Here is a 53,975-nt window from a genome sequence, read left to right as displayed (position 1 = left end):
CCTGGTCCAGCTGGTCCACGGCGGCCGAGCGCAGCGCGGTGTCCGGGAGGTCGGCCAGCGCCTCGCCGCGCCACAGCCGCAGCGCCTGCTCCAGCAGCGCGATCGCCTCCGCGTCCGCCGCCCGGGAGCCGCGTCCGGCCCGCTCCCCGGCCCGGCCGGTCAGCGACTCGAAGAGCAGCGCGTCCACTTCGTCGGCCGGACCGTCCAGCAGGTAGCCGGGCGAGCGGGTGTGCAGCACGAACGGCGTGCCGGCGAGCGCCTTGCGCAGCGCGGCCACGTGCCCCTGCAGCGCCGCCCGGGCACTGGCCGGCGGCCGGTCGCCCCAGAGCAGCTCGGAGAAGCCGTCCACCCCGACCACCCGGCCGAGCCGCAGTGCCAGCAGCGCCAGGATCGCCCGGCGCTGCGCGCCCGGCAGCGACACGAACCCGTCCGTCCCGGCCCGCAGCTCGACCGGCCCCAGGAGCCGAATCCGCACCAGTTACCCCCACTCACCCCACGAGAACCAGGGCGTCCCCCCGCCCCACGACCACCGGGGGCGTGCCCCGGGGTGGTGCAGTGTAGTGCCCTGAACTGTCCTGTTCGCGCCAGATCGCCCGCCCGCGACGGCCGGGCGTGTCCCGCGCCACCCGGCACGGCGGCGGGCCGGCTCCCCGTGGCCCGGAGTTCGCGGACGGATCCTGCACCTATCCTCAAGAACGCCGGAAGGCCGCCCACGGTTGTCGGCGGCGGCGGATCCGCCGGCCACAGGGGAGGAGAGGGCCGCATGCACATCGACCTGCTCGGGCCGGTCGCCGTACGACGGGACGACGGGACGACGGTCACGCCCTCGGCTCCGAAACGCCGCGCCCTGCTCAGCACCCTCGCCATCCGGCTCAACCAGACCGTCGGCACCGACGAACTGATCGAGCTGGTCTGGGACGGCGAGGCCCCGCCCACCGCCCGGGCCGCGCTCCAGGGCCACGTCGCGGCCCTGCGGCAACTCCTCGACGACCCCCGGCTGACCCTCGACACCCGCGGCGGCGGCTACCTGCTCACCGGCGACCCGGACCGCGTCGACCTGCTGCGCTTCGGCCTGCTCTGCGACCGGGCGGGCGTGCTGCTGCCCACCCCGCCGCCGCCCGCCGGGCACGCCGGGACCGGCTCGCCCGACCCGGCCGTCCCGCTGCTGCGCACCGCCCTGGACCTCTTCCGTGGCCCGGCCCTCGCGGACTGCGGCTCCGCACTGCTGCGCGAGCGCACCCTGCCCTCCCTCACCGACCTGCGGCTGCGCGCCCTGGACCGGCTCGCCGAGGGGCTCCTGGGCGCCGGCCGCGGTGGCGAACTGGCCGCCGAGCTCGCCGAGGCTGCGGCCGCCCACCCGAGCCGTCAGACGCTCGCGGCCCGGCTGGTCCGCTGCCTCGAGCAGGCCGGCCGCCGGGACGAGGCGCAGGCCCGGTACGACCTGGCGGTCGCCCGGCTGGCCGGACCGCCCGGGCCGGATCTGCGCCGCGCCGGTGAGCTGCTGGCCGGCGGACCGGAACGGCCGGCCGACGACGCCGACCGCCCCACCCCGTTCGCGCGGCTCGGCCCCCCGGACCGCCGGTTCACCGGCCGGTCCGCCGACCTCGGCCGGCTGGACGCGGCCCTGGCCGACGCCGCCCGCAGCGGCCGCCCGATCCTGGTCACCGGGCCCGCCGGGGCGGGCAAGACCAGCCTGGTCCGGCACTGGGCGCAGCGCGCGGCCGGGCACTTCCCGGACGGCCTCCTGCACGCCGACCTGCTCGGCTTCGACCCGGCCGGGCCGCGGGAGCCCGCCGAGGTGCTGGCCGGCTTCCTGCTCGCCCTCGGCGAGCCGGCGGACGCCCTGCCCGCCTGCCCCGAGGAGCGGGCCCGGCGCTACCGGGAGCTGCTGGCCGACCGCCGGACGCTGGTCGTGCTGGACGACGCGTTCTCCTACGAGCAGCTCGCACCGCTGCTGCCCGACCCGCCCGCACCGGGCGGCGGCGCACCCGTCACCGTCGTCACCAGCCGCAGCCGGCTGCGCCACCTGCTGGTCCGGGAGGGCGGCACCGCCCTCCCGCTCGGCCCGCTCACCGCGGAGGGCGCGGCCGACCTCCTCGACCGCGCCCTCGGCACCGCGCGGGTGGCCGCCGAACCGGAGGCCGCCGCCGAGCTCGCCACCGCCTGCGACCACCTGCCGCTCGCCCTGCGGCTGGCCGCCGGCCGGCTCGCCGCCCACCCCGGCTGGTCGCTGGCCGACCTGGTCGAGGAGCTCGCCGACGAACAGACCGGCCTCTCCGCGCTGGCCGGCACCGGGCGCGGACCGCTCGGCCTCACCGCCGCCCTGGACCGCACCTACCGGACCCTGCCGCCCGCCCCCGCCCGGCTGTTCACCCTGCTCGGGCTGCACCCGGGCGCCGTCATCGACACCGCCACCGCCGCCGCGCTCGCCGACCTGCCGCGCGCCACCACCCGCACCCTGCTGACCCGGCTGGACGCCGTCCACCTCCTGGAGGAGACCACCCCCGGCCGGTACGCCCGGCGCGAGCTGGTCCGCCGTTACGCGGCTCGCCAGGCCGCCGAACTCACCTGCGACGAGCGGTTCGTGGCGCTCGACCGGCTGATCGCCCACTACCTCGCGGTCACCGCCGCGTGGACGGTGGACGGGGGCCCGCCGGCGCCCGCCGAGGCGGCCGCCTGGTTCGGGCGCGAGGAGGCCGCACTGCACGCCGTGGTGGTCTGCGCCGAGCAGTTCGGCCGGACGACGGAGGCCTGGCAGCTCGCGCACCGCACCAGCCTGCTCTACGAGGCCACCGGCCACGACCGGACGCACTGGCGGGCCGTCGTCGAGGCCGGCCTGCGGGCCGCGCACGCCTGCGCGGACCAGGCGGCCGTCGCCCGGCTGGCCACCGACCTCGCCGTCCTGCACGTCGAGCGGGCCGCCCACCGCACCGCGGCCGAGGAGCTGGACCGGGCCGTCGCCGCCGCGGACCGGGCCGGCGACCCGTTGCTGCGCCACCGTTGCCGCGGCCGGGTGGCCGGCGCGCTGCAGCGGGCCGGCCGCTACGACCAGGCCCTGGTGCTGTTCACCGACCTGGTCACCGCCGCCCGCGTCCCGGCCGTCGACGACCTGCTGGTCGGTGCGCTCACCGACCTGGCCGACGCCCTCGTGCTGGCCGGCGCCCCGGAGCTGGCCCTCGGCCACGCCGACGAGGCGGTGCGGATCGCCACCGGCCGCTCCGCCGACGCCGAGGCCGTCCTCGCCACCCAGAGCCGGGCCCGCGCCCTGCACGCCCTCGGCCGCGGCGACGCCGCGCTGTCCACCGCCCGGCTCGCCGTCGCCCTCGGGCGCACCGTCGGGGACGTCACGCTGGAGGCCCGCTCGCACGGGCTGCTGGCCGACCTGCTCTGCGCACTGGGCCGCACCGCCGAGGGCACGGCCGAACGGCGGCAGGCACAGGCCCTCGCCGCGGGCGAGCGCTGAGCGGGCCCGGGGCCGTCCCGGACCGGCGGTCGACGCGCGGACGGCGCCCGGGCCGGGCGCTCCCGCACCGGTGGTCCCCGTGCCGGGCCACGACCGCACAGGCAGAACCACAGGCAGAACTGTGGGCGGAAGTGATGGGCGCGACCACCCGTGCGGCGGACCGGCCCGACTGCCCGGCGGCCCGCTGCCGCCCGCCCGGGCGGTGCGCCCGCCGGGCGCCCGATGCGGGGAAAGGGTCGGGTACGAGGCATACTTCTGCCCGGCATACTTCTGCCGGGGGCTGCCTGGCAGGCACGACAGCAGGCAGAAGTAACGGGTGCGATCAGGGGCGGACATGACGGCTGCGAGCGACACGGTGGCAGGTTCGGGCGCCGACGGGGGCGGCGAGTTCGGCCGCCTGCTGGCCGGCCACCGGGTGGCGGCGGGCCTCACCCAGGAGGAGCTCGCCGCGTCGGCCGGGGTCAGCCTGCGCGCCGTCGGCGACATGGAGCGCGGCCGCACCCGGGGGCCGCAGCGGCGGACCGTCCGGGCGCTGGCCGAGGCGCTGGGGCTGGACGCGGCGCGCGCCGCCACCCTGGACCGGGCCGCCCAGTCGGGCCGCCCCCGGGGCACCCGGTCGACGGCGACCGCCGGCCCCAGCGCCACCACGGGCACCGCCCCCGCCTCGCCGGACCGCGGTGCGGAGCCCGTCGCCGCCGGCGTGACCGGGCCCCCGGCCGAGCCGGAGGCCGCCGCCCCGCTCGCCCCCGGCGCCCTCGCCCTGCCCCGCGACATCGCCGACTTCACCGCCCGTGAGGACGCCCTCGCGCTGCTCGCGGACCTCGCCGGGGACGCCCAACCGGCCCATCCCCGGGTGGTCCTGATCAGCGGTCAGCCCGGCCTGGGCAAGACCGCCTTCGCCCTGCACGCCGCGCACACCCTGGCCCCGCTCTTCCCGGACGGCCAGCTCTCGCTCGACCTCGGCGGGATGTCCGCCACCCCGCTCTCCGCCCGGGACGCCCTCGGCCAGGTGCTGCGCGCCCTCGGGGTCGCGGACCGGGCGGTGCCCGCCGGTACGGAGGAGCGGGCGGGCCTCTACCGGGCGCTGGTGCGCGAGCGGCGGCTCGTCCTGGTGCTGGACAACGCCGCCGACGAGGCCCAGGTCCGCCCGCTGCTGCCCGGCTCGGGCCCGGCCGTCACCCTGGTCACCAGCCGCAACGTGCTGCCCGGCCTGGAGTCGGTGCACCGCCTGCGGCTGGACGCGCTCTCCCCGGGCGAGGCCGCCGACCTGCTGGCCCGGATCGCGGGCCGGGAGCGGATCGAGGCCGCGCCCGACGCCACCGCCGAACTGGCCCGGCTCTGCGGCTACCTTCCGCTCGCGCTGCGGATCGCCGGGCAGCGGCTGGTCGCCCGCCCGCAGCAGCCGGTGAGCCACCTGGTGCGCCAGCTGGCGGCCGAGGAGCACCGGCTGGACCTCCTGGCCACCGGTGACCTGGCCGTCCGCCCGGCCTTCGCGCTGTCCTACCGGCGGCTGCCCGCCGAGTCCCAGCTGGTGCTGCGCCGCTGCGCGCTGACCGCCGGGCACGACTTCACCGCCGCCGTCGCCGCGGCCTACGCGGGCCTGTCGGCCGCCCGCACCGAGCTGGTCCTGGAACAGCTGATCGACGCGGGGCTGGTGCAGCTGGCGACCCCGGAGCGCTACCGCCTGCACGACCTGGTGCGGCTCTACGCGGGCGAGCGGCTGGGCGTCGACGAGGAGCCCGGCGCGGTGGCGGACGCCCGCACCAGGGCGGGCGGTTGGCTGCTGGACCGGGCCGCCGAGTTCGGCCTGCGGTTCGACCCGGACCACGCCCAGGCCACGGCCGCGGGCGCCGGGCCGCACTCCGGGGGTCCGTGGGAGGGCTCCGGCCCGCCGGTGCCGCTCACCGAGGCGGCGCGCTGGCTGGAGGAGGAGCACACCGAGTGGCTGGCGGCCCTCTACCAGGCCTTCGCGGCCGGCCGGCACCGCGAGGTGATCGCCACCGCCGAGGCCATGCACTGGTTCTCGGACCGGCTGCTGAGCTGGGACCTCTGGACGGAGGTCTTCCAGCTCTCCGTCGACTCGGCCCGCGCCTGCGGCGACCGGCAGGCCGAGGTGGTGCACGTGAACTACCTGGCCTGGACCTACGTCACCTGCCTGCACCGCTACCAGCGCGGCACCGAACTCGCCGGCGAGGGGCTGGAACTGGCCCGCCGGCTCGGCGACCGCGAGCAGGAGGGCTGGGCGCTCAGCTACCTCGCCGCGGGCCTGCGCCACCTGCACCGCCACCGTGAGGCCATCGACGCCTACGGGCGGGCCGGGGAGGCCTTCGGCACCGTGACCAGCCGCTCGGCCAGGATCGGCCGGCTGGTCACCCTGCGAGGGGCCGCCAACTGCCTGCGCGACTCCGGCCGCGCCGAGGAGGCGGTGGACTACCGCCGTCGCGCGCTCGCCGGGGCGCTGGAGCTGGTGGAGCGCTGGTCCTCGCCGTTGATGCACCTGATGGCCGCCATGACGGCGCACGAACTGGGCCTGGACCGCGCCGCGCTGAAGCGCTGGCCGGCCGCCGAGAAGGCGTACCGGCAGGCCCTGACCCACTACGAGGCGATCGGCCGGCCGGACAGCATGACCAAGACGCTGACCGAGCTCGGCACGGCCCTGATCGAGCAGGGCCGTGCCGACGAGGCCCGCGAACTGCTCACCGAGGCGCTCACCGACCTGAGCACGGACGGCCCCCGGCAGAGCCACCGCCGGACGGGCTGACGCCGCGGGCCCGGCCGGGGGCGGGGTGTCAGATCCGGGTGTCCTCGACCACCGGCAGGACGTCGTCCTCGGCGAAGGCGCTCGGGGCGAAGGAGTTGCGCGCCGCGGCGGGCTTCTTGCCGCAGAAGGCCGGTTCCAGCGCGCCCATCAGGCCCTGCGTCACGGCGCCGTTGTTGGAGGCGTTGGCGAACACGACGACGGAGCGCTTGCCGTCCTGGGTGGTGAAGGACTGGGTCTGGAAGCCCTGGACGATGCCGCCGTGGCCGTACACGTCGCCGCAGGAGAGCGTGATCCGGCGCAGCCCGAGGCCGTAGGCCACCTTCGCGGTGGGGGTGGGGATGGCGGCGGTCATCTGCTTCAGCGAGTCGTCCGTGACCAGGCCGCCCTTGCTGCCGGCCACCAGTGCGGTGAGGAAGCGGTCGAGGTCGGCGGCGTCGGAGATGACGGCGCCGGCGGCCCACACCCAGGAGCCGTTCGCCAGGGTCGAGTCCAGCAGCGGCTTGGTGCGGTCGTCGTTGGTGAGGTAGCCGGTGACGTGCGCGCCCCGGATGTCCTGGTCGGGGACGACGAAGGAGGTCCTGCTCAGGCCGAGCGGCTGGATGATCCGCTCGTTCAGCACCTCCGCGTAGGGCTGGCCGGTCAGGTTCTCGACGGCGAGGCCCATCAGGACGAAGTCGGTGTTGGAGTAGGAGTAGCGGCTGCCGGGCGTGTACTGCTGGCCGTGCTTGACGGACATCGCGACGAGGTCGCGCGGCTCGTACACGGTGCTGCGGATGCGCGCCTCGAAGGCGCTGGTGGTCTCCTCGCCGGCCTGCTCCAGCAGGTCGTTGGTGTGGTCGTAGATCCCGGCGCGGTGCTCCATGACCTGGCGGCCGGTCATCGTCCAGCCGTCGGGCAGCGTCCCGGCCGGGAGATAGTCGCGCAGCGGCCGGTCGAGGTCGATCCGGCCCTCCTCCGCCAGCTGCATCACGAGAACGGCGGCGAACATCTTGCTGTTGCTGCCCACGCGGAACCGCCACGAGGAGTTCATCGGGGTCCCGTCGAGGTCGGCCTTGCCGACGGACAGCGAGCGGGTGGTGGACCCGGCGCCGTGGTCGCGGATCACCGCGAAGGCACCCGGGGCACCCGCGTCGGCGGTGGTCCTCAGGGCGGCGAGCACCGCGGCGGTGTCGGGGGTGGGTGCCCCGGTGGTGTCCCGGTCGGCGGCGGCGGCGTGCGCGGCACCGGTCGCCACCAGGACGGCACCGGCGGCGGCGACGGCGAGCGGGCGGAGAAGGCTGGTCTTCGCCATGGTCCTCTGTTCTCTCGTCAGCTGACGCGGCGTCGGGCCACGTCCTCGAAGATCCACTATCACCGGCCGGGGCGGCCGCTGGCAAAGTGAACCGGACCGGACGCACCAACCGTTTCCCGGCCCGGAGCCAAGGTTTCACCTGCCGTGGCCTACCCGCGTCGACGGATCCACCCGATGCTGTTCGGGCGCTCCGAGCGTGCTCCGGCACCTCGGCCCTCCCCGCCCCACCGAGCCCGCCAGGCGTCCCGCGGTCCGCTCCCCGGCCGGACGGCCGCCACGGCCGTTCCCTACCCAAGGACTTGTCATGACTTCGCCCACGAAGCCCACCCAGCCCGTGAACCCCACCAAGCCGCGCTCCCGCCGCACCGCCACCGCCCTCGGCTCGGCCGCCGCGCTCGTGGCCGCCTCCGCCGGCCTCTGGGCCGCCACCGCCACGACCGCGCACGCCGCCGCGCTGCCGACGCCCGACCACATCATCGTGGTGGTCATGGAGAACCACGCCTACACCCAGGTCATCGGCAGCAGCAGCGCCCCGTACCTCAACTCCCTGGCCACCGGCGGCGCCAACCTCACCCAGTCGTTCGGCATCACCCACCCGAGCCAGCCGAACTACTACGCCCTGTTCTCCGGCTCCACCCAGGGCATCACCGACGACAGCTGCGTCAGCGTCGGCGCGCTCCAGGGCGCCAACCTGGCCTCCGAGGTCACCGCCGCGGGCAGGACCTGGGCCAGCTACAACGAGACCCTGCCGTCCCAGGGCAGCACCGTCTGCAGCAGCGGCAAGTACGCGCAGAAGCACAACCCGTGGTTCGGCTTCGGCAACGTCGCGCTCAGCTCGGCCAAGACCTTCGCGCAGTTCCCGACCGACTACACCACCCTGCCCAACGTCTCCTTCGTCGTGCCCAACCTCTGCAGCGACATGCACGACTGCTCGGTCGGCACCGGCGACACCTGGGTCAAGAACAACCTCGGCGCCTACGCCACCTGGGCCAAGACCCACAACAGCCTGCTCGTGGTGACCTTCGACGAGGACAACCGGCTGGCCGGCAACCGGATCCCCACCGTGATCTACGGCGCCCACGTCGCCCCCGGCAGCAGCTCGGCCACCACCTACAACCACTACAACCTGCTGCGCACCCTGGAGGACCTGGCCGGCGCCACCGGCCACGCGGGCAACGCCGCCACCGCGAGCGACATCACCGGCATCTGGAACTGACCCCCGGCCGGCCCCGCTGCCCGGGGCCGGACAGCGGGAGCGGCCGTCACGTCCCCCTGCGGGGCGTGACGGCCGTGCCGAGGGCGTGTCCGGAGCGCTGCGGGACGCCCGCCGCTCAGGAGGAACCGGCCCGGGCCGGCGGGCGCTCCGCGGCCGCCGCGTCCCCCGCGGGGGCGTCCGACGCGTCCGCGGGGGACGCCGTCCCGGCGCGGCGGACGCCGGGCACCGCCGCGGTGCCCGCGCAGACCAGCGTCACCAGCGCCGCCGTGGCCAGCAGCGGGGCCGCGTCGCCCCAGGCGTCGGCGGCCAGCGGCGCCAGGACGTAGCCGAGCGGGGCGGCGGCCAGCGAGAGCAGCCAGTCGTACGAGGTGACCCGGGCCAGCACCCCGGGCGGGAAGTCCTGCTGGACGACCGTCGCCCAGACCGGGTTGAGGAAGCCGAGCCCGGCCATCGCCACCGCGTACGCGGCCACCGTCACGGCGGCGGGGGCGGCCGCGGCGAGCGCCGCCAGCGGAAGCCCGTACAGCGCGAGGGCGAGGTTGGCGACCAGCACCGGGCGGCGCGGCCGGACCCGGCCGGCGATCAGCGACCCCGCCAGCAGGCCCACCGCACCGGCCTGGGTGAGGGCGATCCAGACGCCGTCCCCGCCGAGGCGGGTGGTGGCGATCAGCGGCCCGAGGGTGAGCAGCACCGCGCTGGCGCCGTTCCACACCCCGTGCGCGATCAGGCTGGTCCAGTACCAGTCGCGGGCGCGCACCTCGCTCCAGCCCTCGGCGAGGTCCCGGCGCAGTGAGCGGCGCTCCCCGGGCTGGTGACGGACGGTGAGACGGGTCAGCAGGGCGGCGCTCAGCGCGAAGGAGGCGCCGTCGAGCACGAAGGCCCAGCCGGGCCCTGCGGTGTACACCAGCAGACCTGCGAGGGCCGGCCCGCCGAGCCGGGCGGCGCTGCCGGCCGAGGCGAGCAGGGCGTTGGCCCGCAGCCGGAGGCCGCCCTCCACGGTCGCCGCGACCAGCGGTGCGGCCGTCGGCATCGCGAAGGCGGAGGCGGTGCCGGCGACCGCCGACGCGGCGGCGATGTGCGCCAGGCTCGGTGTGCCGCCGGCGAGTTCGACGGCGACGAGCAGCTGGGTGGCGGCGCGCAGGAGGTCGGTGGTGAGGGCGACCCGTCGCGGGTCGAAGCGGTCCCCGACCACCCCGCCGAGCGGCAGCAGGGCCAGCCGCGGCAGCATCGCGCAGCCCAGGACGAGGGCCATCGCCGTGGCGGAGCCGGTGGCGCGGGTGATCGCGATGGCGAGTGCGGCGGGGACGGCGGCGTCGCCGAGGGTGGAGATCGTCCGGCCGGTGAAGAGGAGGCGGAAGTCGCGGTTCCGCAGGGGGTGTTCGGTCACGCGTGGCACTGTATTTCGGTACCGAAGTTTCGGCAACGAAATTTCGGTATCGAAAGACTCTCCCCGGAGGGGGACCCCGGGTCGCTTTGTAGACTCACCCCATGGCCGAGCACCCGCACCACCAGCCGACCTCGCCCCGCGACTGGACGGACGGCCACGTCGAACGCTGGCTCCCGGTGCTGCCCCACCTCGACCCCGACATCGAGGCCGCCGTCACCCGGATGTCGAAGCTCACCCGCCACCTCGGGCGGGTCCGCGAGCAGGGCGTCGCCGACTACGGCCTCCAGAAGCACGAGTTCGACACCCTGCACGTCCTCGCCGGCCGCGGCGGCCACGCCGCCCCGTCGGACCTGCGCGCCGACCTCAACCTCGCCGCCGCGTCCGTGACCGGTCGGCTGGAGGCCCTCGAACGCCGCGGGTTCGTCGTCCGCACCCCCTCGACCGCCGACCGCCGCAAGGTCGACATCGTCCTCACCGCGGCCGGCCGCGCGGCCTGGCACGAGGCACTGGAGGTGGTGGGCCGTGAGGAGCGCCGCCTGCTGGGGGTGCTGACCGAGGAGGAGCGCCGCACCCTGTCCGACCTGCTCCGCAAGGTGCTCCTCGCGCAGGAGGCCCCCGGGGCGCAGTGAGGTCCGCGCCCGGCCGCCCCCCGGCCGGGCCGCCGGTCCTTGCCGCACCGGGCAGCGGGATCGACCGTCGGCGGGCGGGGCTGGTATGGATGGGGGGTGCGATTCGATTCTGTGCCGATGCCGGCGGCGGTGGGGGAGCGGCCCCGGGACGGCAGGGGCTATCCGGTGCCCGCGATCACCCCGTGGCACGCGGGTGAGCCGCAGTTCGCGCTGACCGACCACGGGCGCAGCGCCGACTGCGCGCTGCAGCGGCGCTGCTCGGTCTGCGGCGGGTTCATGCCGCGCGGCCCGGTGTGGCGGGTGGTCGGGGCTGCGGAGAGCGCGGCGATCGCCGCGGCGCTCGCCGCGGGCGGGCCGTACCGCAACCTCGCGCCGACCATGGAGGGGCCGGGCCACCGGGCCTGCATGCTGTACGCGGCGATGGTCTGCCCGTACCTGGCCCGGCCGAACGCCCGGCGGCGGGCGACGACCGGGGCCGGCCCGGACGGGCTGACGGCGGCCGCGGTGCGCGGGGCCGTGCGGGGCGGCACGGGCGCGGTGGTCGGGTTCGGCGACTACGAGTACGCCGTCACCGAGACCCGGGTGCTGTTCCGCTTCCTCGACGTGGTCGAGTTCCTGCCGCACGAGTCCGCGGACGAGCACCTGGCCGCGCTGCGCGCCGAGCTGGCGGGGCCGGGCCGTCCGGCCGGCGGGTCGGGCCGGGTCGTTCCGCCGGGCCCGGAGGCCGGGACGGGCTCGGCGACCGGACCGGGCGGGGTGGACGGGTCCGCTCAGGCGGCGGGGTCGGGCCGGGCGGACGGGGCCGCTCAGGCGGACGGGTCGGCTCAGGGGCGGTAGGCGGGCAGGCCCTTGACGGTGGAGACCGGCGCCGGGGCGGCGGACCCGTCGGCGGGGACGGTGCTGACGCCGTCGGGGGTGCGGGCCGCGATCGTCGCGCCGTCGGGGGACCACGCGGGCTCGGTGTAGTCGGTGGTGGCCGCGGGGGTGAGGTCCTTCTCGGCCTTCTGGTCGGACTGCGTGGAGCGGCTGAACAGGTGGTCGTGCCCGTTCACGGCACGGACGAAGACGATGTGCTCGCCGTCGGGGGAGAGTGCGGGCTGGGAGCCCTTGCCGAGGTCCCGGGTGGCGGGGCGGATGTAGTCGTCGTAGAGGTAGACCTCGCCGGCCGGGGTGTTGGCGTAGGCGATCTCGCCGCGCTGGCCACCCGCGTTGGACCAGGTGTTGCCGGTCTGCGGCGGCTGCGGCATGTTCTCGTTGCCGCCCTCGGAGTTGTGCGGGGTGAGGACCTCGGGGGTGCCGCCGACGTTCTTGGTCGCGATCTTCTCCAGGCGCAGGACGCCGCCCTTGGCCGCGGAGAAGACGACGGCGTCGAAGCGGTCGGCGGACTCGGGGAGGTCGCCGGGGCTCTTCGCGGCGTGCTGCCAGGTCGGGTGGGACCACGTCTCGCCGCCGGGGTTCCGGGCCAGGGTGACCTTCCCGCTGCCGTCGGGGCCGGCCACGACGAGGTCGCCGTCGCCGTTGACGAAGGCGGCCCGCTTGCCGTCCGGGGACCACGCGAGGTCCCGCACGGCCGTCCCGAAGTCGACGGTGGTGCCGTTCATCGCGACGGTCCGGGTGCCGGTGCTGATGGTCAGGTGGTTGGCGGCGGAGGTGCCGTTGACCTCCTTGGCGCCCGGGGCGGGGCTGCTCGGGCGGGCCGTGCCGCCCGGCGCCGTGCCGCCGGGGGACGAGGTCGCCGACACGTTGCCGCCGGGGGCGGCGGTGGGGTCGGAGCCGGAGTTCTCGGGGCCGCAGGCGGAGAGCAGCACGGCGCCGACGGTGGTCATCAGGGCGATCGCGGCCGCGGTGCCGAATCTGTTGCGCACGGACATTCCAGGTTCCCCCTCGGGTGCTGTTCGCGTTCGAGTAGGAGCGTCCCAGAGCCGGGTCAGGGGCGGGTGCGGGGGATGTCACGGTCGTGGAACAGCCGGCCCGGCCCAGGGGACGGCCGGCGGGTCGGCCCCGGCCGCCGGTCAGGCGTCCCGGACCTCCGTCCGGAAGGTCCGCAGGCCGCGCTTGTGGTAGTTGGGCAGGGCGTTGGGGTGGTCGTCGGAGTCGGTGTGCAGCCAGATCCGGCGTGCGGGCCCGCCGCCCAGGGGGCTGGTGGCCCAGGCCTGACGGAGTGCCAGGGTGAGCGCGTAGCCGCCGAGGCCCCGGCCGACCATCGCGGGCAGCAGGCCGAAGGTGGTGATCTCCACCTCCCCGTCGGGGTGCGGTTCCAGGGCGACGATGCCGGCGGGCCCGCCGTGGTGGGTGAGCAGCCAGCTCTGGCGCCGGGGGTGTTCGGCGCGGTACGCCGCCCAGTCCCGTGCGGTGCGGTGGGCGCTGCGCCAGCCGTGCGGCCGGCCGACCTCGGCCTGGACCTCCTGGACGGCGGGTGACGAGCCGTCGGCGCGGGCCAGGGCGAGGCCGGCGACGGCGGGGGCCGCCCGCAGCTCTCCGGGGTCGGTCATTTCGAGGTAGGTGACGGTCGTTGCCATGCCCGCCAGGCTACGACGGGCGCGGGTGCCGCCCGCGGCCGGTCAGAGCCCGAGCTCGGTGAGGCCCGGGTGGTCGTCGGGCCGGCGGCCGAGCGGCCAGTGGAACCGGCGGTCGGCCTCGGCGATCGGCAGGTCGTTGACGGAGGCGTGGCGGTGGGCCATCAGGCCGTCCCGGTCGAACTCCCAGTTCTCGTTGCCGTACGAGCGGTACCACTGGCCGGAGTCGTCGTGCCACTCGTAGGCGAAGCGGACGGCGATGCGGTCGCCGTCGTGCGCCCAGAGTTCCTTGACGAGCCGGTAGTCGAGTTCGCGGCGCCACTTGCGGGTGAGGAACTCGGCGATCTGCCCGCGTCCGGTGAGGAACTCGGCGCGGTTGCGCCAGCGGCTGTCGGGTGTGTACGCGAGGGCGACGCGCTCGGGGTCGCGGGTGTTCCAGGCGTCCTCGGCGGCGCGGACCTTCTGTCGGGCGGTCTCCGGGGTGAACGGTGGCAGGGGAGGGCGCTGGTCGGACACGGGGGTCTCCTCGGGTCGGGTGGACGTCGGGTCGGCGGACATCGGCGAGAACGAGCGTTCTCACTGATGTGGCTACTCTAGGAGAATCATCGTTCTCACGCAAAGGGCACGGCAGATGGACGCGCAGGCGAACGGGCGGTCGGTCGGGCGGGCGGAGCCGTCGCCGGGCCGCCGGACCGAACACGACGACGCGCGGGAGCGGATCCTCGACGCCGCCGAGGAACTCTTCTACGGGCAGGGCGTCCAGGCGGTCGGCATGGACGCCGTCCGGGCCGCCTCCGGCGTGACGATGCGCCGCCTCTACCAGCACTTCCCCTCCAAGGGGGACCTCGTCGACGCCTACCTGCGACGGCGGGACGGCCGCTGGCGGGCCGGCCTCGCCGACTACGTGGCCGGCGCCGCCGACCGGCCGCGGGAGCAGCTCCTCGCCGTCTTCGACTGGCTCGGCCGCTGGTTCGCCGAACCCGACTTCCGGGGCTGCGCGTTCGTCAACTCCTTCGGCGAACTGGGTGCCGTGTCACCGGCGGTCGCGCTGGCCGCCCGGCACCACAAGGAGGAGTTCAACGCCTACCTGGCGGGCCTGGCCGAGGCCGCCGACGCACCGCCCGCCCTCGCCACCCAGCTGGCGCTGCTGGCCGAGGGCGCGATGACCACGGCCGCCGTGCACGGCGACCCGAGCGCGGCCGAGGACGCCCGGGAGGCCGCGCGCATCCTGCTGGACGCCGCCCTGGCCACCCGCGGGTAGCCCACGTTCCGCCGCCGTCCGGCGCCCGCGGGGCAGGGCCTGCGCCTCGGTTCCTGCGGGCGGGTCGGGGGGTCGGGACGCCTGCGGGCGGCCCGGGGAGGGTCAGGGCGGCCCGGGCGTTTCAGGACGCCTTTGGCAGCCGGATCACCGCGGAACCGCGCGCCAGGTCGACACCGGTGCGGTGGGGCGGGGCGCCGTCCTCGTCGTCGTCGCGCAGCATCAGCGCCGACTGCCGCTCCTTGAGCTCGTGCTGCTTGCCCGCGGAGAAGGTGGCGTGCAGCTGCTCGAACCCGGTCGCGGAGACCTGCCCCTGCCGTGCGCTGCTCCGCCAGGGCAGCAGTCCGGCCCGGCCGGCCCGCAGCAGCAGCTGGTCGACCAGCGCGAGCGCGGTGAGCAGCAGCACCAGCCCGGGCAGCGTGAGGAAGACGAGGAACCCCATGCGGCCAGTATCGTCGCGCGACCCGGTCGGCGGAAGGACGACCCCCGTCGGAGGAGGGGCGCAGCGCTTCCCGGTCGCGGGGCCGGCTCCAGGGCGGTCGGTGGGCCGCCCTGGAGCGGGCGGCCCACCGACCCGTACCCGCGCCCGTGGGGCCGGAGCCCCACGGGCGTCGGGGCGGGGTCCGGTCCCACAACCGGGCCCCGGGTCCGTGGCTCAGGCGACGGTGTAGGCGGAGCCGAAGGCCGTGACGGCGAGCGGCCCGTCCAGGTCGACGTTGCCGGTGGCGGCGATCCGGCGCAGGCACTCCACCCGGTCGACGGACTTGCGCCACTCGTCGGCGGTGGAGGAGTTGGCCGGGTTGGTCAGGTCGTCGATGCGGACCTCGAAGAAGGCTTCCAGCCAGGCGGCCTCGCCCGCGACGGCGGGGGAGCCGACCTTCGCGCCGGTGCGGGCGATCAGGGCGGGCAGGGCGTCGTACTCGCCGCCGTTGCCGTGCTGGACGGAGGCGTCGTAGAGCTCGGCGCGAGCCAGGGCGGTGGTGAGCCCGAGCCGGTCGGCCTGGTCCATGGCGGGGGTGAAGTAGCGCTGTTCGACCTGGTCGTCCTGGACCTGCCGGAAGACGGCGTCCTCGGCGGACCGCTTCCAGGCGGCGACGTACTCGGCCTCCGGCAGTCCGCTGGTGTCGCCGCTGCCGGCGGAGGCGAGGCGCTCCAGCTCGGGGATGAAGCGGGCCAGCGGGTTGTCCGGGGAGACGGCGGTGTACGCGCGGACGACCTTGAGCGCGTCGCCGTCGTTGGTGGTGAAGCCGGCCCGGCCCGCGGTGACGCCGCGGCCGTCGTCGATGTTCTCGGCGTAGCCGTACTGGATCTCGGTGGTGCTGTTCTCGAAGATGCTGATCAGCTGGTCGGCCCGGCGGCGCTGGTCGGGGGTGAGGCCTCCGGCCGCGAGCGGTCGCACGCCGGCCGCTGAGGCGGAGGCGGTGGCGATGGCGGTGTCGGGAGCGGCCTGGGCCGGCCCGGCGGTGCAGGCGGGGCCGGCGGTCAGCGCGGCCAGGGTGGCGAGGGCGGCGAGGCGGCGGGTTCGGGAAACTCGCATGGGTGTGCTCCGATCTCCGGGGCGCAGCCGCCGGAGGGTGTGTGGGGGGTGGCACGGTCGACCGCGTGCCGGGGCGAGGGTGCGAGCTCGCGGCAGCAGCGTAGGTGCCGGGTCGGGCGCTGGTCTATAAGGTAAGGAAACTTTCCTAATAAATTTGCGCACGGGGCGACAGGGGCCGGTCCGCCCCCGGTGGGACTGCCGGGGCGGGTGTTTATCGTGTGTTGATCGTCGCGGCCTAGCGTCGGGTGCATGAACGAGAACACGGCCGAGTGGCCGGGGGCGGCGCCCGACGGGCGGATGACGGAGCAGGACGCCGAACGCTTCCGGCAGCTGCTCGCGCGACTGGAGCGCTCGCTGGCGGCCGACCGGGAGGCGGCGCGGCGTGACGCCTGACGGGCTGCCGCGGGGCCCGGTCGCGGTGCTGCCGCTCTGGCTGCGCGGCGAGGCCGCGGCCTGGTCGGCCGGGTCGCCAGGGCCGTTCGGGTCGGAGTGCGGGGCCGGGGCGACCTCGGACACCGGCACGGACGCGGGTGTGGACGCGATCCGGCCCGGGACGCCGCGGGGGCGTCCCGGGCCGGTGGCGGTCCTGGGGGCGGGTGCGGTCCGGCGGTCGGAGTGGCGCACCACCAAGGGGTGACGCCGGGTCAGCAGCCGTCGCAGCAGCACCCGTCGCAGCAGTCGCACCCGTCGCACCCGTCGCAGCAGTCACCGCAGCACTGACAACCGTCGCAGCAGTCGCAGTCGCAGTTGCGCTGGCACCAGCCCTCCCGGCGCTCCCGGCTGAACGGGTCCTCGTGCTCGCAGCAGAGCAGCTGGCAGCTGCAGGCCATCAGAGCCCACAGCGCGCAGCCGGCCAGCAGGTTGCGCGGCTGCGGGGGCTTGCCACCGATCGGGGTGAAGCCGGGGCCCTGCGGCACCCACGGGGAGAGCGGGTCCTGGCCGGGCGGCGCCTGGCGCGGCGGAGCGTCGTTCGGGTGCTCGCCGCCGGCGGGTCCGGCGTTGCGGGTGCGGCAGGTGGCGGCGTGGGCGGCCGGGCCGAAGACCCGGTCGACGGCCTGCCCGGTCTCGTGCGCGAGCAGCGCGTGCACCAGGGCGCGGTCGGTGAGCTCGACCTCGCGCAGGGCGAGCCGGATGCCGTGGACGGCGTCGCGGCACAGCCGTTCGGCCTCGGCGCGGTCGGTGCCGGTGGCGGTGAGCGGGTTCCAGGCGCCGTTGGCCGCGTCGGAGGCCTGGTCCTCGGCGGCGTCGAGGAGGTGGGCGAGCCGGCCGAAGAGCCGCCCGGCCTCGGCGAGCGCGGCGGCGTTGCCGGGGCGCCCGGCGAGGACGGCGGTGTGCGCGAACGCGGCCGCGGTGGCGGTCTCGGTGGGCTCGGTGACCAGCAGGACCGAACCGCCCGGCCGCAGCGTCCGCTCCAACCCGCCCTGGCGGGAGGCGGCTTCGAGCAGCACGCCGGTGTCGAAGCCGATCGCGGAGGCGCTGCCGGCGCTCTTCCGGTCCCACCGGCGGGTGACGGCCCGGGCCCCGGCGGCGACCGGGCGCCGGGCGAACACCCCGTCGCGGTCCTCGACGTGGTCGCGGATCTTGACCGAGGCGAGGGCGAGCGAGACGGCGGCGGCGAGCCGGGCACCCTCGCCCCGGGCGACGGAGGCGGTGCGCATGCCGCGCAGCGGGCACGGCCCGGCGGTGCGCCGCCAGGAGGAGTCGTCCCGGGCGGCCTGGGCCTCGACCAGCACCGAGATGATCAGGCCGTCGTAGTTGGTGGCGGTGCGGGCGAGCTGGCCGTGGTCGTCGCGCAGGGCGAGGCAGAGCCCGCACAGGTGCGCCATCCACGAGGCACGGAGCCGCTCGGACAGCCGGTGCTTGCACGGTCTGATGATGCCGAACATGGTTCCCCCTCGCCCCCGTGGGCCGTTGACCGGCCCCGATCCGCGCACATCATACGATCACCCCCGCACCTGGACCCACCGCCGACCACACCCCGGCCGCCGACCGACGGCCGCCCACCGGGCCCCCGGACGGGCCGGCCGGGACAGGGGGTGACCCCGGACGGCTGACCGGGGCTCCGGATGCGGGCGTGCCGCTCCGGCGGGCTCGGCCCGCGCCCCGCCCGGCAGGGCGAGGGGCTGCCCGGGAGCCCTTTCCGTGCCGTCGCCGAGCCCCCGCCCGGGCTCCCGAAACGGTGGTCTGACGAGGTGTCATTGATCTTCCGCCGGGCCGGCGGCACGATGCAGTCATGGCTGACGAGCGGTGTGATCACGGACTGATAGTCGGGCAGTGCGGTCACTGCAAAGCGGTTCCCCGAGGTCTGACCGCGTCCGTCTGGACGACCCGGGGCGGCTCGGTCTTCCACCGCTCGGTGGCGTGCGAGGCACTCGCCGACGGGCAGGCCCGCGCGGCCCGCTTCCGGAAGGAGGTGCACGAGCCCACCCGCGTCGCGCTGGCCGACGCCATGGCCCAGGGGCGCGGCGCCTGCATCCGCTGCTTCCCCGCGTACCGGCCGACCAGCACCGCCAAGCCCTGCCTCGTCCGGGTGGACGCGCAGTGGGTGCGCGGCCTCCTCACCGAGTGGCGGCGAGGCGCCGACGGCCGGTGGCGAGGGGTGGTCTCGTACGTCGACTCGGGCGAGCAGGTGACCGTCCTCAAGGACCAGGACGACCTGCGCCCGGCCCCCTGAACGCCGTGGCCCCGGCGGATTCTCCGCTGTCCCTGCCCGGCCTCGGACGCTGACGGTGTGCCCGGCCCGGCCCGGGGCGTCAGACGGCCCCGGCCCCGGCCCCGGCCGCCGTCAGCAGGCGCGGCGGGAGGTAGGGCGACCGGACGCGTATCGACCAGCCGCGGCTGCGCCGGGCGTGGCAGGCGAGGGCGAGGACCCCGAGGCTGAGCGCGGCACCGGCCTCGGTGGCCCGGTCGGCGACGGAGTGGTGATCGCGGTGGGCTTCCAGCGCGTCGAGCAGGGCGAGGTTGAAGCTGCTCTCGTCGCCCTCGACGAGCTGGGAGAACAGGACGACCGGGGGAGGGAGGAAGCCCTGCTCCCTGCTGCGCTCCACCTCCTCCAGGGCGCGCCGGGTGGCCGGGAGCGGGTCCGCGCCGCGCAGGTGGTCGTGCAGGGCGGTGCGGTACGAGGCGAACGGGGAGCGGTCCTCGGCGGCGATCGTGGGGCCGGCCAGGACGAGCGGTTCGAGGTCCTCGGAGCTGCCGGTGATCAGCGCGTAGGACAGGGCCGTCTCCCAGAAGGCCGGCCCGAAGTCGCTGCACCGGCTGGCGGGGAAGCGGAGCGTCCGCCCGTCGACCGTCACCTCGGCCTCGGTGCCCGGTTCGGCGAGGGCGGCCCGGAACGCGGCGGCCCCGAGCCCGGAGCCGAGCCGCAGGTCGGCGAGCTGGGCGTCGGTGGCGTCGGCGGACTCCGAGGCGCGTGCCGCGAGGAGCCAGGTCTGGTAGCGCAGGGCGCCGGTGAGCTCCCACGCGTCCAGCGGCTCGCCCCCCTTCGGAGTGATCGCCCGCTGGACGCGCTGCTCGAACCGCGCCTCGCTGTCCGGGCTGAGGGGTAGGGCCGGGATCGGACGGTCGAGGTCGACGGGCCCGGCGGCGAGCCGGGCCACCGCGTCGGGGCGCCGGTCGCGGCCGAGGCCGTGGACGCGCGGGCCGGGTGTCTCGAAGCCGGTGACCAGGGCGTGGGGGAGGTAGTCGGTGTCGACGGCCGGGGTCCATCCGTGGGTGCGGTACCCGAGGGCGGCGAGGGCGATCGGGACGAGCGGCAGGAGGCCGGCGGGCCGGGTGCCGTGCGGGCCGTCCTGGAGGAGCGCGAGCAGCGCGGAGTCGAAGGCCGCGCGGTCCCCGTCGGTGAGGGCGCGCAGGGCGCGCAGACCGGGCTGCGCCCCGCCGGCGGAGTCGGAGTCGGCGGAGTCGGAGTCGGCATCGGCGGAGTCGGCAGAGTCCGGGGAGCCGCCCTCCTCGAAGTAGTGGGCCAAGAAGCCGTCGACGAGTTCGAGGGCGGGGGTGACCGGTTCGTCCGGCATCAGCTGCCGGGCCCAGCCGAAGGCCTCGCCGTGGTGGGAGACCTTGTCGGAGACGATCGCGAGGCAGAAGGCGTCCAGCCACTCCCGGGCGGTGACCAGGTGCCGGGGGTCGCGCGCGAGCCCGTGCTCGCGGTCGTAGCTCATCCCGAAGTTCGGGTAGTCGAGGAAGACGTGGAAGCCGTCGACCGGGTAGTAGGCGGCGAAGGAGACGGCGCCGGCGGCGGCCTCGGTGGCGTCCTTGAGGACGGCCTTGGCCTCGGCGGAGTCCAGGTCGGGCCGGGTGGTGGAGAGGGCGCCGAGGTAGTCGAGGAAGGAGTCGGCGATCAGCTGCCACTCGGTGGTGGTCATCAGGCCGGCGCGGGAGTAGGAGTGGACCTGCCTCCCGATCCGGTTCACGAAGCCGTCGCGCGCCTCAGCCACCCGCGACGCGTCCACCCGGTGACGTTCGATCCGCACGGCCCTGCCCCCTTGATCACCGACGGATCACCGATTGACCGTCGACCTGCACCCACCCTAGGTGGAGGGTCCGACAGCTGACTCCGCAGGTCGCGGCCGGAACCACGCGGGGTGCGCCGAGGGCGAACGGCCGTCGGCTGACGGCCGGTCGGCCCGTACGGTGGCGGGCATGAACGAAGTCCGGATCGTGAACCTGCCCGAGGTGGCACTCGCCTGCCGTACCAGCGGGCCCGTGGACGGCCCGCCGCTGGTGCTGCTGCACGCGCTCGGTGAGCGCGCCTCCGACTGGGACGTCGTCCTGCCGGCACTGGCGCCGGGCCACCGCGTGTACGCCCCGGACCTGCGCGGTCACGGCGACAGCGGCCGCACCGCCGGGTACGGGCTGCCGGAGATGCGCGACGACGTGCTCGCCCTCCTCGACGCGCTCGGGCTCGCGCGGGTCGACCTCGTCGGCCACTCGATGGGCGGCGTGGTCGCCCACCTGCTGGCGCAGCACCGGCCGGAGCGGGTCGCCAGGCTGGTCCTGGAGGACGTGCCGGCGCCGTACCCGCGGCCGGCCTCCGCGGTGCCGGACGGGCCGGACGGCCCGGTGCACTTCGACTGGGCGGTGGTCGGCGCCGTGAAGGCCCAGATCGACAGCCCGGACCCGGCCTGGCGGGAGGGGCTGTCCCGGATCACCGCCCGCACCCTGGTGGTCGGCGGCGGCCCGACCAGCCACGTCCCGCAGGAGGGGCTGGTCGAGCTCGCCGGGCGGATCCCCGACTGCCGGTCGGTCACCGTCGAGGCCGGGCACCTGGTGCACGCCGCCCGGCCCGCCGAGTTCGTCGCGGCGGTCGCGCCGTTCCTCGCTCGCTGAGGCGCCGGACGGCTTCGGCGGCCTCGACGGGCGGCACCAGCGGGACGCCGTCAGCAGGCGAGGGGCGCGGGCGGCGGAGCGGGCGTCAGACGCCGTGTTCGGCCGGGAGCCGCCCCGCGCGCACGGCGGCGACCAGGTCGGCGTGGTCGGCCTCGGTCCGGTCCGCGTAGGCGACGGCGAAGGCGGCGACCGCCTCGTCCAGTGCCTCGCTCTTGCCGCAGTAGCCGGCCAGCAGCGCCGGGTCCGCGGTGTGCGCGTGCGCGCGGGCCAGCAGGGCCCCGGTGATCCGCGCGTAGTCGTCCAGCTGGTTCGGCAGCAGCGCGGCGGGGTCGACGCTGCCCTTGCGGTTGCGGAACTGCCGCACCTGGTACGGGAGCCCGTCCACCGTCGTCCAGCCGAGCAGGGTGTCGCTGACCACCTGCATGTGCTTCTGGCCGAGCACCACCCGGCGGCCCTCGTGCCCGTCCCGGCCGGGCACCGGGTGGCCGGCCGGCTGCAGGTGGGGCAGCAGCACGGAGGGCCGGGCCTCCTTCACCTGGAGCACCAGCGGCTGGTCGCGGTGGTCGGTCAGCAGCACCACGTACGAGCGGGTGCCGACGCTGCCGGTGCCCACCACCCGGAACGCCACGTCCTGCACCCGGTAGCGGGACAGCAGGGTGCGCACCTCCGCGGGCAGCGTGGACACGTAGGGGCCGAGCGAGGCGGCGACGGCCCGGGCGGTCGCGTCGGACACCTCGGTGAGCACCGGCGGAGCGGCGGTGAAGCGCCAACCGCCGTCGTCCGTCCGCTCGGTGCTGCGGGCGGCGAATCTGGCACTGGTGTTGCCGAGCGCCTTCGTGCCGACCTTGCGCAGCACGTCGGCCAGGTCGTGGGCGTCGGCGAAGGACACCAGCTGCTCGTCCGCGACGGCGTTCCAGGCGTCCAGCGCGGGCAGCTTGGCCAGGGTGCGCATGGTCCGGCGGTAGGAGCCGGCCGCGTGCTGGGCGGCGGCGCGCGCGGTGCCCTCGCCGGCGCCGGTCTCCCGGCCGGCCAGCACCAGGCTGGCGGCCAGCCGCTTGAGGTCCCACTCCCACGGGCCGGGCACGGTCTCGTCGAAGTCGTTGATGTCCATCACGAGTTGACCGCGGGCGTCGCCGTAGAGCCCGAAGTTGGCGGCGTGCGCGTCCCCGCACAGCTGGGCGGACACCCCGGTGTCCGGCGTGCCGACCAGGTCGGCGGCCATCAGACCGGCCGAACCGCGCAGGAACGCGAACGGCGTGGCGGCCATCCGGCCGACCCGGATCGGCACCAGCGCGCCGATCCGGCCCGCGTTGGACGCCTCGATCGCCTCGACGGCCGTCGGCCGCCCCGCCACGGGCACCAGCTCGGCGTGCTGCTCCCGCGGCACCTTGGTCCGCAGCGCCTTCCCGCGCTCGCGGGCCCGGCCGTCCTGCCCCGACGCGAACCCGGCCACCGCGAACGCCCGCCGCCCCGGCAGCCCCACCCCGTCCACCGCGTCTATCACCTGCGTCACCGCTCCCGGCCCGCCCTTCTCGTCCCACCCGTCCGCGACCTGCGCGGACGGCGTGCAGGGGGAGTGACGTCCGGGGTGGGGCAGTGGTTCCTGGGGGGAGGGGGCCGGTGGGCGGAGGTGTGGTGGCCGGGGCGTGGCGGGGGTGCTGACGGCGTGCGGGGGAGCGGGGTCGAGGGGCGGGGCGGGCGGCCCGTAGGGTGGGCCGGATGGACGGTCTTCGGGGGGACGGGTGGGTGCGGGCTGCGGCCGGCGCGGCGGCGGGGCTGACGGTGGCGGCCGGGCTGGGGGCGCGGGCGCTGCTCGGCGGGGAGCCCGCGAAGGCCGCCGGGGACGCGCTCTACACGGTGCTGGTGTACGCGCTGGTGGTGCTGGTCGCGCCGCGGGTGCGGCCGTGGCGGGCGGCCGTGACGGCCTCCGTGGTGAGCTGGGCGGTGGAGTTCCTGCAGCTCACCGGCGTGCCCGAGGAGCTCGGCCGGCGCAGCACGCCGGCCCGTCTGGTGCTGGGGTCGACCTTCAACCCGCCGGACCTGTTCTGGTACCTGGTCGGCGCGCTGTCCGCCGCGCTGGTCCACCGGGCGCTGAGCGCGCTCCGGGGGCGCCGGGTGCACCGGGGACGCCGGGTGCTGCGGACCGAGCGGCCCGCAGCACCCGACCGGGTCTGACGCAGGGTCAGAGCGGCAGCAGGTCGGGCCGCTTGGCCTCGACGTTGTCGCCCGAGGACTCGCCGCGCAGGCGCCGCCCGACCCAGGGCAGCAGGTACTCGCGGGCCCACTGGATGTTCTCGCGCCGCTGGTCGGCGGCGGACAGCTCCTGGACGGTGGGCCAGGGCGCCTCCGGGTCCTGCTCGGTGCGCAGCCCCAGCGAGCGGGCGGCGAGCAGGGCGACCCGCTGGTGGCCCTCCGGGGACAGGTGCAGGCGGTCCTCGCTCCAGGCACGCCGGTCCTGCACGGCGCGCAGCGACCACAGGTCGGCGACCTGGCAGCCGTTGCGGTCGGCGACCGCCCGCATGTGCCCGTTGTAGGTGGCGATCTTGCCGCGCAGGTGCTTCAGCAGCGGCACGTCCCGGGTGTCGAAGCCGGTGCAGATCAGCACCGTCCCCGCCGCCTCGGTGAGTCGGACGACGGCCGCCTCGAAGCGCTCGGCCACCTCGTCCGGGTCGCTGCCCGGGCGGAGGATGTCGTTGCCGCCGGCGCAGAAGGTGGCGAGGTCCGGCTGGAGCCGCTGGACCTGCGGCACCTGTTCGGCGGCGATCTGGTCGAGCAGCCGGCCGCGGACCGCCAGGTTGGCGTAGCGGAAGCCGCCCGGCGGGCGGGCGTCGGCGAGCAGTTTGGCGAGGCGGTCGGCCCAGCCGGCGAAGGCGCCGTCCGCTCCGGGGTCGTTCAGGCCCTCGGTGAAGCTGTCCCCGAGGGCGGCGTACGAACTGAGGTCAAGGGTCTCCTGGAGGTTCGGCATGAAGTAGATAGTTCACCTTCTCAAGTGACCTACGCCACCGTAGGTGACCGGGGAGGCGCGTGAGATGGGCCACGTACCCCCCGCGCCGGTGAGAGCGCCGGCCAGAGCGCCGGTCACCGGAAAGCACAAGATCCGCGCCCCCTTCCGCTTCCTGGCGTGCCCGGACCATCCTCGAGGAGCGCGATCGCGCCGGCCGCCGGGCCCTGTCGCCGGCCGCCGTCCCGTGACGAGGGGAAGCCACCCATGACTCCGAACGCCTCCTCCGGCCTGCCCGGAGACTGGACCGTCGACGACCGCTGCACCAACTGCGACGTCGCCCGGCAGCTCGCCCCCGGGCTGATCCGCGAGCACCGCGGGCGCTCCGAACTGGTCCGCCAGCCGCGCGACGAGGCCGAGCACCGCAGCCTCCTGGCGGCCGCCCACGCCTGCCCCACCCGTTCCGTCCGCCCGGCAGCCGGCCCGCTCGACCCGGCGGGCGACCCCTTCCCGCTCGCCCTCGACGAGGAGGTGCTGCTGCTCGGCCACAACTCCCGCCACACCGCGGGCGCCAACTCCTACCTGTGCCGCCGCCCCACGGGGTGGCTGATGGTGGACACGCCCCGCTTCGCCGAGGCGCTGGCCGCGCGCTACGAGGCACTCGGCCCCGTCACCGACGTACTCCTGACGCACCGGGACCACGCGGCGCACGGCCGCCGGTACGCCGACCGGCTCGGTGCCCGGCTCTGGATCCACGAGGGGGACCTGGACGCCGCGCCCGACGCCGACCGGGTGCTGCGCGGCCTCGACTCGGTGGAGATCGCCCCGGGCGTCACCGCCCGTCCCTTCCCCGGCCACACCCGGGGCAGCGTGCTCTACGCGGTGGACGACCGGTACTGCTTCACCGGTGACACCCTCTACTGGTCCCGCACCACGGGGGACGTGGAGGTGCACGAGAGCATCACCTGGTACTCGATCGAGGAGCTCTCCGCCTCGCTGGACCGCAGCCTGGGTGCGCTGCACTTCGAGTGGCTGCTGCCAGGCCACGGTGAGCGGCGCCGGATGCCCGCCGCGGAGGCGGACCGGCGGCTGCGCGCGCTCGCCGAGCGCTGCCGGTCGCTGCGGCCCGCCCCGGTGGACTTCGCCGCGGTGCGCTGGTAGCGCGGTGCAGAGCGTGGAGGTCGCGCGGTGCGGAGGTCGCGCGGTTGGCGAGGTGGGGCGGGGCGGGGTGCGTCCGCCCGCGGCACCTGACGGGCCGCGGCCCGTTCGCCGCGGCCCGTTCGCCGCGGCCCGTGCGCGACGGCCCGTGCGCGACGGCCCGTTCACCGCGCCCCCTTCACCGCGGCCCGTGCGCCGGGGCTCGCGCCGGGTGCGCGGGGGGTTGCGCCAGCCGGGGGCGTCCGCGCGGGTGTGCGAACGGCGCCGCCGGGGCAGCCGCCTGTCGAACGGTCTTCCGAACCACGGACCGCCCCGAACCCCCCGCACCCAAGGACGGTGGAGGAATGCCCACCCAGACCCCGGAGCGCACCGCCCGGCCGCGGCGCTACCTGATGTGCCGGCCGACGCACTTCACCGTGGACTACGCCATCAACCCGTGGATGGACCCGGCGCAGCCCACCGACACCGCGCTCGCGCTGCGCCAGTGGGAGCGGCTCCACCGGTTGTACCGGCGCCTCGGCCACACCGTCGAGCTGATCGACCCGGTGCCCGGCCTGCCCGACATGGTGTACGCCGCCAACGGCGCGACCGTGCTGGACGGCCGGGCCCTGGTCGCGACCTTCCGGTACCCGGAGCGGGCCGCCGAGTCCACGGCCTACCAGGCCTGGTTCCGGGCGAACGGCTACCAGGAGGTGCGCCGCGCCGGGCACGTCAACGAGGGCGAGGGCGACCACCTGGTGGTCGGCCGCCGGGTGCTCGCCGGCTCGGGCTTCCGCACCTCGCGGGCCGCGCACGCCGAGGCGGGCGCGCTGTTCGGGGTCCCGGTGGTCAGCCTGACCCTGGTCGACCCGCGCTTCTACCACCTGGACACGGCGCTGGCGGTGCTCGCCGACGACCACGTCATGTACTACCCGGAGGCCTTCGACGCGGACAGCCGGGCCGTGCTGCGCACCCTGTACCCGGACGCGATCCTCGCCGACCGGGCCGACGCCGAGGTGTTCGGCCTCAACGCCGTCTCGGACGGCCGCCGGGTGCTGCTGCCCGAGACCGCGAAGAACCTGGCCGGGCGGCTCGCCGAGGCCGGCTACGAACCGGTGCCGGTGGACGTCTCGGAGCTGCTGAAGGGCGGCGGCGGGGCGAAGTGCTGCACGCTGGAGCTCCGGCCGGCGTGATCGCGGGCGCCGTCGGCCGAGTGCGCCGTCGACCGACTGCGGCGGCGGCCGCGGGCGGCCCGGCCTCCGGGTGCGGCCCGGCCGGCGGCGCGGCGGCGGCCCGCCCGGGATCCGTCCCGAGCGGGCCGCGTGCGGCGGGGCCTCAGACGAGCCAGAGGTCCGGACCGAACACCTCGTAGTGGATGTCGGCGGCGGGGACGCCCGCCGCCAGCAGCTGCTCGCGGACGGTGCGCAGGAAGGGCAGCGGTCCGCACAGGTAGGCGGTGGTGCCGGCCGGGACCTCGACGGTGGAGAGGTCGACCAGCCCGGTGCGCTCGGCCGGCCACTCGCCGAGCGGCTGCTCGTAGAAGACGTGGGCGGTGGCGTTCGGCAGCTTGGCGGTGAGCTGGGCGAGGTCGGCGCGGAAGGCGTGGCTGAGCTGGTCGCGGTCGCCGTGCACCGACACGACGGTGCGGGGGGAGCCGGTGGCGGCGAGGTGGTGGAGCATCGCGGTCATCGGGGTGTTGCCGATGCCGGCGGAGGCGAGCAGCACCGGCCCGTCGCCGTCGGCGAGGGCGATGTCGCCGAGCGGCGGGGAGAGTTCGACGGTGCCGCCGGTGTGCAGGTGGTCCTGCAGGTGGGCGGAGACCTCGCCGCCGGGCTCGCGCTTGACGCTGAAGCGCAGCGCGCCGTCGGCGGTGCCGGAGAGGCTGTACTGGCGGATCTGGTGGGCGCCGTCGGCGAGTTCGGTGCGGACCGAGACGTACTGGCCGGGGCGGGCGGCGGGCGCGGGCCGGCCGTCGGCGGGGCGGACCAGGAAGGTGGTGACGGTGTCGGTCTCCTGGTAGCGGGCGACGACGGTGTAGGGGCGCCAGAGGTCGGCCGGGTCGCCGCCGGCGGCGGCCTCGGCGCGCAGCCGGTCCTCGACGGCCACCAGGGCGTTCGCCATCAGCCAGTACACCTCGTCCCAGGCGGCGGCGACCTCCGGGGTGACGGCCTCGCCGAGCACGTCGACGATCGCGGCGAACAGGTGCTCGTGGACGATCCGGTACTGGTCGTTGCGGATGCCGACGGACACGTGCTTGTGCGCGATCCGGGCGAGCATCGCGTCGGGCCGCTGGTCCGGGTGGGCGATCAGGGCGGTCGCGAAGGCGGCTATCGATCCGGCGAGGGCCTGCCGCTGGGTGCCGTTGGCCTGGTTGCCCCGGTTGAACAGGTCGCGCAGCAGCTCGGGGTGGGCGGCGAACATCCGCTCGTAGAAGAGCGGGGTGATGTCCCCGATGGCACCGCCCACGGCGGGCAGGGTGGCCTCGACGACCTCGGCGGACTTGGCGGACAGCATCAGTCGGGCTCCAAACTGGTATCTGAGATGCATATTAAAGGCCGAGCGCGGGTGCGCGGGCCCGGGGCGGATCAGTCGGTGGGTCTGCTGGTGAGGCCGAGCAGGACCGGCCCGGTGGGGGAGGCCACCAGGTCGTCGATGCTGAGCGGGTCGAGGGTGGCGAAGAAGGCCTCCTGCGCCGTCCGCAACGCACCGCGGAGCCGGCAGGCGGCCCGCAGCGGGCACGGCGGGTCGTCCTCGCAGCCGACCACGTCGCCGACCCCCTCCAGCTCGCGCAGCAGGAGTCCGAGCGAGCCGGTGCGTCCGGCGAAGGTGAGCATCAGCCCGCCGCCGCGCCCGCGTCGGGCCTCCAGGACCCCGAGGTGCTGCAGCCGGCTGACCACCTTCGCCGCGTGGGTGTAGGGCACCCCGACCGACTCGGCCACCTCGCGGGTGGTCGGGTTGGCCTCCTCGCCCAGGACGGCCAGTCGCATGGCGATCCGGAGGGCGATGTCGGTGCTCTTGGTCAGCCTCACGTGCGGAACGCTAGCGAATGCGATTCCGGAACTCCAATTTTCTGCACGATCCCGACCGGGTCGACGGCGGAGCGGGATCGGGCGGGGGCGGATCGGGATCGCGCCGGGATCGGACCGGGAACGGTTCAGGATCGGGTCGGGGTCGGACCGGGTGGGTCGAATCGATCGAATCTGAACAGTTGGCGACATTACCGATCAGCCCCTGACGGTCGGTCAGGGGTGCTTCTACGCTTCGTGCGGTTCCGGAACCGCGGGGGCGCCGGAGCGACCGGCGTTGCGTTTCCTTGACCGACCATCCTGGAGAGACCCGTGAGAACAGCCCGTGCACCCCGGCGCACCCGGACGGCCGTGGCCGCGATAACCGCGGCCACGGCCGCGCTGCTGTCGCAGCCCGTCACCGCCGAGGCCGTGACGCCGCCGCCGACCGTCGCCGCCCACGTGGCGGTGGCGGACTACCCGGCGGGCGTCGCGCTCACGCCGGACGGCGGCCGGGCCTACGTCACCAGCCAGAGCACCGGCACGGTGAGCGTGCTGGACACCGCGACCAGGGCGGTGTCCGGCACGTTCACCGCGGGCAGCGGCTCCTACGCGGTCGCGGTCTCCCCGGACGGGCACCGCGCCTACCTGACTCACCACCTCGACGGCACCGTCAGCGTGGTGGACACCACGGGCAACACCGTCACCGCCACCGTCCCGGTCGGCGCCCAGCCGTGGGGCCTGGCCCTGTCCGCCGACGGCACGCGCGCCTACGTCAGCAACGCCGGGGCCGGCACCGTCAGCGTGCTGGACACCGCCACCGCCACCGTCACCTCGACCGTCCCGGTCGGCGCGGAACCGCACGGACTCGCCCTCTCCGCCGACGGCAAGCGCCTCTACGTCGCGGCCTCCGGCGCCAAGGCGGTGAACGTGGTCGACACCGCCACCGGCACGGTGGGCGCCACCGTCCCCGTCGGCCACAGCGTCTTCGGGCTCGCCCTCAGCCCGGACGGCACCCGGCTCTGGGCGGCCGACGCCGACGACGCCACCGTCGCCGTCCTCGACACCGCCGCCAACACGCTGACCGGAACGGTGGCGGTCGGCTCCGGCCCGTACGCGGTCGCGATCTCGCCGGACGGCGCCGCCGCGTACGTGTCCAACTACGACGACGACACCGTGAGCGTGGTGGACACCGCGAGCCGGACCGTCACCGCGACCGTGCCGGTCGGGGCGAACCCCTACACCCTGGCCGTCGCCCCCGACGGGCGGCACGGCTACCTGGCCGACTTCAACGGCAGTGCCGTCGACGTGCTGAACTTCCCGCTGCCGGTGCCCGCCGTCACCGCGATCAGCCCGGCCGGCGGCTCCGGGGTCGGCGGCACCGCCGTGACCGTGACCGGCACCGACCTCAACGGCGCCACCGCGGTGACCTTCGGCGCGGCCGGTGCCGCCACCAGGTTCAGCTGCACCAGGACCAGCTGCACCGCCACCGCCCCCGCCACCACGGTGACCGGTCCGGTGGACGTCCGGGTCACCACGCCCGGCGGCACCAGCGCCGCCGTCGCCGGCGACCGGTTCACCTACGCGGCCCCCAGTGCCCACCTCGGTGTCGCCCTCGCCGCGACCCCGGTGAGCGGCCTGCTCGGCAGCCGGGTCGACTACACCGTCACCCTGACCGGTCAGGGCCCCGACCCGCTGACCTCGGCCACCGTCTCCGCCGACCTCCCCGTCGGCCTCGCCGCGACCTCGAGCGACTGCACCGTCGCGGGCACCAAGCTCACCTGCGCGGTGACCGCCCCGCTGGCCAAGGGCGCGAGCACCACCCGGCACTTCTCGGTCTCGGTCGGCCTGCTCAGCCTGGTCCGCACCTTCGACGTCACGGTGGCCCGCACCGCCGGCGTGCCCGCCGACCCGTCCCCGGCCACCAGCCGGGACACCCGTAGCTGCACCGCCGTCCTCGGTCTGCTGATCACCTGCCGCTGACCCGTAGCCGCTGACCGCCGGCCACCGGCCGGCTGCCGCTGACCCGTAGCCGCTGACCGGCCGCCGTCGAAGCGCGGAGGGCCCCGCCCGTACCCACGGGCGGGGCCCTCCGCCGTTCCCGCAGCCGTCGCACCCCCGGGGCCCGTGCCCGCACGCCTGGACGAAACGTCCGGACTGGACGTACAGTCCGAACATGACCGCCGAACCCGCCGCAGCCGCCGACGCCGCCGACCCGCGGATCCGCACCTGGGCCCCCGCCTGCCGCGCCGTGGCCCTGCTGCTCGGCCCCTACGCCGAGGTGGTGCTGCACGACGCCGCCGCGGACCGGGTGCTGGCCGTGTGGAACCCGATGACCACACGCGCCCCCGGAGACCCGTCGCTGCTCGGCGAACTCGACGCCCTCGACCCGTCCGCCCCCGACGTCTACGGCCCCTACGAGAAGCTGCTGCCCGACGGCCGCCGGCTCTCCTCCGTCAGCGCCGTGCTGCGCGACGACGCCGGGCGGCCCTCGGCGGTGCTCTGCGTCAACCTCGACCGGGGCCCGCTGGAACAGGCCGCCGCCCTGCTGGCCGGCTTCGCCGCACCCACCGCCCCCCGCCCCGAGCCGCTGTTCGAACGGGACTGGACGGAACGGATGAACGACGTGATCGGCGGATACGTGCGTGCGCACGGCCGCCCGCTCGAGCGCTTCGGGCGCGAGGACCGGCTCGCGGTGCTGCGCGAACTCGACCAGGCCGGGGTCCTCGCCGTCCGCCGGGCCGCCCCCGCCGTCGCCACCGCGCTCCGGGTGTCCCGCTCGACCGTCTACACCCTGCTCGCCGAACTCAGGAACACCGAATCCCGGAACGCCGAACCCCGTGACGCCGAACCCCGTGACGCCGGACCCGGGAACGCCGGACCCGGGGACACCCCCGCACCAGCGCACCACCGCACGAGAGCGAGCGACCAGCCATGACCAGGCTCCCCGACTTCCGACTCGAGACCCACTTCTCCCGCTGGGAGTTCACCGCACGGCACCACCTCACCGCCTCCGACGCCCAGACCATGACGATGGCCGAGCTGCTCGCCCTGGCCGGCCCCGAGGACCGGGAGGCGTGGGACACCCTCGCCCTCGGCTACACCGAGACCTTCGGCGACCCGGGGCTGCGCCGGGCGATCGCCGGGACGTACGAGCAGGTGGACGCCGACGACGTGATCTGCTTCGGGGGAGCCCAGGAGGGGCTCAACCTCGCCATGCAGGTGCTCCTCGAACCGGGCGACCACGCCGTGGTGCTCACCCCCAACTACCAGTCCGCCGAGACCATCCCGCTCTCCCTCTGCGAGGTGACCGGGGTCGCCCTCGACGCGGCGCGGGACTGGGCGCTCGACCTGGACGCCGTCGAGGCCGCGCTGCGCCCGAACACCCGGGTGGTGTCGGTCAACTTCCCCAACAACCCCACCGGGAAGGTGATCGACGCCGCCGACTTCACGCGGCTGGCGCAGCTGTGCGAGGAACGCGGCATCCGGCTCTTCTCCGACGAGGTCTACCGCGGCCTCGAGCGCGACCGGGCCCGCGCCCTGCCGCAGGCCGCCGACCTCTCCGAGCGCGCCCTCTCGCTCAACGTCACCTCCAAGGCGCTCGGCCTGCCCGGCCTGCGGATCGGCTGGATCGCCTGCCGGGACGCGGAGTTGCGCTCCCGGCTGGAGCGGGCCAAGCACTACACCACGATCTGCAACTCCGCCCCGAGCGAGGTGCTGGCCCGGATCGCGCTGAACAACCGGGAGCGGATCCTGGAGCGCAACCGCGCGATCATCGCGGAGAACGTCCCGCAGTTCGACGCCTTCTTCGCCGAGTTCGCCGACCTCTTCGAGTGGCGCGCCCCGGACGGCGGCTGTGTCGCCTACCCGCGCTACCTCGGCGCGGACGGGGTCGAGGAGTTCTGCACGGCGCTGGTCGAGCAGGCGGGCGTCCTGCTGCTGCCCGCCGGGATCTTCCGCTCCGAGCTGACGCCCACGCCGGCCGACCGCTTCCGGATCGGCCTCGGCCGCCGCGACCCGGCTCCGGCCCTGGCGGCCTTCGCGGACTGGCTCCGCAAGCGCTGACGCGCACGGGCCCGGGGGCGGGCCGGAACGCCGAACGGGCCGGAACGCCGAACGGGCCGGCCACCGCGTACGGTGGCCGGCCCTGAGGCCCGTGGGGTGGCCGAGTGCCGCCCCCGCGTTCCGGATCCCTTTCGCCAAACGGGGGTTGGCGAAGGATCAGAACGGGTTGGTACAGGTGGTGACCTGCTGCGCGGCGTCCAGCGCGGGGCCGGCGGTGGCGCAGATCATCTTCAGGTCGTTGGTGACGACGCGCGGGGTGGTCGCCTTCACCGAGCCGAGGCGGACCGCGGTGGTCGACGTGGCCGTCTCCCACGGGCTGCCCCAGGCCTTCTGGGTGCGGACCTCGACCCGGAGGACCGTCAACTGCCCCGGGGCGGCCGACACCTGGGCCGTGCCGACGAAGCCCTCACCGTCGGCCTGGTGTGAGATGCACGGCTGGTTGAGCACGGCGGCGCAGGCCACGGTGCCGGTCTCGGCCGTCGTCGGGGTCGCCAGGGCCGGTCCGGCCGAGAGACCCGCGATCCCTGCCGTCGCCACCATCACGGCTGCGATCCGAGCGCGCATGATATGAACCTCCTTGGAAATTAAGGGTGTCTCACTCCTTGGGATGAGTCTTGCACAGAACGTGAACATGTTTCGTGTGTGTTACGTCACACTCAAGGTGACCATTCAACTACGTGCTGCAACCGTTCTCGCAGTGTTCAGCACGCGGACAGATCGCCGACTGACGAACGATCAGTTCGTCGGCGCCCCGCCCGTCGCGGTGGTCCGGCTCCTTCACCCGTCCGGGTGGCGAACTGCCATCGGAGCGGAAAGGGCGGATACCATCGACCCGACCGACGGAGGTGTCTGCGTGGACACGGTCATCGTCCAACTTCCCGACCCGGCACCGGTGGTGGCGCCCGGCCGGGCCCCCGAACTGCTGCGGATGGGGCCCGGTGAGACCGCGGTCTTCGGGCGCGGCGAGCCGGGCCGGCCGGCCCCCATCCCGCTCACGGACCAGGGTGTCTCGCGCCGCGCGGGAGAGGTCACCGCCGCCGAGGACTACTGGCTGCTCTCCAACTTCAGCACCACGGCCACCTACGTCGTGGAGAACCTGGAGGGCGCGGGCGAGCACGTCAAGGTGGCGCCGGGGCGGCTCGGCGCACCCGTCCCGTTCGAGTTCTCCCGGGTGCTGCTGCCCGCGCTCGGCGAACCCGTCTCGTTCAAGGTCTTCGCCCCGCAGCACGCCTACCTGGCCCCCGGCCCGGGCGGCGCCGCCCCCGGACGGTCGGCGGGCGGCGGAGTCGAGGACGCCGGCGGCTCCGAGGGCGAACGCACCGTCAGCCCGTTCGCCCTCGACCCGACCGCCAAGTACTTCCTGGTGCTGCTCGCGCTCTGCGAGCCCAGGCTGCGCTCACCCTCCGCCGCCGCCGTCCCCGGGGTGACCGACGTGCTGGCCCGGCTGCGTGCGCTGCCCTCCTGCCGTGGACTGACCCGCTCGGCGGTCAACTACCACATCGACTACCTGGTGTGGACGAAACTGCGCCTGCGCGAGCCCTACGAGGAGGCGCCGGGCGGCGGAAAGCGCGAGGAACTCGCGGCCCTGGCACTGAAGTTCGACCTCGTCCGGGAGGAGCACCTGGCCCTGCTCCCGCCCCGGCGCCCCTGAGGACCGACCCGCCGTGAGGACCGACCCGCCGTGAGGACCGACCCGCCGCCGCCCGAGGGAGGCCCGCCCGACGCCCAGCCCCGCGGCGCCCAGCCCTGCGACCCCCAGCCGTACGACGCCCCGACCTTCGAAGTCCCGGCCGGCTACCGGTTCGCCGGCTACCGCACCGGCGCCCTGCTCGGCGCCGGCGCCTGGGGCAGCGTCTACGCCGCGGAGGGCCCCGACGGCACCCCGGCCGCCGTCAAACTGCTCAGCCCCGCCCGGCTCAGCCCGGGCCAGCGCCGGACCATGGCCCAGATCGCCCGCAGCGAGCTGCGCTTCAGCCGCCGCGCCGACCACCCCCACCTGATCCGCACCCTCGCGGTCGCGGTCGTCGACGACCCCGACCACCCCGGCCTCGACGGCGCCGTCGCCCTGGTGATGGAGCGTGCCGCCCGCAGCCTGCAGGACGTGCTGGCCACCGCCCGCCCCGGCGTCCCCGTCCCCGGGGCCGAGCGCCTGCTGGCCGAGGTCTGCGCCGGACTGACCCACATGCACCGCGCCGGCTGGGTGCACGGGGACCTCAAACCGGCCAACATCCTGCTGCTCGCCGACGGCACCGCCAAGATCGCCGACTTCGGCCTCACCGCCGAACTCGAGGGCACCCACGCCTACGCCCCGCCGCTCGGCTCGCCCGACCACGTCCCGCCCGAGTGGTGGTCCCAGCGCACCGGGGCGCGCGGCGTCGCGCTGCGCCCCAGCGCCGACGTCTGGGCCTTCGGGGTGATCGCCCACCAGCTGCTCACCGGCGGCCTGCACCCCTTCCTGGGCGCCACCGCCCGGGCCCGCTCGCTGGCCGCCCAGGCGTACGCGCGCGGTGCGGCGCCGCTGCGGCTGGACGCGTCGCTGCCCCGGCCGTGGCGGGCCGTGGTCACCGCCTGCCTGGCGCCCGGGAGGGAGGAACGGGCCCGCACCGACCTCGCGGCGCTGGTCGCCCGGGCCGCCGCCCGTCCGCCCGTCCGCCGCCGCGCCGCCCTACGCGCCCTCGCCGGCCTGCTGGCCTGTGCCGCGGCGGTGCTCGCGCTGACCGGGGCGCCGGAGCCGCTCGCCCCGGCCGCCCACCGGGCCGCGCCGCCCCCCGGGGCGATCCCGGTCGGCTCCGACGTGCCGGCGGCCTACCGGGGCATGATCGAGGACGCCGCCCGGCGCTGCCCCGAACCGGAGATCACCCCGGCGCTGCTGGCCGCCATGCTGAAGGCCGAGAGCGGCTTCGACCCGAACGCGGCGCGACCGGAGACCGGCGAGTACGGCATCGCGATGTGGACGCCCGCGGTCTTCGAGGCGTGGGCGAAGGCCGCGAACCACCCCGGCCCGAAGTCGTACCTCGACCCGGGGGACGCCATCGCGGCCATGGGCAACTACGTCTGCTGGCTGGACCAGCAGCTCAAGCACCGCGGCTACACCCGCGACCTGCCGGCGCTGGTCGCCGCGGCCTACCGGACCAGCGACAAGACGGTGGCCACCGCCGGCGGCGTCCCAGAGCGCGTCCGCCCGCACGTCGACAAGGTGCTCCGGTATCTGGCCGACTACGGCGGGTGAACGGACGAAGCGGGATGAACCGGGTCACATCCCCCCGTACCCCGGCGCGGGCACCCGGGTGACGGGCCCCCGGTCTGGGATCCTCGGCGCATGATCACGAAGCTCCGCGCGGCCTCCGCGCGATGGACCCTCGTCGTTCCGGTGGTGTCGTTCGTCGTCCTCGCCCTGACCTGGCACCGGGACCTGCCCGGCTGGGTGGTGGGTGTGGTCGCCTGCTTCCTGGTGGCCGCCGTCCTGGCCGCCGTGCACCACGCCGAGGTCATCGCGCACTGGTCGGGGGAGCCCTTCGGATCCCTGGTGCTCGCCGTCGCGGTCACCGTGATCGAGGTCGCGCTGATCGTGACGCTGATGGCCGACGGCGGGGACAAGTCCGCCACCCTGGCCCGTGACACCGTCTTCGCCGCCGTGATGATCACCTGCAACGGCATCCTCGGGCTGTCCATCCTGGTCGCCGCGGTCAAGCACCGCACCGCCGTCTTCAACGCCGAGGGCACCGGCGCGGCGCTGGCCTGCATCGCCACCCTGGCGACGCTCAGCCTGGTGCTGCCGACCTTCACCACCAGCACCCCCGGGCCGCAGTTCTCGACCACCCAGCTGATCTACGCGAGCACCGCCTCGATCGTGGTGTACGGGCTGTTCGTGGCCACCCAGACCGTCCGGCACCGGGACTACTTCCTGCCCGTCACCCCCGAGGGCCGGGTGCTGGAGGAGGAGGACCACGCCCACCCGCCGACCCCCGCCGCCGCCGGCGTCAGCCTGCTGCTGCTCGGCGTCGCCCTGGTCTCCGTCGTCGGGCTCGCCAAGGGCGTTTCACCGACCATCGAGTCCGCGGTGGACGACGCCGGGCTGCCGCACTCGGTGGTCGGCGTGGTGATCGCCCTGATGGTGCTGCTGCCGGAGACCATCGCGGCGCTGCGCGCGGCCCTGCGCAACCGGGTGCAGACCAGCCTCAACCTGGCCCTCGGCTCGGCGCTCGCCAGCATCGGCCTCACCATCCCGGCCGTCGCCATCGCCTCGTACTGGCTCACCGGCCCGCTCGTCCTCGGCCTCGGCCCGGCGCACCTGGTGCTGCTGACGCTGACCGTGGTGCTCGGCACCCTGACCGTCGTCCCGGGCCGGGCCACCCCGCTGCAGGGCGCGGTCCACCTCGCGGTGCTGGCCGCCTACGTGGTGCTGGCGGTCAACCCCTGACGACCGGGCGGGAGACCGGGGGCCGGGCGGGACTTGTCAGTCGCGGCCTAGAGGCCGAGGTCGTCCAACTCCTTGAGCAGGGCGGCGTTGGGGCTGCCCGGATCGGCTGCGGCCCGCCCGGCGACGGCCCCGGAACCGGCCCGGGAGGCCGACGCGGGCGCGGGCACGGGCACGGGGGTGGTCGCCGTTCGCGGGGCGCGGTCGCGGAAGATCCAGGCGCCGGCCAGGCCGCCGACCAGACCGCCCAGGTGGGCGGACCAGCTGATGCCCGGGGCGACGCCGGGCAGGGCGGCGGTCACCATGTAGGCGAACGAGGCGCCGAGGACGACGCCGATCAGCGTGTCGACCAGGTTGCGGTCCACGACCCCGCGCAGCACCACGTAGCCGAAGTAGCCGAACACCACGCCGCTCGCCCCGGCGCCGACCGAGTCCGGGCTGTCGAAGACCCAGGCGGTCAGTTCGCTGGTCAGCGCGACCAGCAGGGTCAGGCCGAGGAACTTCTTCACGCCGCGGTAGGCCGCCAGGAATCCGAACACGAACAGCGGGCCCGAGTTGGCCTCCAGGTGCGCCCAGTTCCAGTGCAGGAACGGCGCGGTGACGATGTTCGGCAGTCGGCTCGGATCCTGCGGGACGACGCCGAACTGCCGGCCGAGGTGGTAGTCGTCCATCCAGTTCACGAGCTGGATCAGCCAGATCGCCGCCAGCACACCGACCATGGTGAAGAGCGCCCGGCGGGCGTCGGCGATCATCTTTGCGGGGTCGAGCGTGGTTGCCGCACGGCTGCGGTCGTTCGAGGCCATGGGCCCGACTCTAAGGGCCGTCGGACCGGTGACGCACCCCCCGGTACAGTGGCTCCCGCCCCGCTGACCTGCCGACCCTCCTCCCGACTGCCAGAGGTGACCCGCCCGATGAGCGTCCGTCCGCCGCTGTCCTCCGCGTTCGCGGCGCGGGTCTGAGGCCCGGTGGCGACGAACCGGCACCCGGTCGAGGTCTGGCGGCTGCCCGAGGAGGAACGCCGCGCCGGCCGCCGGGCCCAGCCCCGTGCGGCTGCCGGCCGGATTCGCCGTCCGCGGCCGCGAGGGCGTCTTCCTCTCCAGGAGCGGCGAGCTGACCCGGCACCTGCTGGTCGGCAAGCAGTGGAAGCGGACCGGCGGACAGCGGCTGCAGCTGCCCGGCGGGATCGACCCGGGGCCCGCCCACGGCCGGGACGGGACGCTCTGGTTCCGCAGCGGCAACGGCTGGTACCGGGTCGAGGCCTGAGGTCCGCCGGACGCGACGGGTCCGCGTGAGGGCATCGTCGGTGGTCCGGCCGGTCGGGCGGCGTGCTCACGTCATGAGGTCCGAGCCGTCCCCGCCCGGGCGCAGCCCCCCCGCGCCCCGGCCCCCGCGTGAGGGCAGGCCGACCGGCCGCCCACCGACCCGGCGACGGGGCGCCCGGCGCGGGGTGCGAGGATGACCCCGACCGCCCCCGACGGCGGACCTCCGCCGACCGGCCGCCCTTCACCCCCGGCGGCCCGATCCGGGCACACGGCGACGAGGTCCGCACTGCGTACCCCGGCAGCCACTCCGGCGCGGCGTCTCCCTGCCCGCACTCTCACTGCGAAGAAGACGCATCGCGATGCACCGCACCCCCGACCACACCCCCTGCTCCACCCCCACTCCCGGCCAAAGACCGATCGTCCGGAGCTCCGGCGACCGCCGCTCCGGCGCCCGGAGCTCCGGGGACCGCCGCTCCGGCACCCCCGTGCTCCCGGCCCGCGCCGCCGCCCTGCTCGGCGCCGGCGGACTACTGCTGACCGGCTGCGGCAGCGGCGCCGGGTCCGTCCCCGGCAGCCAGGCCGACCTGCGCGACCGGATCCCCAAGGCGGTCAAGGACGCCGGGGTCCTGAAGATCGGCTCCTACCTCCACTACCCACCGGTCGACTTCCGCGACAACGACGCCAAGCCCGCCGGGCTCGACCCCGAGATCGCCGCCGCCATCGGCGACTACCTCGGCCTGCGCGTCGAGTTCGTCGACATGCCGTTCGACAAGCTCATCCCGGCCGTCCAGAGCAGGAGCATCGACCTGGTCATGTCCGCCGTGATCGACACCAAGCAGCGCCAGCTCGGGGCCGCCGACGACGGCCACCAGGCCGACCCCGGAGTCGACTTCGTCGACTACTTCACGACCGGGACGTCCATGGTCGTCAAGGCCGGCAACCAGGTGCCGCTCAGCACCGTCGACAGCCTCTGCGGGCGGACCGTCGCCGTCCAGCGCGGCACCCTGCAGGACGAGTTCGCCACCCGCCAGATGGGCGCCTGCCCGCGCACCGGCAAGGTGCTCCAGGTGCACCGCTTCGACAACGACGACCAGGCGCTCGCCGAGGTCGCCTCCGGCACCGCGATCGCCGACCTGAACGACTACCCGGTCGCCCAGTACAACACCACCACGCCGGAGCGGGTCGGCAAGTTCGTCCTCGCCAACACCCACTTCCTGCAGTCCGGCCCGTACGGCATCACCGTGGCCAAGGACAACACCGCGCTGCGGGACGTGATCTCCAAGGCCCTCGACCAGGTGATCCGCGGCGGCGCGTACGACAAGATCCTCGCCAAGTGGAACGTGAGCCCGGGCGCCGTCTCCAGCGCGGTGGTCAACGGCGGGCTCTGACCCGCCGGGTGGGCCGGGCCCGCCCCGATGGCCGGTATTGACCGGTCATCGGGGCGGGCCCGCGTGTCGGGGCGGCGGGCGGGCACCGGGGTTCTCTATCGTCCGTCTGAGTCCCTCCGATTCCATCGAGTTCCACACCCGATCCGACCCGTGGGAGTGCGCGATGCCCGGCCCAGAGCAGCAGGTGACCGGAGACGGCGGCCGGTCCGCCCGGACCGGGGAGGACGCCGACGTCATCGTGGTCGGCGCCGGCCCGGCCGGCTCCACCGCCGCCTACCACCTGGCCCGTACCGGCCTGGACGTCCTGCTGCTGGAGAAGTCCGCCTTCCCGCGCGAGAAGGTCTGCGGGGACGGCCTCACCCCGCGCGCCGTCAAACAGTTGACCGACCTCGGCATCGACGTCTCCGAGGAGGCCGGCTGGCTGCACAACCGGGGCCTGCGGCTGGTCTCCGGCCGGCGCTCGATCGAGTTCGACTGGCCCGAGCTGTCCGCCTTCCCCGGCTACGGCCTGGTCCGGCGGCGCGCCGACTTCGACGAACTGCTCGCCCGCCGGGCCGCCTCGGCCGGCGCCCGGCTGGTCGAACGGGCCAACGTGGCGGGCCCGTTGGTCGACGAACGGACCGGCCGGATCACCGGTGTCACCGCCCGGCTCGGCGAGGAACGCGAACCGGTCAGCTACCGGGCACCGGTCGTGGTCGCCGCCGACGGTAACTCCACCCGGCTCTCCGTCGCGATGAAGCGCTACCGCCGGACGGACCGCGCCATGGGCGTCGCCTACCGCACCTACTTCACCACCCCCCGCCACGAGGACCGCTACCTGGAGGCCTGGCTGGACCTGCGCGACCCGGGCGACCCGGGCCGCCGGCTCCTGCCCGGCTACGCCTGGGTGTTCGGCATGGGCGACGGCACCGCCAACGTCGGCCTCGGCGTCCTCGACACCGCGCACATCGACCTCGACTGGCGGGACCTCCTGCGCCGCTGGTGCGACGACCTGCCGCCCGAGTACGCCTACACCCCCGAAGCCGTCACCGAACCCGTCCGGGGCTCCGCCCTCCCGATGGGGCTCAACCGCCAACCCCACTACGCCGACGGCCTGTTGCTCGTCGGCGACGCGGGCGGCACGGTCAGCCCCGGCACCGGCGAGGGCATCGCCTACGCGATGGAGTCCGGGCGCTTCGCCGCCGAGACCGTCGTCCAGGCCCTCGCCCGGCGGACCGACCGCGGCCGCGAGCTCGCCCTGCGCGCCTACCCGCAGGCCCTGCGGTCCGCCTACGCGGGATACTTCGCGCTCGGGCGCCTCGCCGCCGACCTCCTGGGCCGGCCCCGGCTGCTCGGTGCCGCCGGCGCCGCCGGACTCGGCCACCCGTCCCTGCTGAAGGTGGCCTTCCGGCTGATGGTCAACCTCACCGAGCCCAACTCCAAGGACGCCCTCGACCGGCTGCTCCACCTGGTCGGGCGGGTCGCGCCCGGCAGGTGAGGGCGGCGCCCGGGTGACCCGCGGTCCGGTGATCCGCGGTCCGGTGCTTCGTAGCCCGGTGACCTGTGGTCCGGTGGTGGCCGGCCCGGTGCTCCGCGCCGCGGCCGGTCCTTCGAGCGGCCACGGCGCGGGTCACCACAGGTCGCCGTCGCGCCAGTCGCACGTCAGCCGGCCGGAGACGTCCGGCGCGACCGGCCCCGGCAGCACGAACACGCTGCCCTCCTCCTCCGGCGTCGCGACCGGGCCGGTCGGCGTCAGCGCCGCCAGCGGCCCCTGCCACGGCAGCCAGCCCCGCCCCCCGTAGAAGCCCGCCGCGCCGTCCGCGGCGCACAGCACGCCCAGCTCGTACCCGCCCCGGACCACCCGCTCCGCCGCGTCCATCAGCGCCGCGCCGTACCCGAGCCCGCGCCGGTCCGCCCGCACGCCGACCGCCTCCACGTACCCGGCGCGCAGCGCCCGCCCGCCGTGCAGCATCCGCCGCTGGACCACCGCGGCGTGCCCCACCAGCACCCCGTCCTCCCGCAGCAGCACGTGCATCCCGCCCAGCGCGTGCTCCCAGTCCTCCGCGGTCAGACCCCCCTCGAAGACCACCCCGAACACCTCGACCAGCAGGGTCCGCGCCTCGTCCAGCGCGGCACGCCCCAACCCGGACGTGTGGGCCGTCAGCAGCTCGATCACGAGTCGATCCTCGCACCCTCGGGGTGCCGGGGGCGGGTCGTCTCCCGCGGGGAAATTCGCTGGCGGGCCCGGGATGGGGCGGGATAGGAAGGTCGGATGAGCAGCACCGAGACGCCCGCCCAGCCGGGCCGGCAGGCCCAGCCCGCCCAGCCGGTCCAGGCCGCAGCCCGACCGACCGCCCCGGCCCCGGTCGGTGACCACCGCACCTTCCGCCCGGCCACCCTCGACCTCGGCGACGTCCTGCTGCGCCCCTGGGGCCGCACCCTCGAGCTGCCCGGCGGAACCCTCCCCGCCCTGACCGCGGCCGCGGCCGACCGGGAGATCGCCCGCTGGAACCCGTTCCGCGCCGACGACCGGGCCGCCGCCGAGGCCTACCTGGAGCGCTGCGACACCGGCTGGGCCGAGGGCGGCACCGCCGCCTTCGCCGTCACCGACGCCGCCGACGGCAGGCTGCTCGGCAACGTCGCGCTGCGCTGGACCAACCGCGAGGACGGCCTCGCCATGGTCGGCTACTGGCTGCTCGCCGCCGCCCGCGGCCGGGGCATCGCCACCCGCGCCACCACCGCCGTCACCCGCTGGGGCGTGGACACCGCCGCCGCGCGCCGCATCGAGCTCTGCCACGCCGTCGGCAACGACGCCTCCTGTCGGGTCGCCACCCGCGCCGGCTTCCGCTACGAGGGCACCCTGCGCGCGTCCTACCGCTACGAGGGCGGCGAGTACTTCGACGAGCACCTGCACGCCCGCCTCGCCACCGACCCGGAGCCCGGGCGGCCCGGCTGACGCGGGCCCCGCGGACCGCTCCGGCGCACGTGGGGCGATCGCGTGGAAGTAGCGCCCGTGCTCGCCCTGGCGGGACCCGCCGGAGGAGCTGGGGCCGTTCCAGACCGGAACAGTGCATCAACCGCTCGGAACAGTGGTGGGGCCTGGCCATGCGCACTGACCAGCTCGCCATCGCCTGCCAGGCCGCACTCCACCTCGCAGCCATCCTCAGCCGGCTCCGCAGATGACCGGAGAGACAGCCCTCAGCCGCCGCGGAGCCGGTCGTGGATCGCCCGCAGCCACGGCTGTCGGACGGCCGGCAGGCGGGCCAGCCGGTCGAGCAGCGCCGCCCGGTCGGGGGCGAACGGCCTGTACGGCCGGAGCGGCAGCGGGTCGTCGCGCTCGACCCCGGCGGGCAGCCGGGCCGTCGTCCGCGGCTCCGGGAAGGCCAGGTAGCTCCACACCGCGGCGTCCAGCGGGACGGTGGCGGCTCCGCCGGCGGGCGGCGACCCCGCGGCGGTCCCGGGCCGCCACCCGGTGCCCGTCCGGGGGTGCCGGGGGACCAGCAGGAGGTCGGCGCCGGGCGCGGGCGGCAGCCCGGGACCGGCCAGGGCCAGTGCCAGGGTCCGGGCCGGCGGCCCGGCCGGCAGCAGCGCGTCGAGCGTGCGGCCGAACGTCGCCGTGAGCAGGCCGTCGGGCACGGACACCGGTGCGCCTCCCGAGGCGGCCAGCAGATCGGCCAGCGCCGTGCCCACCGCCGCCTCCCACTGCGAGCTCCACCACCCGGGGGCCTCCACCGGCGGCAGGGCCGGTACCGTCCAGCCCTCCACGGCCGAGGGGACCGGCCCGTCCAGCGGCTCGTCCAACGCCTCGTCCGACGGCCCGTCGACCCGGTCGTCGAACAGGCCGTCGGCCGGTATCCTGCGCACGGCCGCCGCGAGGAACCACACGGACTGCCACCGGTAGCAGTCGTCGATCCTGGTCCCGACCTCCCGCCCGCAGCCCGCGCAGGCCAGGTTCGGCCCGAGGCCGCCGGCCGAGGCGCAGCAGCCCTCGCAGCGCTCCGGCAGCAGGACGGTGCCCCGGGTGTCGCCCGGCGCCACCACGACCGCGCCGGCCGGGCCGACGGACAGCCCGGGCAGCGGCGCGTGGACGCCGAGTGCGGCCGCCGTAGCCTCCCCGATCTCCTCCCAGGGCCGCCACGGGGGCGCGCACCAGAGCGGATCGACGGCGTACGTGCCCGGCTCCAGCAGGGGCGGGAGGAAGCGGTCCCCGCCCTCGCGACGGGCGTGCGCGGGCAGCGCGACCCGGGACACCGGTGTGGTCAGTGCCGTCCCGCACCGCGTGCACGCGAACACCGTCATCCCGTCCCCCTCCTGCGGATCGCCCCCCGCGGACCCCGGCAGCGGGTCCCCGGAGTATCGCGGCCCGACGGTCCGTGGCCAAGCGGATTTCCGGCCCGCCCGGGGAGGGACCGACGGTCGGCAGGGCGCGCTCGGCCGGGGAGCGGCCTAACCTGGAAGGGCGCGTACGGTGCGTGGCCTCGAACGGGAAAGCGGTGGGCCATGACGGTGATCTCGGCGGCTGTCTTCGGTACCGCCTGGCGGCCAGCGCCGCCCGGTTGCGCCGAGCTGCTGCGCGAGTGCGCCGCCCGTGGCTGGACGGTCGTGCTGACCGCTCCCGGGCCGGCCGGGGCTCCCGCCCTGACCGTGGCCGCCCCGGGCGACGACCCGGTCAGGGCCGCGCTCGAGCTGGTCGGCGGCAGGCCTTCACACGCGGTGGCGGTGGCCGGGACCGTACACGAGGTGCTGGCGGCGCGGCGGGCCGGGGTCCCGTGCATCGCCCTGGAGGTCGGCGTGGACGCCGGCCCCCTGCTGCGGGCGGCGGGTGCGGCCGAGGTCCACCGCGACGCCGCCGCCCTGCTGCGAGTCCTGGACGACAGCCTGCTCGCCCGCCCGCGGGCCTTCGGCCCGGTGGGCGCGGGAACAGGCGGTCCCCGAGGCGGTTAACGCCGGCCCGAACCGGGCAACCGCCCGGGTGCGAGCACGTCACCGGAGTTGTCGGAGGTGACCGAGATGGACGGACCCGCGTTGAGCGGATGGGAGCGGCGGCTCCTCGAGGAGATCGAGTCCGATCTGCGCCAGGACGCGCGCCTCGACCGGAAGTTGAGCACCATGGGTGCCAAACGGCCGAGCCGGTTCCGCGGCGTGCTGCGCGGCGTGGCCCGCCGGGTCTCCGCCGGGGTGGTGACGACCGCGCTGCTGATGGCCGCGATCTGCCTCACCGTCGGCGTGCGGACCCCGACGGCCGCCGTGCTGATCGCCCTCGGCGTGGTGTGGACGGCCTCGGTGGCGGTCGCGATGGCCGTCGCGGCGCTGCTGCGCCGCCGGGCCGCGGGCCGCGAACCCGGAGACGGCTCCGCCGCACGGCCCCCCGACCGGGACGAGCGCCGCGAACGGCGGCCCTGGGACCAGCCGGAGGCGTGATGGGCACCGAGCTGTGGGAGTACCGCCCCGGTCCCCACCACGCGGCCGAGCTGAGCCTGACGGGGTACGAGGTGCAGGCCGTCGACGGTCCGCTCGGCACGGTCGAACAGGACTCGGGGGACCACCTGCTGGTCGACGCCGGGCCCTGGGTGCCCGGTGCCCGGGTGGTGGTCCCGGTCGGCCTGGTGGCCAGGATCGACCACTTGGAGCTGGCCGTCCACCTGGACTGTCCGCGCGCCCGGCTCAGCTCCGCTCCGCCGGTCGCCGTCGAGCTCGCGGGCCGCGAGCCGCGCTGACCCCATGGGCTGGCCGTCCACCACGCTCACCGGCCGGACGATCGCCTTCCTGGTGGCGCCGTTCGGTGTCGAGCAGGTCGAACTGACGTCGCCCTGGCAGGCGGTGGCCGAGTCCGGCGGTGTGCCGCGCCTGCTCTCCACCGCACCCGGCCGGGTCCAGGCCGTCCGGCGGCTCGCCCTGGGCGAGGCCTTCGGTGAGGCCTCGGGCGCCGCGTTCGGTGACACCTTCGGCGTGGAGGGGTCCGTCGCCGAGGCGGACGCGGAGGCATTCGACGGGCTGGTCCTGCCCGGTGGGGTCGCCGGGTCCGACCTGCTGCGCCTGGACGGGCCCGCGGTGGCCTTCGTGCGCGCCTGGTGCGCGGCGGGCCGCCCGGTCGCGGCGATCGGCCACGCCGCCTGGACCCTGATCGAGGCCGACGCCGTCCGTGGCCGCACCCTCACCTCCGGGCCGAGTCTGCGCACCGATCTGCGCAACGCGGGGGCGACCTGGGTCGACGAGGAGGTGCACCTCTGCCGGGACGGCCCGGGGCCGCTGGTGACCAGCCGGGACCCGGCCGATCTGCCGGTGTTCGAGGACGCCTTCGTCACCGTGTTCGCCCACGCGGCGAAACGACGCGGAGCCTGAGCGCGGGCGGGCGCGTGCGCCGCGGGTCCGGCCGGGGGCGAACCCGGCCGCGCTCCGGCCCCCGCCCGCTCCGGCCCCCGCCCGCTCCGGCCCGCGCCTCCGGCCCCCCGCTCCGGCCCCCGCCTCAGTCGCAGCGGAGACGGACGAAGGTGGCGGTGGGCGGCCGGCCGGTGAGCGTGAGTTCGGCGCGCAGCGGGCCGGTGAGGGGGTGGACCGGGCCGAGGTCGGGGTCGGTGGTGGCGGGGCCGAGCAGCGGCGCGGCCACCGCGGCGACCTCGCGGGCCTGCACCGGGGTGAGCCCGGGGGAGCTGAGCAGGACCCGGCCGTCGTCGAGTTCGAGGACGAGCGCGCGCGGCCGGGCGGCCGGGCCGGTGAGTGCCCGGACGGTGGCGTCCACGGTGTCGCTGCGCCGGTACTTGACCCAGGCCCGGCCGCCGCCGCGCGGACGGTAGGGCGAGCCGGCGGCCTTGCAGACCAGGCCCTCGACGCCGGTGTCGGCGAGGCGTTCCATCCACTCCAGCGCCTCGGCCCGGTCGGTGGTGGCCAGCACGGGGCTGATCGGTGGCGGGACGTCGGCGAGGGCGGCGAGCAGCAGGCGGCGGCGGTCGGCGAGCGGCAGCCGCCGCACGTCACGACCGGGCAGGGCCAGCAGGTCGAAGGCGATCAGGCCGAGGGCGACCTCCGGGGAGGCGGCCCGGGCCCGGCGGGTGTGCAGGAGCTCCCCGAAGGCGAAGCGGCCGTCGCGCCAGGCGACGAGTTCGGCGTCCAGCACCAGCCCCTCGGGCAGCCCGGCGACGGCGGCGGCGATCGGCGGGAACTCGGGGGCGAGGTCGCGGCCGGTACGGGACTGGAGGAACGGCGGGCGGTCGCCGCGGGCGAAGGCGAGGCAGCGGAAGCCGTCCAGCTTCAGCTCGTACTGCACGCCGGCGCCGCCCAGGCCGTCGGCGGGCGGGACGGCGGTGACGGCGGCCGGGCGCATCACCTCGACGGGCGGGTGCAGGACCTGCCGGGTGCGGGGCGCGGCCGCGGCGGGCGGCGCCGCCTCCGGGCCCGCCTGTGCTCCCGCCTCCGGCCCCGCCCTCGCCGCGCGCTTCACGGTGGACGTCGCCGTGGACCCGTCCGGGTACGCCCCCGCGGACGTCGCCGTGGACCCGTCCGGGTACGCCCCCGCGGACGTCGCCGTGGACGTCGCCGTGGAGCCCGCCCCCACCGGGTCGGCCGGGAGCGGCCGGGCCTGCCCCGGATCGAGCAGCGGGGCGAACAGATCGCCGTGGGCGGCCAGCCGTCCGGGGACCTCGGCGAGGGTGAACACGAGGTCGTCCTCGGTGCCGGCCCGCTCCAGTTCGGCCCAGGAGAGCGGGGTGGAGACGGTCGGCAGCGGCCGGGCCCGCAGGGTGTAGGGCGCGGCGGTGGTCTTCTTGGCGTTGTTCTGCGACCAGTCGACGAGCACCCGCCCGGTGCGCCGGGCCTTGGCCATGGTGTGCACGACCAGGTCGGGGTGCTCGGCCTCCAGGGCCGCGGCGAGCGCCTTCGCGTAGCCGGAGACCCGGGTGCTCGGGGTGGGCTCGAGCGGGACCAGCAGGTGCAGCCCCTTGGAGCCGGAGGTCTTCACCCAGGCCGTCAGGCCGTCGGCGGCGAGCCGTTCGCGCAGCAGCCCGGCGACCGTCCGGCAGGTGAGGACGGACGCGCCCTCGCCCGGGTCGAGGTCCAGGACCAGCCGGTCGGCGAGCCCCGGCGCGGCCGCGTGCCACTGCGGGACGTGCAGTTCCAGGCAGCCCAGGTTGGCGGCCCAGAGCAGGGCGGCGCCGTCGTCGAGCACCACCTGGCGCAGGTCGCCGCCGCTGCTCGGGACCTCGACGGTGCGCACCCAGCCCGGCGTCCCGGCGGGCGGGTTCTTGGCGATGAACACCTCGGCCTCGACGCCGTCCGGGCAGCGCAGGAAGGAGACCGGGCGGTCGCGCAGGTGCGGCAGGAGGGCGTCGTGGACGGCGGCGTAGTAGCGCAGCACCTCGCCCTTGAGGGTGCCGGTGCGCGGGTAGTACACCTTGTCGAGGTGGGAGAGCGCGAGGGTGCGCCCGTCCACCGTGAGCTGGGGCATGGGCGCTCTCCGGAGCCTGCGGGTGGCCCCCGCAGTCAGTCTGCCCGGGCGGCGGCCGCGGCGCACGGCCGCCGCCCGGACCGTCGCACGCCCCGGCCGCCGTCGCCCGGACCGCCCGGGGCGTGGGCGGTCAGCGGTCCGGGCCCACCAGGGCGTGGGCGTCCGCGACGAGGTCCTCGATCCGGCCCCAGTCGGGCGGCGGCCCGTCCAGGTGCACGCCGAGCCACCCCCGGTGCCCGACGTAGGGCGGGCGGAAGTAGCGGTCCGGGTCCTCGGCGACCAGCCGGGCCTGGGCGCCGCCGGGCGCCGCGCACCAGAAGGACAGCCGGTCGTCGTGGTGGTGGTCGGCGAGCATCACGAAGAGCCGGGCCCGGCGGCCGGAGCCGGTGAACCAGCTCGGCTCCCCGTGGCTGACCCGCTCCTCGACCTCCGGCAGGGCCAGGCAGAGCGCCCGCAGCCGGTCCACCGGCGCCGCCACGGCCCGCCTCACCCCGCCGAGGGCGCGGCGGGCCGCGGCGCGCCCGGATAGGTGCCGAAGTACCAGCGGTTGCCCTCCGGGTCGGCGGCGGCGAAGTCGCGCGAGCCGTAGTCGGTCTCGGTCAGCGCAGTGGTGATCCGGGCCCCGGCGGCGACGGCGCGGTCGTGCACGCCGTCCGGGTCGACGGTGACCACGTACGCGGTGAAGGTGCCCGGCCGGCCCGGCCAGGGCTCGGCGCCCTCGGGCGTCTCCCGGTCGGAGCCGAGCATCACGCCGCCGCCCTCGGGCCAGGCCAGTTCGGCGTGCGCGACGAACCCGTCCTCGCCGTGGACGACGACCTCCTGGAAGCCGAAGGCCTCGACCAGGAAGCGGATCAGGGCCCGGGCGTCGGTGGCGCGCAGGCTGGGCCAGACCTGCGGGGTGGGGGTCCTGTCGTCCATCGCGTGCTCCTCGGGGGTCGCTGGGGGGCTGCTCACGACTCCCACTCTGCGGCCGCCGTGTCCGCCCCGCCTTGGACGTTTCGGAACTTCCCGTCCTGCGGTCCCTCCGCCGCCAGCCAGGCGCTGGGCGCGGCGCCGGCCAGTGCCCGGAACTCACGGGCCAGGTGCGCCTGGTCGAAGTAGCCGCACCGGACGGCCAGTTCGGCGAGCCGGGGGGACGGCGCGGTGGCGGCCAGCAGCCGCCGGGCCCGGTCGAAGCGGATCACCCGGGCGGCCGCCTTCGGCGTCAGGCCGGTCTCCCGCCGGAACCGCTCCTGCAGGTGCCGGGCGCTCCAGCCGGTCTCCCGGGCCAGCTCCGCGACGGCCAGGGCGCCGTCGCTGCGCCGCAGCGCCCGCCAGGCCCAGGCCACCTCGGGCGGCACCCGCCCGGAGGGGCGGGCGGCCCGCAGCAGCGCGGCGTCCAGCACGGCGAACCGTTCGTCCCAGCTGCCGGCGGCCCGCAGCCGCTCGTGCAGCAGTGGGCCGAGCCGCCCCAGCACCTGCTCCGCGGGGACGTCGATCCCGGCCAGCTCCCCGGCCGGCAACCCGAACAGCGCCCTGGCGGCGAGCGGGTGCACGGCGATCTGCACGCCGGACTGCCGGCCGTCGTGGGTGATCAGCGCCGGGCCGGTGTGCAGGCCGCCGAGCAGCGTCGGGTACGTGCCGGGCGGCTGCGCCGGGTCGGGGTGGCCGGCGACCACCAGCGGCTCGTCCAGGGTGAGGATGAACGTCAGGTACGGGGACGGCAGTCCGCGGTGCACGGCGGGCGGGACGCCGCGCTGGCGGTAGCCGGAGTACCAGGCCACGTAGGGGCGCAGCGCGGTCGCCGGCCGGGCGCGGACGGCTTCGTCGACCGGTGTGCCGGTCGCTCCGGGGGCTTCCGTGGTCACGTCTCCAGTATCGGCGGCCGCGGTCGCGGGTGGGCGGGGTGTTGCCTATGGTGAGGGCGCGGTCACTCCGCGAGTGGTGAGGTCGACCGCTCGGGGGGACCGCCGCTGGGGGGATCACCGGGGGGAGACATCGACGAAGGAGTCCCCGTGACCACTGCCCGAGAGATCATGCACACCGGTGCCCAGTGCATCGGCGCCCACCAGACGCTCGACGAGGCCGCCCGGATGATGCGCGACAGCAACGTGGGCGCGTTGCCGATCTGCGGTGACGACCAGAAGCTGAAGGGCATCATCACCGACCGTGACATCGTGGTGCGATGTCTCGCGGAGGGCAAGGACCCGTCCTCCATGACCGCCATGGAGCTGTCCGGCCACCTGCACTGCGTGCGCGCCGACGACAGCATGGAGATGGTCCTCCGGAAGATGGAACAGCACCAGATCCGCCGGATCCCGGTGATCGACGGCGAGCGGCTGGTGGGCATGATCAGCGAGGCCGACCTCGCGATGGGGCACCGCAACGGTCAGCGGCTGACCGACCAGCAGATCATCGAGTTCATGGACAGCGTCTACATGAAGCGCTGACCGGCGGGCGGCGCGTCCGCGCCGCCGCGCGCTCCGGCGGCGGGCTCCGTGCGTAGGTGACACACGGCGGCCCGCCGTCGCTGCTCCCGGCACTGTCGCTGCTGCCGCCGCCGCCGTTGCGGCCGCAGCGGCCCGCCGGCCGCTGCGGCGCCCGGTGACCGGCCGGTCCCCCCGTACCGGCCGGGCGTTCCGAGGGTGCCGGACGGCGGGGGCGCCCGTCTTGTAAAAGTGCGCACGCGGCTCGTCCCCCCGGTTCCGGACGGGCTCAGCCGCCGGGGTTGAGGACGGCGCTCGTCACCCGGCCGGCGACCCGGTCGGCCGGTTCGGGCAGGGTGGCGGCGGAGGTGCGGGAGGCGAGGAACTCGCGGGGCGAGCAGCCCACCATGCCGCGGAAGGCCCGGTCGAGGTGGGACTGGTCGTAGTAGCCGCAGAGGGTGGCGATCCGGGCGCCGTCCAGCCGGTTCCCGCCGTCCAGCCGGTTCCCGCCGTCCAGCCGGTTCCCGCCGTCCGGCCGGTTCCCGAGGGGCCGCTCGGCCGCCGAGTGCCGGGCGAGGACGGCGAGCGTGCGCTGGAGGCGCAGGATGGTCGCGGCCTGCTTGGGCGCCACCCCGAGGTGCTGGCGGAACCGCAGCTCCAGCCGGCGGCGGCTCCAGCCGGTGCCCGCGACCAGGGCGTGGACGGGCACCAGGCCGTGCGAGCGCCGCAGTTGGTGCCAGGCCCACTGGACGGACGGCTCCCAGCGCGGGCCGTCGGCGAGCCGTGCGGCGAAGTAGGCGTCCAGCAGGGCGAACCGCGCCGGCCAGGTCGGGGCGTCGGCCAGCCGGGTGGACAGCCGGCGCAGCCGCGGGCCCAGGACGTCCCCGGCCTCGGCCCACTGGCCGCCCAGGTCGCCGGCCATCGGCCCGAACACGCGGAACGCGCCCTGGGGGGTCAGCGAGACGGCCAACCCGTGCAGCACACCGGAGTGTTCGGCGATGGTGGCGGTGCGGCGCAGCCCGGCGGCGACCGAGGCGAAGGAGTGGCCGGGCCCCGGATCGACGGCGTCGGTGAGCCGCATCGACCCCTCGAAGGTGAGCGCCAGGGTGACCACGTCCGTGGGCACCTCCAAGCGCCGCCGCGGCCGGTGGAGCGTCAGCCGGTAGCCGCGGTAGCCGAGGACGAACGGGCGCAGCGGTCCGGCGGGCGCGCCGAGGGCCGTTCCGTAGGTGGTGGCGTCGCCGGGGTCGGGGGCGGCCGGGGCGTCGTGAGCCATCTCAACTCCCTTGTCAGGACGAGCAGGTGGCATGTGCACGTGCCATCCTACGGGCGCCCCGGTCGCCGGGTGATCGTCTCGTGTGGTGGATCACGCTTTCTTGACTGGCGAGATGCGGGCAGACTGGCGGGCATGGGAAAGCAGTACGAGAGCATCACCGGCCGGCTGCGCGAGTTCATCGAGCGGCAGCCCGTCTACTTCGTCGCGACCGCGCCGCTGGCCGAGGACGGGCACGTGAACGTCTCGCCCAAGGGCCGCTCCGGCACCCTCGTGGTCGTCGACGAACTCACGCTCGCCTACCTGGACTTCGGCGGATCCACCGCCGAGACGGTCGCCCATCTGCGGGAGAACGGCCGGATCACCCTGATGTGGTGCGCCTTCGACGGCCCGCCCACCGTGGTGCGGGTGCACGGCCGGGGCGAGCCGGTGTTCCGTGACGACCCGCGCTTCGCCGGTCTGCTGGGCCGCTTCGCGCCGGAGGCCGACGGGGCCGGGCTGCGGGCGATCGTGCTGGTGCGGGCCGAACGGGTCAGCGACTCCTGCGGGTTCGCCGTTCCGCTGATGGACTACCGCGCCGACCGCGACCTGCACGAACAGTACTTCGGCCGCAAGGACGAGGAGGAGTTCAACACCTACTGCGAGGGCAAGCCGTACGTCGGCACCAGCATCGACGGTCTGCCCGCCCTGCCGCTGCCGCTCCCCGCCCGCCCGCCGCGCTGAGCGGGCCCGGGCGGGCCGGGTGGCCCCGGCGGCTCGTCAGTGCCGCGGCGACCAGCGGTGCAGGTCGCGCAGCAGGGCGATCTCGGCGCCGTGGTGCAGCAGTTCCTGGTTGACCCACCAGACGATCTCCCAGAACGGCTCCTCCGCGTCGCCGCCGTGCGGGTAGGTGCAGTACCCCACGGTGTCGAGCGCGGTCTCGTCGGCGGTGAGCAGGGCCGCCCGCCAGGCCGTGGCCGCGGCGTCGAAGGCGGCGACCGCGGACGCGGCGTCCCCGCTCGGGCGGAAGTCGTCCCGGGTGAGCGAACGGGTGCCGGCGGTGTGGTCGGCGCGCAGCAGCAACAGCTCGGTGAGGTGGCTCAACCTCCAGGCCAGGGTGGTGAAAGGGGCCGGCTCCGGGTGCGGCGAGGGGGTGGTGTCGCGCCCCCAGGCGCCGGCGCCGACCAGGACCGTCGCGCCCTCGCCCGGCCCGTCCGCGTGCCGGCGCACCGACCAGCAGCCGGGCACCGGCTCCCAGAGGTACTCCTCGTCGGTGAGCGGGCTGACGGCGACCGGGGTGCCGTTCCCGCTGTCCAGGGTCGGTCCGGCCAGCCGCTCGGTGAGGCGGGTGCGGGCGAAGTCGAACTCCGTCAGCAGGGGGACGAGTCGGGGCGGCAGCGACATCGGGTTGCTCCTCGGCGCGGGGCGTGCGGGCGGGGCGGGTGCGGACGGACCGGGTGCACGCTGCCACACGGCTCCGGGCCGGCGCGAGCGGATTTCGCACGGGCGGCGCCGGCCCGGAGAGAGCGCGAGGAGGCGGGCCCGGTCGCGGGGCCGTCGGCCGGGCTGCGGACCGTCCGGGGTGGTGCCGGTCGGGGTGGCGCCGGTCGGGCTCGACGGGGTGCCGGCCGCCGCGCCTACGGGCAGGACTCCTCGGCGAGCATCGCCCGCAGGGCGACCACCTGACCGGTCAGCGCCGTCCCCGCCGCGGGATCCTGGGCGCAGACCCGCCACTGCCACTGCACCACCACGACCCGGCCCCGCTGGTCGGCGTCCCGCACGGTCACCGGGTACCAGAGCGGCAGCAGGGAGCGGGCGGCCAGCACGTTCTGTCCCCGCAGCTCGGGCATCACGGTGCCGGGCGGGCTCGGGGTCGGGACGGCGTAGCCGGGCCGGTCGTCCGGCGGGAGGCTCCGGCCGGGGTCGGTCCTGGGGTCGCAGCCGGCCAGCCCGAGCAGCACGGCGAGCGCGAGCGGTACGGCGGTCCGGCGCATCGTCCCCCCGATCGAAGTCGCCTGCGGTCCCGAACCGGTCCCGCGCCTCGACGGTACCGATCCCGTTCGTGCGGCGGTCCGTTCGTGACCGGCTCGCCGCCGCGCCGACGCCGCCTCGTTAGCGGGCCGGTGCCGGGGCGGGCATCCGGGGAGGGGTGTCCGGGGCGGGGCCTGGGGGGTGTGTCCGGGAGCGTCCCGGGTGATGTCCGGGGCGTGCGAACGGCGCCGTCGCGCCCCTCGTGGTGGGGGTGCGGCGGCGCCGTGGCGGTGGTGCTTGGGGGGGTGTTACTTGGTGAGGCCGGCC

Annotated in this window: 53 protein-coding genes and 2 pseudogenes (1 of these 55 running past the window's edge); 29 read left to right on the top strand and 26 right to left on the bottom strand. The window is 76.0% G+C overall.

What is annotated here, in order from left to right; translation table 11 throughout:
- A protein-coding gene (locus tag AB0N04_RS25300; RefSeq protein WP_360216912.1) for an AfsR/SARP family transcriptional regulator crosses the window boundary here: on the bottom strand, positions 1-475 show its 5' end (the start). Its footprint begins 2,384 nt before the window's first position; the window shows 475 of its 2,859 coding nt (coding positions 1-475); the start codon lies at positions 473-475; its stop codon lies beyond the left edge, outside the window.
- Between the two features lie 288 nt (positions 476-763).
- Between AB0N04_RS25300 and AB0N04_RS25295 the strand changes: the two genes are divergently transcribed.
- Complete coding sequence (locus AB0N04_RS25295) at positions 764-3,463, top strand: BTAD domain-containing putative transcriptional regulator (RefSeq protein WP_360216915.1); 2,700 nt, start codon at positions 764-766, stop codon at positions 3,461-3,463.
- Positions 3,464-3,797: 334 nt separating this feature from the next.
- Entirely contained in the window at positions 3,798-6,224 is a 2,427-nt protein-coding gene (locus tag AB0N04_RS25290; protein ID WP_363365317.1) for a tetratricopeptide repeat protein, read from the top strand.
- 28 nt (positions 6,225-6,252) lie between these two features.
- On the opposite strand, the gene AB0N04_RS25285 is transcribed toward AB0N04_RS25290, so the two are convergent.
- Positions 6,253-7,515, bottom strand: a complete 1,263-nt coding sequence (locus AB0N04_RS25285) for a serine hydrolase domain-containing protein (protein WP_360221645.1) — start codon at positions 7,513-7,515, stop codon at positions 6,253-6,255.
- Positions 7,516-7,819: 304 nt separating this feature from the next.
- Here AB0N04_RS25285 and AB0N04_RS25280 point away from each other — a divergent pair, with 304 nt between their 5' ends.
- Positions 7,820-8,731, top strand: a complete 912-nt coding sequence (locus tag AB0N04_RS25280; protein WP_360221648.1) for an alkaline phosphatase family protein — start codon at positions 7,820-7,822, stop codon at positions 8,729-8,731.
- Positions 8,732-8,846: 115 nt separating this feature from the next.
- Here the strand turns inward: AB0N04_RS25280 and AB0N04_RS25275 are convergent, their stop codons facing one another.
- The gene (locus tag AB0N04_RS25275) at positions 8,847-10,118 is read right to left on the bottom strand and encodes an MFS transporter (RefSeq protein ID WP_360221651.1); all 1,272 of its coding nucleotides are present in this window, start codon (positions 10,116-10,118) and stop codon (positions 8,847-8,849) included.
- 101 nt (positions 10,119-10,219) lie between these two features.
- On the opposite strand from AB0N04_RS25275, the gene AB0N04_RS25270 reads away from it, so the two are divergent.
- Together AB0N04_RS25270 and AB0N04_RS25265 are read left to right on the top strand one after the other, a co-directional pair.
- Entirely contained in the window at positions 10,220-10,747 is a 528-nt protein-coding gene (locus tag AB0N04_RS25270; RefSeq protein ID WP_360221654.1) for a MarR family winged helix-turn-helix transcriptional regulator, read from the top strand.
- 165 nt (positions 10,748-10,912) lie between these two features.
- On the top strand, positions 10,913-11,584 hold the full coding sequence (locus AB0N04_RS25265; RefSeq protein WP_360221657.1) for a hypothetical protein: 672 nt from the start codon (positions 10,913-10,915) through the stop codon (positions 11,582-11,584).
- Here the strand turns inward: AB0N04_RS25265 and AB0N04_RS25260 are convergent.
- The 3 genes from AB0N04_RS25260 to AB0N04_RS25250 all read right to left on the bottom strand — a co-directional run bounded on the left by AB0N04_RS25260 (position 11,572) and on the right by AB0N04_RS25250 (position 13,821).
- Positions 11,572-12,618 carry a hypothetical protein gene (locus AB0N04_RS25260; protein ID WP_360221660.1) on the bottom strand — a complete coding sequence of 349 codons (1,047 nt, stop codon included), beginning with the start codon at positions 12,616-12,618 and terminating at the stop codon, positions 11,572-11,574. The genes AB0N04_RS25265 and AB0N04_RS25260 overlap by 13 nt on opposite strands.
- Before the next feature lie 141 nt (positions 12,619-12,759).
- A complete protein-coding gene (locus AB0N04_RS25255) occupies positions 12,760-13,266 on the bottom strand; it encodes a GNAT family N-acetyltransferase (RefSeq protein ID WP_360221663.1) in 507 nt (168 codons plus the stop codon).
- Positions 13,267-13,308: 42 nt separating this feature from the next.
- On the bottom strand, positions 13,309-13,821 hold the full coding sequence (locus AB0N04_RS25250; RefSeq protein WP_363365313.1) for a nuclear transport factor 2 family protein: 513 nt from the start codon (positions 13,819-13,821) through the stop codon (positions 13,309-13,311).
- Between the two features lie 73 nt (positions 13,822-13,894).
- Between AB0N04_RS25250 and AB0N04_RS25245 the strand changes: the two genes are divergently transcribed.
- Entirely contained in the window at positions 13,895-14,524 is a 630-nt protein-coding gene (locus AB0N04_RS25245; protein WP_360221669.1) for a TetR/AcrR family transcriptional regulator, read from the top strand.
- A 121-nt stretch (positions 14,525-14,645) separates the two neighbouring features.
- Here AB0N04_RS25245 and AB0N04_RS25240 read toward each other — a convergent pair whose 3' ends face one another.
- Both AB0N04_RS25240 and AB0N04_RS25235 read right to left on the bottom strand, forming a co-directional pair.
- Positions 14,646-14,963 (bottom strand): DUF6191 domain-containing protein, encoded by a 318-nt coding sequence (locus AB0N04_RS25240; protein ID WP_360221672.1) that lies wholly within the window; start codon positions 14,961-14,963, stop codon positions 14,646-14,648.
- Positions 14,964-15,176: 213 nt separating this feature from the next.
- Complete coding sequence (locus AB0N04_RS25235; protein WP_360221675.1) at positions 15,177-16,058, bottom strand: chitosanase; 882 nt, start codon at positions 16,056-16,058, stop codon at positions 15,177-15,179.
- A gap of 249 nt (positions 16,059-16,307) precedes the next feature.
- On the opposite strand from AB0N04_RS25235, the gene AB0N04_RS25230 reads away from it, so the two are divergent.
- Complete coding sequence (locus tag AB0N04_RS25230) at positions 16,308-16,451, top strand: hypothetical protein (RefSeq protein WP_360221678.1); 144 nt, start codon at positions 16,308-16,310, stop codon at positions 16,449-16,451.
- Positions 16,452-16,702: 251 nt separating this feature from the next.
- On the opposite strand, the gene AB0N04_RS25225 is transcribed toward AB0N04_RS25230, so the two are convergent.
- On the bottom strand, positions 16,703-17,944 hold the full coding sequence (locus AB0N04_RS25225; protein ID WP_360221681.1) for a DUF5685 family protein: 1,242 nt from the start codon (positions 17,942-17,944) through the stop codon (positions 16,703-16,705).
- 527 nt (positions 17,945-18,471) lie between these two features.
- Between AB0N04_RS25225 and AB0N04_RS25220 the strand changes: the two genes are divergently transcribed.
- Positions 18,472-18,732, top strand: a complete 261-nt coding sequence (locus AB0N04_RS25220) for a hypothetical protein (RefSeq protein ID WP_363365310.1) — start codon at positions 18,472-18,474, stop codon at positions 18,730-18,732.
- A gap of 79 nt (positions 18,733-18,811) precedes the next feature.
- Here AB0N04_RS25220 and AB0N04_RS25215 read toward each other — a convergent pair whose 3' ends face one another.
- Entirely contained in the window at positions 18,812-20,530 is a 1,719-nt protein-coding gene (locus AB0N04_RS25215; RefSeq protein WP_360221687.1) for an immunity 49 family protein, read from the bottom strand.
- A gap of 169 nt (positions 20,531-20,699) precedes the next feature.
- Here AB0N04_RS25215 and AB0N04_RS25210 point away from each other — a divergent pair, with 169 nt between their 5' ends.
- Entirely contained in the window at positions 20,700-21,386 is a 687-nt protein-coding gene (locus AB0N04_RS25210; protein ID WP_360221690.1) for an alpha/beta hydrolase, read from the top strand.
- Between the two features lie 85 nt (positions 21,387-21,471).
- On the opposite strand, the gene AB0N04_RS25205 is transcribed toward AB0N04_RS25210, so the two are convergent.
- Positions 21,472-22,839 carry a DUF2252 domain-containing protein gene (locus tag AB0N04_RS25205; RefSeq protein WP_360221711.1) on the bottom strand — a complete coding sequence of 456 codons (1,368 nt, stop codon included), beginning with the start codon at positions 22,837-22,839 and terminating at the stop codon, positions 21,472-21,474.
- Between the two features lie 266 nt (positions 22,840-23,105).
- Between AB0N04_RS25205 and AB0N04_RS25200 the strand changes: the two genes are divergently transcribed.
- Positions 23,106-23,561, top strand: coding sequence for a DUF2809 domain-containing protein (locus AB0N04_RS25200; RefSeq protein ID WP_360221693.1), 456 nt, complete (start codon positions 23,106-23,108; stop codon positions 23,559-23,561).
- Between the two features lie 7 nt (positions 23,562-23,568).
- Here AB0N04_RS25200 and AB0N04_RS25195 read toward each other — a convergent pair whose 3' ends face one another.
- A complete protein-coding gene (locus AB0N04_RS25195) occupies positions 23,569-24,351 on the bottom strand; it encodes an SGNH/GDSL hydrolase family protein (RefSeq protein WP_360221696.1) in 783 nt (260 codons plus the stop codon).
- Positions 24,352-24,594: 243 nt separating this feature from the next.
- Here AB0N04_RS25195 and AB0N04_RS25190 point away from each other — a divergent pair, with 243 nt between their 5' ends.
- Together AB0N04_RS25190 and ddaH are read left to right on the top strand one after the other, a co-directional pair.
- Positions 24,595-25,488 (top strand): MBL fold metallo-hydrolase, encoded by an 894-nt coding sequence (locus tag AB0N04_RS25190; RefSeq protein WP_360221699.1) that lies wholly within the window; start codon positions 24,595-24,597, stop codon positions 25,486-25,488.
- 341 nt (positions 25,489-25,829) lie between these two features.
- The gene (ddaH, locus tag AB0N04_RS25185) at positions 25,830-26,657 is read left to right on the top strand and encodes a dimethylargininase (RefSeq protein WP_360221702.1); all 828 of its coding nucleotides are present in this window, start codon (positions 25,830-25,832) and stop codon (positions 26,655-26,657) included.
- Between the two features lie 142 nt (positions 26,658-26,799).
- Here ddaH and AB0N04_RS25180 read toward each other — a convergent pair whose 3' ends face one another.
- Positions 26,800-27,978, bottom strand: a complete 1,179-nt coding sequence (locus tag AB0N04_RS25180; protein WP_360221705.1) for a globin domain-containing protein — start codon at positions 27,976-27,978, stop codon at positions 26,800-26,802.
- Between the two features lie 71 nt (positions 27,979-28,049).
- Complete coding sequence (locus AB0N04_RS25175) at positions 28,050-28,493, bottom strand: Rrf2 family transcriptional regulator (RefSeq protein WP_360221708.1); 444 nt, start codon at positions 28,491-28,493, stop codon at positions 28,050-28,052.
- Between the two features lie 309 nt (positions 28,494-28,802).
- Between AB0N04_RS25175 and AB0N04_RS25170 the strand changes: the two genes are divergently transcribed.
- The 3 genes from AB0N04_RS25170 (at position 28,803) to AB0N04_RS25160 (ending at position 32,534) form a co-directional block, all read left to right on the top strand.
- Positions 28,803-30,452 carry a beta-propeller fold lactonase family protein gene (locus AB0N04_RS25170; RefSeq protein ID WP_363365305.1) on the top strand — a complete coding sequence of 550 codons (1,650 nt, stop codon included), beginning with the start codon at positions 28,803-28,805 and terminating at the stop codon, positions 30,450-30,452.
- Positions 30,453-30,645: 193 nt separating this feature from the next.
- Positions 30,646-31,407: a PAS domain-containing protein gene (locus tag AB0N04_RS25165; protein WP_360221466.1), complete on the top strand. Its 762-nt coding sequence runs from the start codon at positions 30,646-30,648 to the stop codon at positions 31,405-31,407.
- On the top strand, positions 31,404-32,534 hold the full coding sequence (locus AB0N04_RS25160; RefSeq protein ID WP_360221469.1) for a pyridoxal phosphate-dependent aminotransferase: 1,131 nt from the start codon (positions 31,404-31,406) through the stop codon (positions 32,532-32,534). The genes AB0N04_RS25165 and AB0N04_RS25160 overlap by 4 nt, the downstream gene beginning before the upstream one ends.
- A 156-nt stretch (positions 32,535-32,690) precedes the next feature.
- Here the strand turns inward: AB0N04_RS25160 and AB0N04_RS25155 are convergent, their stop codons facing one another.
- Positions 32,691-33,098: a hypothetical protein gene (locus tag AB0N04_RS25155; RefSeq protein WP_360221471.1), complete on the bottom strand. Its 408-nt coding sequence runs from the start codon at positions 33,096-33,098 to the stop codon at positions 32,691-32,693.
- Positions 33,099-33,387: 289 nt separating this feature from the next.
- Here AB0N04_RS25155 and AB0N04_RS25150 point away from each other — a divergent pair, with 289 nt between their 5' ends.
- The 3 genes from AB0N04_RS25150 (at position 33,388) to AB0N04_RS25140 (ending at position 36,954) form a co-directional block, all read left to right on the top strand.
- Positions 33,388-34,185 carry a serine/threonine protein kinase gene (locus AB0N04_RS25150; protein ID WP_360221473.1) on the top strand — a complete coding sequence of 266 codons (798 nt, stop codon included), beginning with the start codon at positions 33,388-33,390 and terminating at the stop codon, positions 34,183-34,185.
- 30 nt (positions 34,186-34,215) lie between these two features.
- Positions 34,216-35,763, top strand: coding sequence for a serine/threonine-protein kinase (locus AB0N04_RS25145; RefSeq protein ID WP_360221476.1), 1,548 nt, complete (start codon positions 34,216-34,218; stop codon positions 35,761-35,763).
- A gap of 90 nt (positions 35,764-35,853) precedes the next feature.
- Entirely contained in the window at positions 35,854-36,954 is a 1,101-nt protein-coding gene (locus tag AB0N04_RS25140; protein ID WP_360221479.1) for an ionic transporter y4hA, read from the top strand.
- Between the two features lie 47 nt (positions 36,955-37,001).
- Here AB0N04_RS25140 and AB0N04_RS25135 read toward each other — a convergent pair whose 3' ends face one another.
- Positions 37,002-37,754: a rhomboid family intramembrane serine protease gene (locus AB0N04_RS25135; protein WP_360221482.1), complete on the bottom strand. Its 753-nt coding sequence runs from the start codon at positions 37,752-37,754 to the stop codon at positions 37,002-37,004.
- Between the two features lie 241 nt (positions 37,755-37,995).
- Here AB0N04_RS25135 and AB0N04_RS25130 point away from each other — a divergent pair, with 241 nt between their 5' ends.
- The 3 genes from AB0N04_RS25130 (at position 37,996) to AB0N04_RS25120 (ending at position 41,078) form a co-directional block, all read left to right on the top strand.
- The gene (locus AB0N04_RS25130) at positions 37,996-38,214 is read left to right on the top strand and encodes a hypothetical protein (RefSeq protein WP_360221485.1); all 219 of its coding nucleotides are present in this window, start codon (positions 37,996-37,998) and stop codon (positions 38,212-38,214) included.
- Positions 38,215-38,572: 358 nt separating this feature from the next.
- Complete coding sequence (locus AB0N04_RS25125) at positions 38,573-39,601, top strand: ABC transporter substrate-binding protein (RefSeq protein ID WP_360221488.1); 1,029 nt, start codon at positions 38,573-38,575, stop codon at positions 39,599-39,601.
- 163 nt (positions 39,602-39,764) lie between these two features.
- On the top strand, positions 39,765-41,078 hold the full coding sequence (locus AB0N04_RS25120) for a geranylgeranyl reductase family protein (RefSeq protein ID WP_360221491.1): 1,314 nt from the start codon (positions 39,765-39,767) through the stop codon (positions 41,076-41,078).
- Positions 41,079-41,210: 132 nt separating this feature from the next.
- Here AB0N04_RS25120 and AB0N04_RS25115 read toward each other — a convergent pair whose 3' ends face one another.
- Positions 41,211-41,756: a GNAT family N-acetyltransferase gene (locus AB0N04_RS25115; protein WP_360221493.1), complete on the bottom strand. Its 546-nt coding sequence runs from the start codon at positions 41,754-41,756 to the stop codon at positions 41,211-41,213.
- 96 nt (positions 41,757-41,852) lie between these two features.
- Here AB0N04_RS25115 and AB0N04_RS25110 point away from each other — a divergent pair, with 96 nt between their 5' ends.
- Both AB0N04_RS25110 and AB0N04_RS25105 read left to right on the top strand, forming a co-directional pair.
- The gene (locus AB0N04_RS25110; protein WP_360221496.1) at positions 41,853-42,536 is read left to right on the top strand and encodes a GNAT family protein; all 684 of its coding nucleotides are present in this window, start codon (positions 41,853-41,855) and stop codon (positions 42,534-42,536) included.
- Between the two features lie 95 nt (positions 42,537-42,631).
- Positions 42,632-42,763: pseudogene (locus AB0N04_RS25105) on the top strand (IS5/IS1182 family transposase); the annotation flags it as partial.
- A 15-nt stretch (positions 42,764-42,778) separates the two neighbouring features.
- On the opposite strand, the gene AB0N04_RS25100 reads toward AB0N04_RS25105, so the two are convergent.
- Entirely contained in the window at positions 42,779-43,879 is a 1,101-nt protein-coding gene (locus AB0N04_RS25100) for a hypothetical protein (protein ID WP_360221499.1), read from the bottom strand.
- A 201-nt stretch (positions 43,880-44,080) separates the two neighbouring features.
- Here AB0N04_RS25100 and AB0N04_RS25095 point away from each other — a divergent pair, with 201 nt between their 5' ends.
- The 4 genes from AB0N04_RS25095 (at position 44,081) to AB0N04_RS25080 (ending at position 45,922) form a co-directional block, all read left to right on the top strand.
- A complete protein-coding gene (locus AB0N04_RS25095; RefSeq protein WP_360221502.1) occupies positions 44,081-44,524 on the top strand; it encodes a hypothetical protein in 444 nt (147 codons plus the stop codon).
- A gap of 66 nt (positions 44,525-44,590) precedes the next feature.
- Complete coding sequence (locus AB0N04_RS25090) at positions 44,591-45,001, top strand: hypothetical protein (protein ID WP_360221505.1); 411 nt, start codon at positions 44,591-44,593, stop codon at positions 44,999-45,001.
- Positions 45,001-45,297 (top strand): PRC-barrel domain containing protein, encoded by a 297-nt coding sequence (locus AB0N04_RS25085; protein WP_360221508.1) that lies wholly within the window; start codon positions 45,001-45,003, stop codon positions 45,295-45,297. Before AB0N04_RS25090 ends, AB0N04_RS25085 begins: the two co-directional genes overlap by 1 nt.
- A 4-nt stretch (positions 45,298-45,301) precedes the next feature.
- Positions 45,302-45,922: a DJ-1/PfpI family protein gene (locus tag AB0N04_RS25080; protein WP_360221511.1), complete on the top strand. Its 621-nt coding sequence runs from the start codon at positions 45,302-45,304 to the stop codon at positions 45,920-45,922.
- 124 nt (positions 45,923-46,046) lie between these two features.
- On the opposite strand, the gene AB0N04_RS25075 is transcribed toward AB0N04_RS25080, so the two are convergent.
- From AB0N04_RS25075 to AB0N04_RS25055, 5 genes and pseudogenes are all read right to left on the bottom strand, one after another.
- Positions 46,047-46,901, bottom strand: coding sequence for a DNA ligase (locus AB0N04_RS25075; RefSeq protein WP_360221535.1), 855 nt, complete (start codon positions 46,899-46,901; stop codon positions 46,047-46,049).
- A gap of 240 nt (positions 46,902-47,141) precedes the next feature.
- Positions 47,142-48,020: pseudogene (gene ligD / locus AB0N04_RS25070) on the bottom strand (non-homologous end-joining DNA ligase); the annotation flags it as partial.
- A 130-nt stretch (positions 48,021-48,150) separates the two neighbouring features.
- Positions 48,151-48,498, bottom strand: coding sequence for an MmcQ/YjbR family DNA-binding protein (locus AB0N04_RS25065; RefSeq protein ID WP_360221514.1), 348 nt, complete (start codon positions 48,496-48,498; stop codon positions 48,151-48,153).
- Between the two features lie 8 nt (positions 48,499-48,506).
- Entirely contained in the window at positions 48,507-48,938 is a 432-nt protein-coding gene (locus AB0N04_RS25060) for a VOC family protein (RefSeq protein WP_360221538.1), read from the bottom strand.
- Positions 48,939-48,970: 32 nt separating this feature from the next.
- Positions 48,971-49,867 carry a helix-turn-helix domain-containing protein gene (locus AB0N04_RS25055; RefSeq protein WP_360221517.1) on the bottom strand — a complete coding sequence of 299 codons (897 nt, stop codon included), beginning with the start codon at positions 49,865-49,867 and terminating at the stop codon, positions 48,971-48,973.
- Between the two features lie 147 nt (positions 49,868-50,014).
- Between AB0N04_RS25055 and AB0N04_RS25050 the strand changes: the two genes are divergently transcribed.
- The gene (locus AB0N04_RS25050; protein ID WP_360221520.1) at positions 50,015-50,449 is read left to right on the top strand and encodes a CBS domain-containing protein; all 435 of its coding nucleotides are present in this window, start codon (positions 50,015-50,017) and stop codon (positions 50,447-50,449) included.
- Positions 50,450-50,714: 265 nt separating this feature from the next.
- Here AB0N04_RS25050 and AB0N04_RS25045 read toward each other — a convergent pair whose 3' ends face one another.
- Entirely contained in the window at positions 50,715-51,701 is a 987-nt protein-coding gene (locus AB0N04_RS25045) for a helix-turn-helix domain-containing protein (protein ID WP_360221523.1), read from the bottom strand.
- A gap of 132 nt (positions 51,702-51,833) precedes the next feature.
- Here AB0N04_RS25045 and AB0N04_RS25040 point away from each other — a divergent pair, with 132 nt between their 5' ends.
- A complete protein-coding gene (locus AB0N04_RS25040) occupies positions 51,834-52,421 on the top strand; it encodes a pyridoxamine 5'-phosphate oxidase family protein (RefSeq protein ID WP_360221526.1) in 588 nt (195 codons plus the stop codon).
- A gap of 36 nt (positions 52,422-52,457) precedes the next feature.
- On the opposite strand, the gene AB0N04_RS25035 is transcribed toward AB0N04_RS25040, so the two are convergent.
- Together AB0N04_RS25035 and AB0N04_RS25030 are read right to left on the bottom strand one after the other, a co-directional pair.
- The gene (locus AB0N04_RS25035) at positions 52,458-53,081 is read right to left on the bottom strand and encodes a DinB family protein (RefSeq protein WP_360221529.1); all 624 of its coding nucleotides are present in this window, start codon (positions 53,079-53,081) and stop codon (positions 52,458-52,460) included.
- Positions 53,082-53,314: 233 nt separating this feature from the next.
- Positions 53,315-53,671 (bottom strand): hypothetical protein, encoded by a 357-nt coding sequence (locus tag AB0N04_RS25030; protein WP_360221532.1) that lies wholly within the window; start codon positions 53,669-53,671, stop codon positions 53,315-53,317.
- Positions 53,672-53,975 lie beyond the last annotated feature (304 nt).

Source organism: Kitasatospora sp. NPDC051702, assembly GCF_040681575.1.
Taxonomy (GTDB): domain Bacteria; phylum Actinomycetota; class Actinomycetes; order Streptomycetales; family Streptomycetaceae; genus Kitasatospora.
The sequence above is the reverse complement of the archived record's forward strand: the minus strand, read 5'-3'. Positions and strand labels throughout refer to the sequence as shown.

What these genes read in the sequence shown, in the direction of transcription:
- AB0N04_RS25295 (WP_360216915.1), top strand. Translation starts at nt 764, where the DNA reads ATGCACATCGACCTGCTCGGGCCGGTCGCCGTACGACGGGACGACGGG.
- AB0N04_RS25290 (WP_363365317.1), top strand. Translation starts at nt 3,798, where the DNA reads ATGACGGCTGCGAGCGACACGGTGGCAGGTTCGGGCGCCGACGGGGGC.
- AB0N04_RS25285 (WP_360221645.1), bottom strand. Translation starts at nt 7,515, where the DNA reads ATGGCGAAGACCAGCCTTCTCCGCCCGCTCGCCGTCGCCGCCGCCGGT.
- AB0N04_RS25280 (WP_360221648.1), top strand. Translation starts at nt 7,820, where the DNA reads ATGACTTCGCCCACGAAGCCCACCCAGCCCGTGAACCCCACCAAGCCG.
- AB0N04_RS25270 (WP_360221654.1), top strand. Translation starts at nt 10,220, where the DNA reads ATGGCCGAGCACCCGCACCACCAGCCGACCTCGCCCCGCGACTGGACG.
- AB0N04_RS25260 (WP_360221660.1), bottom strand. Translation starts at nt 12,618, where the DNA reads ATGTCCGTGCGCAACAGATTCGGCACCGCGGCCGCGATCGCCCTGATG.
- AB0N04_RS25255 (WP_360221663.1), bottom strand. Translation starts at nt 13,266, where the DNA reads ATGGCAACGACCGTCACCTACCTCGAAATGACCGACCCCGGAGAGCTG.
- AB0N04_RS25250 (WP_363365313.1), bottom strand. Translation starts at nt 13,821, where the DNA reads ATGTCCGCCGACCCGACGTCCACCCGACCCGAGGAGACCCCCGTGTCC.
- AB0N04_RS25245 (WP_360221669.1), top strand. Translation starts at nt 13,895, where the DNA reads ATGGACGCGCAGGCGAACGGGCGGTCGGTCGGGCGGGCGGAGCCGTCG.
- AB0N04_RS25240 (WP_360221672.1), bottom strand. Translation starts at nt 14,963, where the DNA reads ATGGGGTTCCTCGTCTTCCTCACGCTGCCCGGGCTGGTGCTGCTGCTC.
- AB0N04_RS25235 (WP_360221675.1), bottom strand. Translation starts at nt 16,058, where the DNA reads ATGCGAGTTTCCCGAACCCGCCGCCTCGCCGCCCTCGCCACCCTGGCC.
- AB0N04_RS25230 (WP_360221678.1), top strand. Translation starts at nt 16,308, where the DNA reads ATGAACGAGAACACGGCCGAGTGGCCGGGGGCGGCGCCCGACGGGCGG.
- AB0N04_RS25225 (WP_360221681.1), bottom strand. Translation starts at nt 17,944, where the DNA reads ATGTTCGGCATCATCAGACCGTGCAAGCACCGGCTGTCCGAGCGGCTC.
- AB0N04_RS25210 (WP_360221690.1), top strand. Translation starts at nt 20,700, where the DNA reads ATGAACGAAGTCCGGATCGTGAACCTGCCCGAGGTGGCACTCGCCTGC.
- AB0N04_RS25200 (WP_360221693.1), top strand. Translation starts at nt 23,106, where the DNA reads ATGGACGGTCTTCGGGGGGACGGGTGGGTGCGGGCTGCGGCCGGCGCG.
- AB0N04_RS25195 (WP_360221696.1), bottom strand. Translation starts at nt 24,351, where the DNA reads ATGCCGAACCTCCAGGAGACCCTTGACCTCAGTTCGTACGCCGCCCTC.
- AB0N04_RS25190 (WP_360221699.1), top strand. Translation starts at nt 24,595, where the DNA reads ATGACTCCGAACGCCTCCTCCGGCCTGCCCGGAGACTGGACCGTCGAC.
- ddaH (WP_360221702.1), top strand. Translation starts at nt 25,830, where the DNA reads ATGCCCACCCAGACCCCGGAGCGCACCGCCCGGCCGCGGCGCTACCTG.
- AB0N04_RS25180 (WP_360221705.1), bottom strand. Translation starts at nt 27,978, where the DNA reads ATGCTGTCCGCCAAGTCCGCCGAGGTCGTCGAGGCCACCCTGCCCGCC.
- AB0N04_RS25165 (WP_360221466.1), top strand. Translation starts at nt 30,646, where the DNA reads ATGACCGCCGAACCCGCCGCAGCCGCCGACGCCGCCGACCCGCGGATC.
- AB0N04_RS25160 (WP_360221469.1), top strand. Translation starts at nt 31,404, where the DNA reads ATGACCAGGCTCCCCGACTTCCGACTCGAGACCCACTTCTCCCGCTGG.
- AB0N04_RS25155 (WP_360221471.1), bottom strand. Translation starts at nt 33,098, where the DNA reads ATGCGCGCTCGGATCGCAGCCGTGATGGTGGCGACGGCAGGGATCGCG.
- AB0N04_RS25140 (WP_360221479.1), top strand. Translation starts at nt 35,854, where the DNA reads ATGATCACGAAGCTCCGCGCGGCCTCCGCGCGATGGACCCTCGTCGTT.
- AB0N04_RS25135 (WP_360221482.1), bottom strand. Translation starts at nt 37,754, where the DNA reads ATGGCCTCGAACGACCGCAGCCGTGCGGCAACCACGCTCGACCCCGCA.
- AB0N04_RS25125 (WP_360221488.1), top strand. Translation starts at nt 38,573, where the DNA reads ATGCACCGCACCCCCGACCACACCCCCTGCTCCACCCCCACTCCCGGC.
- AB0N04_RS25120 (WP_360221491.1), top strand. Translation starts at nt 39,765, where the DNA reads ATGCCCGGCCCAGAGCAGCAGGTGACCGGAGACGGCGGCCGGTCCGCC.
- AB0N04_RS25110 (WP_360221496.1), top strand. Translation starts at nt 41,853, where the DNA reads ATGAGCAGCACCGAGACGCCCGCCCAGCCGGGCCGGCAGGCCCAGCCC.
- AB0N04_RS25100 (WP_360221499.1), bottom strand. Translation starts at nt 43,879, where the DNA reads ATGACGGTGTTCGCGTGCACGCGGTGCGGGACGGCACTGACCACACCG.
- AB0N04_RS25095 (WP_360221502.1), top strand. Translation starts at nt 44,081, where the DNA reads ATGACGGTGATCTCGGCGGCTGTCTTCGGTACCGCCTGGCGGCCAGCG.
- AB0N04_RS25090 (WP_360221505.1), top strand. Translation starts at nt 44,591, where the DNA reads ATGGACGGACCCGCGTTGAGCGGATGGGAGCGGCGGCTCCTCGAGGAG.
- AB0N04_RS25085 (WP_360221508.1), top strand. Translation starts at nt 45,001, where the DNA reads ATGGGCACCGAGCTGTGGGAGTACCGCCCCGGTCCCCACCACGCGGCC.
- AB0N04_RS25080 (WP_360221511.1), top strand. Translation starts at nt 45,302, where the DNA reads ATGGGCTGGCCGTCCACCACGCTCACCGGCCGGACGATCGCCTTCCTG.
- AB0N04_RS25075 (WP_360221535.1), bottom strand. Translation starts at nt 46,901, where the DNA reads ATGCGCCCGGCCGCCGTCACCGCCGTCCCGCCCGCCGACGGCCTGGGC.
- AB0N04_RS25060 (WP_360221538.1), bottom strand. Translation starts at nt 48,938, where the DNA reads ATGGACGACAGGACCCCCACCCCGCAGGTCTGGCCCAGCCTGCGCGCC.
- AB0N04_RS25045 (WP_360221523.1), bottom strand. Translation starts at nt 51,701, where the DNA reads ATGGCTCACGACGCCCCGGCCGCCCCCGACCCCGGCGACGCCACCACC.
- AB0N04_RS25040 (WP_360221526.1), top strand. Translation starts at nt 51,834, where the DNA reads ATGGGAAAGCAGTACGAGAGCATCACCGGCCGGCTGCGCGAGTTCATC.
- AB0N04_RS25035 (WP_360221529.1), bottom strand. Translation starts at nt 53,081, where the DNA reads ATGTCGCTGCCGCCCCGACTCGTCCCCCTGCTGACGGAGTTCGACTTC.
- AB0N04_RS25030 (WP_360221532.1), bottom strand. Translation starts at nt 53,671, where the DNA reads ATGCGCCGGACCGCCGTACCGCTCGCGCTCGCCGTGCTGCTCGGGCTG.